Source organism: Amycolatopsis sp. NPDC102522 (genome assembly GCF_055584485.1).
The window spans coordinates 1-57,671 of record NZ_JBVJLY010000008.1 but is presented as its reverse complement, the minus strand read 5'-3'; the positions used below and the strand labels follow the sequence as shown (position 1 = coordinate 57,671).

Below are 57,671 nucleotides of genomic sequence, written 5' to 3'. Positions count from 1 at the left end.
CGGGAGTCCGAGACCACCGCGCACGAGCGGGCCGGTGACCTCTCGCTGTCCGAGACCGTGGCCCGCCCGCTGAGTCCTGTCGCGTTCGACGGCGTACTGCGTGCCGCGGCGGTCGCGATCGCCGCTGTCCAGCTCGGCGTCGCCGACGGCGCGCTGCGCCTGGCCGCGTCCTACACCTCGGCACGGGAGCAATTCGGCCGCCCCTTGGCGACTTTCCAGTCCCTGCAGCACCAGCTGGCCGACTGCTTGATCGACCTCGACGCGATGCGCGTGACGCTGTGGCAGGCGATCCAAGCCGTCGACACCGACGACGGCGAAGCCGAGCGAGCGGTCCAGGTCGCCTCCTGGTGGCGGGCCCAAGGCGGGCTCGACGTCGTCTACCGGGTGCAGCACGTCCACGGGGGCATCGGGGTCGACGTCGACTATCCGGTGCACCGGTACTTCCTCTGGGGGCGTCAGCTCGCCGGCACGTTGGGCGGCCCCGCGGCGGTGCTGTCCCACCTCGGAGACGTCCTGGCGGCAGGGGAGGCGAACGGATGACGGCCGTGGGCGATCGGTTGCCACCGCTGGAGATCCCGGTGACCCGCACGATGATCGTGGCGTCCGCGATCGCCTCGCGCGACTATCAGGACGTGCACCACGATCCGGCGCTCGCGATCGAGCGTGGTTCACCGGACGTGTTCATGAACATCCTGACCACCAACGGGCTCGTCGATCGCTTCGTGACGGCATGGGCCGGGCCGTCCGCGGTGGTCAAGCGGGTCAAGATCCGCCTCGGTGCCCCCAACCACCCGGGCGACACGATGGTGCTCAGGGGAACGGTGACCTCGGTCGACGAGGGCAGCCTCCAAGTGGAGGTCCGCGGCGAGAACGGGCGGGGCACGCACGTCAGCGGAACGGTGGAAGTCGAGGTCGGGCGATGAAGCGGACCGCGATCGCGGGAATCGGCGCGACCGAGTTCTCGAAGGCGTCCGGGCGGAGTGAGCTGCGCCTGGCGTGCGAGGCGGTCTCGGCGGCGATCGAGGACGCCGGGCTCCATCCGTCCGAAGTGGACGGCATGGTCACCTTCACCGCCGAGTCCAGCGCGGAGATCCACGTCGCGCGCAACGTCGGCATCGGGGATCTGTCCTTCTTCTCCCGGGTGCCGCACGGCGGTGGCGCCGCCTGCGGCACGGTCGCGCACGCCGTCGCGGCGATCACCGCGGGACTCGCCGACGTCGTGGTGTGCTGGCGTGCCTTCAACGAACGCTCCGGGGAACGCTATGGGCTGGGGCAGGCCGACAGGCCGCTGGACGTGAGCGCGGACCGCGCCGCGTACTCCTGGATGACCCCGTTCGGGCTGTCCACCCCGGCTCAGTGGGTGGCCATGTCCGCCCGGCGGTACATGCACGAATACGGCGCCACCTCCGAGGATTTCGGCCGCGTCGCGGTGATCGACCGGGCGCACGCCGCCACCAACCCGAAGGCCTGGTTCCACGGCAAGCCGATCACCCTCGCCGAACACCAGGAGTCGCGGTGGATCGCCGAGCCACTGCACCTGCTCGACTGCTGCCAGGAGACCGACGGCGGGCAGGCGCTCGTGGTCGTGTCCGCCGAACGAGCCCGTGACCTTCCGCATCCACCTGCGTACGTCCTCGGCGCGGCGCAGGGCGCGGGACGGGATCAGCACATGATGACGTCGTACTACCGCCCCTCGATCTCCGGAATCCCCGAACTGGGCCTGGTCGCGGACCGCCTGTGGGCGCAGAGCGGGCTCGGCCCCGCCGACATGGAGGCGCTCGTGCTCTACGACCACTTCACCCCGTTCGTCCTGCCACAGCTGGAGGAATTCGGCTTCTGCGGGCGCGGGGAGGCCCGGCATTTCCTGGCCGACGGACATCTGGACCCCGGCGGTCGGCTGCCGCTCAACACCCACGGCGGGCAGCTGGGCGAGGCCTATCTGCACGGCATGAACGGCATCGCCGAAGCGGTCCGGCTGGTGCGCGGCACTTCGGTCAACCAACCGGCGTCCGCCAGGAACGTCCTGGTCACCGCCGGAACCGGAGTGCCGACCAGCGGTCTCGTCCTCGGTGCCGCCACATGAACGCGGGTGAGTGGATAGGCCGCCCGCTGGGGGAACGGACCGTCGCCTACGACGAGCGGGACGCGATCCTGTACGCCCTCGCCGTCGGAGCGAAGGCGGCTCAGCTGGACCTCGTGTTCGAAGAACGGCTACGGGTTCTGCCGACCTTCGCGCTCACGCTCGCGCAGTGGGCGCCGGACGCGCTCGGGTCGGCCGGTGCGTTCGACACCGGCACGGCGGTGCACGGCGCGCAACGCCTGGAGGTCCTGCGGCCACTGCCGCGTTCGGGAGAGCTCGTCATGAAGGCGCGCGTGCGTGACGTCTGGGACAAGGGTTCCGCGGCGGTCTTCGAGGTCGAGGTCGAAAGTCACTGTTTCGTGGCGACCTGGTCGATCTTCGCTCCGGGGGCCGGGGGATTCGGCGGCGACCGCGGTCCGTCCGCACCACCGCGCGCGGCAACGCCTGCTCGCTTCACCACGCAGGTCCCGACCGGTGAGAACCAAGCCGCGCTCTACCGTCTGCTGGGCGATCGTCACCACATGCACGTCGACCCGGTGGCCGCGCGGGCGGCCGGCCGGCCCCGGCCGTTCCTGCACGGACTCTGCACCTTGGCCGCTGTGCTGTTCCCGATCGCGGCCGAGACGGGCGCCCACCCCGCCGACCTGCAGGGGCTCGCCTGCCGGTTCGCCGGGCCGGTGTTCCCGGGCGACACGGTCGAGGTCGCGGTCCACTCCGGCGAGATGGCGACGGGATTCGAGGCATCGATTGGGGGCCGGCCGGTCCTGACGGGAGGAGAGGTGAGGTTCCAGTGAGCGAACTCGACGCGATCGGCACCGCCGAGGCGATCCGAAGCGGCGCCGTCAGTGTCCGGGAGGTCGTCGAGGAGGCGATCGAACGGATCGAGAAGCTCAACCCGGTAGTGAACGCGGTCGTGAGCTCACGGTTCGAGCAGGCGCTCGCCGAAGTCGATCGAGGTCTGCCCGCCGGACCGCTGCACGGCGTGCCCGTCCTGATCAAGGATCTGGGTGCCACCGTCGCCGGACTGCCGTCGACCGGTGGGAGCCGTTTGTTCGCCGAGCGGATCGGCGATCGCGACAGCGAATTGGTCGCCCGCTATCGCCGCGCCGGGCTGGTCGTCCTGGGTATGACCAACACCGCCGAGCTCGGCAAGAACGCGAGTACCGAGCCCGCGCTCTTCGGTCCGACCCGCAATCCCTGGCGCGGCACGCATTCGGCGGGGGGATCGAGCGGCGGATCGGCGGCCGCCGTCGCCGCCGGACTGGTCCCGGTGGCGCACGGCAGCGACGGCGGCGGGTCCATCCGGATCCCGGCCGCGATGTGCGGGCTCTTCGGCCTCAAGCCCAGCCGCGGCCGCGTCTCGCCCGCGCCGTCTCCCGCGTCGTTCGCCAACCTGGTCTCGGTCCACCACGCGCTGACCACCACGGTCCGCGACAGCGCCCTGCTTCTCGACATCGCCGCAGGTCCGCTCGCTGGGGAGGCGTTTTCCGTCCCCTCACCGGATTCGAGCTTCCTCGACGGGGTGAGATCCCGCCGCAACCTCAGGATCGGGCTCGTCACGGGACTTCCCGGGCTCACCCCGGAGCCCTCGTGTGTCGCGGCCACCGAACGCGCCGCCGCGTTGTGCGAGACGCTCGGCCATACGGTGGTTCCGGTCGCGGCGGGCTACGACCTCGCCGAGGTCGCCCGCGTGGCAGGCGACGTGATGGGAGCCGATCTCGTCGTCACCGTCGAAGACCGCCTGGCGGAGCTGGCTCGCGACTTGCGTGACGACGACCTCGAACCGCTCACGCGAGTGCTCTACGAGCATTACCGCACTCTCTCCGCCGCCGACCTGAATCGCACGCTGCGGCGCGCGCAGGGGATCGGCTGGGAGGTCGGACGGGCGTTCGACGAGGTCGACCTGGTGTTGACCCCGACACTGGCCCGGCCGACACCGCGCCTCGGCGAGCTGGACACGTCCCGCCCCGAGACCATCTACCGGCACGCGTCGGTCTACGCGGCCTACACCTCGGTCTTCAACCTCACCGGGATGCCCGCGATGTCCGTGCCGTTCGGGTCCACTTCGGACGGACTGCCGCTCGGGGTGCAGTTCGCCGGTGACCTCGGCGCGGAGCCGCTGTTGCTCGGGCTGGCCGCACAGATCGAGGAGGCCGCGCCGTGGCAGAGGACGGTTCACCCCGCCTCGCCGTGAGACGGGGTGAACCGCAGTCGGGACGCGTGCGCCTCGCCCGCGCAGGGCAGTCCGGGACTGCTGATCAGGAACTGGTCCCCGGGGCCGAAGGTGTCTTCGGTGCGATCGTTGTCCGCGCGAATGGTGTCGGAGACGACGTCGCAAATGACCAGCAGGTCCGGCGGCTCGGCCAAGTAGCCGATGTCGAAGCTGTAGTCCAGGTCGTCGAAGCCGATCTCCGGCGCGAAGACGCGACGGGTGAGGCGGGCGCGGGTATGCGATCCGACGGCCCCGATCCGCATCCTGGAGTAGATCTTGTTGACGAAGTCCTCGATCTGGCCGACGTTTTCGCTGTCGAACACCTCGGGCTGCATGGGATCCGGCCTTCCGTTCAGCCGCGCTGAGTACGGCTGGGCAGGGTGTTGTACCGCTCGCGGTAGAAGCGCCGGACTTCGAGGGGCCGTCGGCAGGGAGCGGTGGCGGCCTTGCGGAGCGGCTCCATCTCTTCCCGCGAGACCCGGGCTCGGGTGCCCTCGGGGCGTCCGACGAGCCGCATCTTCGAGCAGGCCGTGCTGTCGAAAGGCAAGACGCTCATGCGGGTCCCTCCGTTCGCCGGCGCGGCCGCCGACCAGGTGACGGACGAACGTGACGAAGTTCCGGCACGCAGGGGCATGGCGACAACCCGGTCACGGGAGCGGACGGCCACCGAAGCTGCACGCCGGAAGCTCTCCGAGGGTATTCCCTTTCACGCCGAAGCGCACCGAACAAGCCGAAGCGAACCGTAGGCGGGCGCACCGCCGTGTCACGCAACCCGTTGGCAGATTGAAATCGAGCTTGACGCCACCGAACGAAACAGGGCCGTGATGCGGCCAGAGTGATCGACAGGACGCCGTCCTGTCCATTGTGGAGTTTCCGGGGTCAGTCGATCGCCGACCGCGACTGGGCCGGTCCGCCGTCGGTGGGGTCGCCCTGGATGGCGCGCACCGCTTTCCAGTGTATGTAGCGGAGTGCCGTACAGGCGCTGACCTCCGTGGCTCCGCAGCGGCCGGTCAGCTGGAGATCAGTGACAGGTAAGGACTCCTTCCTAACCTCCTGGACAACCGACCGATCAAAGGGGGACGGGCACCATGCCTGATCTGGAAGTGGAGCTGGCCGAACTGCAGGTGGCGGCCAGGGGACTGACGAAGGCGGGCGACATCGTCATGAGCGCCTGCTCCGGCGCCGGGATGGCCGACATACCGGACATTCCACCGCCGGGGAGCGTCATTCCCAGATCGGATGGGAAGGGGCACTACACCACTCCCAAGCTCGAAGCACCGGACAACGCCTTCGGCCGCGAGCTCGGTTTCGCGAACATCGCCCGTGCCTACGACGGGTATCGCATGTTGCTGGAAGATCAGCTCAGGGCGCTGGGAGAGCACACGATCGAACTTTCCGAGGCGCTGGACCAGGTTGTCGGGATGTACAGCGCCGCCGACCAGTGGCGGGGCTGAACGATGAGCTTCCTCGACGACCTGCTTGATCCGCCGTTCAACCCCGACGAGATCAGCCCGGACCTCCATGACGCACTCGAGACGATCGTCGAGCAGCTCAAGCTCCTGGACCACATGACCATGCAGCCGTTCCAGCACGTCGATCCCGACGCCCGGGAAGCAGTGACGTCGCTGTTCCGCGACGTGTCGGACACCGACCTCAGACAGCTCGAAGACCTCGTCGACGGCCTGCATCGCACGTGGTACCGGCTCGGCAACGACTACGCCGTCGAGTACGGCCTGGCGATCGACAAGCTGCGGAACTGGTCCGGCACGGGCGCCTCCGCCGCCAAGTCGTCCATCGCCAACGCCAAGAACGCGATCGGGATCAGGGTCAGCAATCTCAGCAGGCTCGAAGCCGCTGCGGTGGCCGCACACGACATCGCGGCCACGGCGAAGGAGGACCTGAAGAAGCTGGCCGAAGCTTTCGAGGAGTCGGTCAAACAGTTCGCGGCCTCCAAGCAGGCGAGATCGAATGTGATGCTGAAAATCCTGGCGGCAGGGCTGGGCGGAGCCGCCACGGGATTGCTCGGCCTGGCCGCCACGGGGCTCTCGGGGATCACCTTCACCGCCATCGGCGCCAGCGGGGCAACGGGTGCCGCGGGAGGCCTGCTGAGCGTGGGATTCGCGGAAATGGCCGCCGATCCGGCGCAACTGGCCGGCGGCTCGCCGCTTGAGATTTCCGTGTCGCTGATGGAGAAGGTCACCAAGATGCGCCTCAACCTGGAACACGCCAACGAGGAGGTCGCGGCCAAACTGCGGCAGCTCACCGAAATGGCCATGGGAGACGAGGTACCTCCGCCGCTGAACCTGCTCCCGGGCGGGAACTTCGACCCGGCGACCTTCCGGACCGACGAAATGCCCGACGCGTTGATCCGGAAGTTCCAGGAAGCCCAGCCCTCCCGCGGTGTCGCCGACGGCATCGCGCCCATGGACCCGGGCAGCGCGGTCTCCCGGCGGCTGTCCGGCCTGGCCGGGTAGCGACTGCAAAGTGTTTCCTGGCAAAAGGAACTAACCGGCGTCCGGCACAGTCGACACCGATATGGAACTCGGTGTGCTGGGCCCGGTGGAAGTCACCAAGGACGGCCGTCAGATCCCGCTCGGCGCGGCACGGCTGCGGTGCGTGCTCGGCCTGCTCGCCCTCGATGCGGGCCGAGTCGTGCCGACCGACAGGGTCGCCGAAGCGCTGTGGGGCGAGCGACCGCCGCGCGTACAGGCCAACTCGATCCAGGTCACGGTCTCGAAGCTCCGCCGGGTGCTCGCGGGCGAGGCGGCCATCACCCGGCGCGGCCAGGGCTATCAGCTCGACATCGACCCCGGCGCGGTCGACCTGTACCGGTTCCGGAGCGCGGTGACGAGGGCGGGCACGCTAGGCGCGGACCAGGACGTCCGGGCGGAGGCGATCCTCGCCGACGCGCTGCGGCTGTGGCGGGGCGGCCCGCTGGCCGACGTCGACTCGGATCTGATCCGCCACCGGCTCGTGCCGTCGCTCGAACAGGAATGGCTCGCCGCCCGGCTCGACCACGCCGAGGTGACCCTGCGCCTGGGCGGGCATGCCAAGGCGCTGCCCGAGTTGACCGCGCTGGCCCGGCAGCATCCCCATCAGCAACGGCTCGCCGCGCAACTGATGCTCGCGCTCTACCGCGACGGCCGCCCCGATGACGCCCTGTCGGCCTACCGTCGCCTGCGGGCGGACCTGGGACGGCACAGTGGGCTCGAACCTTCCCGCGAACTACGGAAACTGCACCAGGACATCCTGTGCGCCGACCCGGCACTGGACCAGTCGGCCGTCGAGGACGTCCGCGTCACCCCGCACGTGGTGAAACCCGCGCAGCTGCCACTGGCCGTCGCGGAGTTCACCGGACGGGACGCGGAGGTCACCCGGCTCCTCGCTCACGCGCGCGCCGGGTCGATCTCCGCACTGGCCGGACAGGGTGGGGTGGGCAAGACCGCGCTGGCGCTCCAGGTGGCGCACGAACTGGCGCCCGGTTTCCCGGACGGTCAGCTCTATGTCAACCTCGGCGGCGCCCGGCCCGACCCGCTGGAGCCGGCCAGGGCACTGGTCGGGCTGCTCTCCGCGCTCGGCGTGCCGAGCGGGCATCTGCCGGACCGGCTGGAGGAACGCTCGGCGCTGTTCCGCAGTCTGCTCGCGAGCCGCCGTCTCGTGATGCTGCTGGACGACGCGGCGAGCGAGGCGCAAGTCCGTCCCCTGCTGCCGGGCACGCGCTCGGTGGCCGTGCTGGTGACCAGCAGGAACTCCTTGCTGGGCCTGGAGAGCGCCCGCCACCTCCGGTTGGACGTGCTCACTCTCGCGCAGGCGGTCGGACTGCTCGCCAAGGTGGCCGGGGCAGGCAGAATCGGCGACGAGCCGGAAGCGGCCGCGGAGCTGGCAGGCCTGTGCGGCCACCTGCCACTGGCCGTCCGGGTGGCGGCCGCCAAACTCGTCGCCCGGCCGCGCTTGGGTGTTTCGCAGCTCGTCCGCCGGCTCTCCGATGAGCGACGTCGCCTGGACGAGCTCGTGGCGGGTGACCTGGCCGTGCGGGCGAGCCTGCGGCTGAGCTACCAGGGGCTGGCCCCGCGGCTGCGTCACGCGTTCCGGACCTTCGCGCTGCTCGGAGTGTCTGACTTCGCTTCATGGGCGGGCGCCGCGATACTCGGTGTGTCCGCGGCGGAGGCCGAGGAACTGCTCGAAGCACTTGTCGACGTCCACCTGGTCGAAGTGTCCCATGTGGACGCTACGGGGCGGGCGCGGTATCGGTTCCACGACCTCACCAGGTTGTTCGCCAGGGAATGCGCGTTCGCGGAGGACGACGAAGTGGTCCGCGCCGAGTCCCTGCGCCGGGCGGTCGGCTGCTGGCTCGCACTGGCGGACGACGCGAACCGGCGCCTCCCTCACCACGTGCTGGACCTGATCGGCGGCACCGTGCCACGGCCCGCGCTGACCGCAAGCTGTACCCGGGAGCTGCTCGCCGATCCGATCGCGTGGTTCGACGCCGAACGCACCTCCCTGCTCATGCTGGTGCAGGACGCCGCCGATGCGGCCTGCCCGGCACCCGCGTGGGAAGCCGCCCAGGTTTCCGTCGGCTACCTCGCGATCCGGAACCTGCGGGACGAATGGGCCGAGACGAACCGGCCCGGACTGCGGGCGAGCGTCGCGGCGGGCGACAGACTGGGCGAAGCGGTCATGCTGCGAGGGCTCGCCCTGCATGTCCTTCCGGTGGACCACGGGGCGGCGCACGAGCACGCGGCCGCGGCGCAACGGCTGTTCGCCGGGCTCGGCGATCGCCGGGGCCAGGCGGACGCGCTACGGCTGCGCGGCGCCGCGCTCAGGCTCGCCGAACGATCGGACGAAGCTATGGAGTGCCTGCGAGCCGCGGACAAGGCCGCGCGCGGCGAAGCGTGGGTGAGCACCGTGAGTGCGTCGATCCTGATGGCGCTCATCCACCGCGACGCCGGACGGCTCGACGAGGTCGCGCCGTGCCTGCGCCGCGCCAGGGAACTGGCCCGGCGGCTCGGGGACGAGCCGAGCGAGGCGTTCGCCTGGCTGCTCGAAGGTTCGGTGCTGAGCACCCAAGACAAGACCGGCGACGCGGTCGCCGCGTTCGAACGGGCACTGGCACTGTTCCGTGCTCTGGGCCACCGGGCGACCCAGGCCATGACACTCGTCTATCTCGCGTGCGGCTACACCCGCGAGGGTGATGTGCGCGCCCAGTCCCTGCTCGATGAAGCCCTGCGGCTGGCGAAGGACCGCAGTCCCGAGCCGATCGGCTCGATGGCCGTCGGCGCGCTGGTCCGGTTCGTCTTCCCCCATGCCGAGTTCGAGCGCGCGCTGGCGGTGCTCGTGGCGACCGTGCGCCGGGACCGGCCTGCCAGCGTGGGCCTGGTGCCCGAACTCTTCCGCGAGCTGGGCGACTCCTACCAGGTGATGGGCGAACCCGCGAAAGCCGACGGCGCCTGGGAGCGATCCCGCCACCTTCTGGCGATCCGGCTGTGAACTATCGGCAGGATGTCTTCCATGGAGTATCTGCCGGATGAGCCGATCACGCTGCGAATGCCCGCCCGGATCTGGGCGGGCATCGATGCCGGGATCGACAATGTCGTGTCCCTGGCCGCCGCCGACGGCGATGAGGAGGTCGAAGGCATCGGGCGGGACATCCGAGAGGCGGGCTGGGACCAAGTCCCTTGGGTGGAGGGGAACTGGCCGCCGCTGGATCAGATCATCGCCATCCGGTTGACCCGAGCTCAATGGCGGTTCGCCGCCGATGATGCCCGCGAGAGCATCCCTGCGTACGAAGGACTTCAGGACGAGAAGGCGGCCCAGCTGTGCAGGGACGCTCTCGCACTGATCGAGACCGTGATCGTCTGAAGCCACCGTCACGCACGATGGCCGATTAGACCTTCAACACGGCTCGACAGTCGAGGCGATCACTTGGGTGACCGCTGTGATCGCCGGCGTGGCAGTGCCGGAAGCCGGGCCACGAAAACCCTGGCGATCCAAGATACGTCGACGTGCACGGACGTGCGGCTCGCGAACAAGCCGGTAGCCGTCGCTCGAAACGCACGGAAGGTTCCCTCATCGCCTCGTCTCGTATCGGGTCAGCATCACGCCGCCGGGAAACGTCCGGGTCTCGACCAGGATCAGGTTCACCCAGCTGTCCAGCGCGGTGAAGAACGGAGTGCCGCCGCCCACCAAGACCGGCACGGTGACCAGCACGTACTCGTCGATCAGCCCGGCCCGCATGGCCGCCCCGGCGAGCGTCGCGCCGCCGATGTCCATCGGGCCGGTGTCCTCGGCCTTGAGCCGGGTGATCTCGGTGACCGCGTCGCCGGTGACCAGGCGGGTGTTCCAGTCGACCGTGCTGATCGTCGAGGAGAACACCGCCTTCGGCATGTCCCGCCAGCGGCGGGCGTACTCGATCGCCGCCGGTGTGGCGCCGGGCTGCTGGTCGGCGGTCGGCCAGTGGGAACTCATCGCCTCCCACAGCTTGCGCCCGTACAGCGCCAGGCCCGTCGCCCCCACCCGGTCGGACCACCACTGGAACAGCTCGTCGCTCGGCGACGAGTCCGGTCCCTCACCCCCGCTCCAGCCGAGGTCGTCGCCGGGTGCGGCGATGTAGCCGTCCAGGGTCACGTTCATGCCAAAGGTCAGTTTCCGCATGGCGTCAGCCTGCCGTGAGTCGATATCACCCGTACAGACGGGGAGACCGTGGCTCCGGTGCCCGCCTCGCCGGCCGCTGTGAACGTCCGCGCGGACGTCGTCTACCGGCCGGTCGGTGATGTGACCCCGTACCGGACCCTGGCGCTCGGGGAGCCGCTCACCTTCGATCGCCGGATTCCTCAGGATCGCCGCTGAACACAGACCTCAAGAGGATGGACCGATGAGGGCCCCTGTGATGGCCGGGAGCGGGACACGCTCCCGGCCACCGATCCGCTACTTGGGCAGGGTGTTGGTCCACTCGGCGTTGATCTTGGCGCCGGCGGGGTCGGACACCGTGTACACCGCCCCGTCCAGGGTGATGAAGACCGACGTCCCGTTCACCCGTCCGGTCGCCGGATCGACGACGAGCCGCTCGCCCTCGGGCAGCAACAGACCTTGCCCACCCGGCACCGTGCCGAGGTTCTGGACACCCGGATAGTCGGCGATCATGCGGAAGGCCGTGGCCCGGACCTCCGGCTTGGCCGGCAGTGTGGAGACCAGTGAGATCAACGCCTGGAAGGCGGCTTTCTCCCGGTCACTCGCGGTGAACGGGCCCGCGCTGGTCCTGGCGTCGCTGCGCTTGAGGGCCTCGGCGATCCAGGCCTTCAACGCGACAGGGTCCGTCGGCAGGGCACGCAACTGCTCGAGGGTCAGATCGAGGGCGGCCATCGAGAACGGGGCGGCTGAACCCTTCTTCATCGGCGTGACCTTGCCTCCCGTCTTCGCTCCCCGCATCCACGCCTGACCGTCCGGCTTGATCCAGTACTCGTACCCCTTCGGAGCAGTGACGTCGTCCACCTTCACGTGCCAGTAGGTGCCGGCCCCCTCGGGGGAACGCTCAGCGGCGGTGGCGGCAGCGAGCAGGATCTCCTGCCCGCTGACCGTTCGCACCGGCGGACCGTCGACCGGTGCGCCCGGCATGGCCGCGATTGCCACGGCGGCCGCTGCCGCCGTGGCAATCGCGGCCCCCGTGACCAGCCATCCGGTCCGCCGCAGGGAGGCCCGGCCGCCGTGTATCCGGTTCTGGAGCTGGTGTCGGCTGCGGTCGACCACATCCTGGGACGGCTCGTCCGGGGTCAGCGCGGCGTGCAGCGTCTGCAGGTCATTCATCGAGTGCCTCCGGGGTGAGGATGAAGTTGAGCTTCTTGCGTGCACGGTTGAGCCGGGAACCGACCGTGCCGGAGGAGATACCGAGTGCCGTGGCCACTTCCTCGTACCCGAGCTGGCCGAGCGCCACGAGCAGCAGCACGTCCCGTTCCCCGGCGGACAGCCGCGAGAGCGCGTTCGCGAGTTGAGGAAGCAGCCGCCGGGCGGACACCGACTCGACCACCCTGCTCTCGTGCCCCTCGACCGCTGGTGCGACGTTCACCCGTGCCAGCGCCCGATAGTGGCGAGCCTCCTTGCGGCGGTGCCTGGCCACCAGATTCGTGGCGATGCCGAACAGCCAGACCCGCACCTCACCGCGTCGGGCGTCGAACGTGCCGCGCCGGTCGAACGCGACGAGGAACGTCTCCGCGGCGATGTCCTCCGCGGTCTGCGCGTCCAGCCGGCCGGCCACATACCGGTAGATGACCGCGAAGTAGCGATCGTGTACTTCCGTGAACAGTTCCGGGTCCTGCGGCAACCGGTCGGCCAGCTCGGCATCGGTCACCTGCTCGCCCGTTCCCGTTGTCATATGTCCCCCTCTGACATGTGGATCCTTTCGTCGACGGTCACCTTTCACCACCACTTCGCCGTCGGCCGGTTTCTTCTTCCCACCCGGCTGTGAGGTGCCGACCCGGCGAGGAAATCGCCTGTGCCCGACTTTCGGACCTACACGCCGGTGTGCCGGGACACTTACCGTGAGTGTGGTCTAGACCTCTCATGAGAGGAATCTTGCGATGAAGTTTTCCCGCTCCGCCGTCAAAGTCGCGGTACTGACCGCCGTGCTCAGCACGGTCTCGGTGTTCACCGCCGTCCCCGCCCTCGCACACGGCTCGATGGGCAACCCGGTCAGCCGGATCATGCGATGTTTCCAGGAGGGTCCGGAGAACCCGAAGTCCGCCGCGTGCAAGGCCGCCATCGCGGTGGGCGACAGCTGGCCGATCTACGACTGGGACGAGGTCAACATCGGCGACGCCAGCGGCCACAGCCGCGAGATCATCCCGGACGGCAAGCTGTGCAGTGCCGGCCGGGGTAAGTACAAGGGGCTCGACCTGGCCCGCGCCGACTGGCCGGCGACCACGATGCCGGGCAGCGGCCAGTACACCTTCAAGTATCAGCTGACCGCCGCGCACCCGGGCACCTTCGAGCTGTACGTCACCAAGCCGAGCTACGACCCGACGAAACCGCTCAAGTGGTCCGACCTGGAAGCCACCCCGTTCTACAAGCAGGACAACCCGCCGATCGTCGGCAATGCCTACCAGCTCAAGGCGAACCTGCCCGGCGGGCGCACCGGCAGGCACCTGATCTACTCGATCTGGCAACGCCACTGGCCTGACTCCGGCGAGGCCTTCTACTCCTGCTCGGACGTGATCTTCAACTGATCTCCACGGCCCGGCCGGCAGCGGTGGCGAAGACCGCTGCCGGCCGGCCATTTCGACAGGTCGAGCATGCCGGGTGAGCTCAGCGACCCACGCGCCCTTGCGACGAACCACCGTCGAAGGTGCCGCGCATCCAGTCGTTCATCAGCGCCGCCGTATGCGGGGCGTGCTCCTCCATCATGGTGAAGTGGTTGCCACGGGTGATGGCGGCCGTGTGCTCGAAGGGCCATACCGGTTCCCAGTCAGGGGGCCAGTCCTGCACCGGGTCGCCCGCGCGCACGAACAGCACCGGGATCGGCAGGTAGTCCGGCGTCCAGTCGAAGGTCCCGTAGTGCAGCATCGCGGTTATCCAGCTGTCGTTGGTGGGCACCACATAGCTCGGGTCGGCCATCCGGAGCTGCATTTCGTCACCCAGACCCGGCAGCAGACGGACCAGCCGCTCGTACTCGCTGGGGAGATAACTGTCCAGCACCACCACTCCGGCAGGCGGTGTGCCCTGTTCGTGCAGGTGCTGCGCGAGCAGGTGGGCGACGAGGCCGCCGGCGGACAGACCGGTCAAAACGAAAGGCTGATCTCCCAGCTCGGCACGCAGGCTGGCGGCGTGTGCCGCCAGCAGCATCTCCCGGGTCTTCGGCAGTGCCTCATCGCCGCGGAATCCCGGTTGCCGGAGCGACCAGACATCCCGTTCACCTTGGAAAGCCTTGGCCAGGCGCGAATACTGCACCGGATCGGCCTGTCCGGTGATGGCGGGGACGCACACCAGCGCCGGTCGCCCGGGGCCACTGGCCAGCCGGACCGGGCGGGCCGGATGCGGCAGCTGTTCCAGCGAGCCGAAAAAGGTGCGGTTCCTTTCCCAGCCTGAGACCCTGATGCGCATAAACCGCTGCCGGAAGTCTTCCCGGTCCTCGTCCTGGACCACGTCGTCTTCGCCCCTGCCCATGAGCTCCGCCAGATACTTGGCCAGCATCGCCGGGGTCGGGTGGTCGAAGGTGACGGTCGCCCGCAGCCGCCGTCCCAGCGCCTCGGCCAAGTGGTTACGGATGCGGACCGCGGCCAGTGAGTCCACCCCCATCTCCAGAAACCCGGCGTGCCGGTCGAGTTCCGCGGTATCGACGTGGCCGAGAGCCAGCGCGACCTTGTCCAGCACCAGGTCGAGGAGTGCGCGCTCCCGGTCCGGCCCGCTGAGCAGGTCGAGCAGCGGGCGCGGCCGGTCCGGGGTGTCCGGCCGGTCCCTGAGTTCCCGCAGCAGGTGCCGGTCGTCGGCGTCGTCCAGCGTGAGGCGGGCGGGCACCAGCACAGGGTCAGTGAGGGACACCGCGGCGTCGAACAGGGCAAGCGCCTCCTTGGTGGACAGCATGTCCACCGACGTCCGGAGGTGGCTGGTCAGGTCGCTGCGCTCGGCCCACAGGCCCCACGCGAGCGAGATCGCCGGCAGGCCTTGGCTGCGACGGTGGTGGGCGAGCCCGTCGAGTACGGCGTTGGCCGCGGCGTAGTTCGACTGGCCCGCGCTGCCCGCGGTGGCGGCGGCGGAGGAGAACAGGACGAACGCCTTGAGCGGGAGCGCTTTCGTCAGCTCGTGGAGGGCGATGGCCGCTTCCGCTTTCGGCCGCATGACCGTGTCCAGGCGGTCCCCGGTCATGGTCAGCATCACGCCGTCGTCCAGTGCCCCGGCCGCGTGCACCACGATCGTCGGCCGATGGTCCGCGAGCACGCGGGCCAGGTGCGTCCGGTCGGTCACGTCGCAGGCGACCGTGGTCGCGACGGCACCGAGCTCGGCGAGCGCGGTCACCAGTTCCGGCGCGTGGCCACCACGGCTGAGCAGTACGAGCCGCCGCACCCCGTGCGCGGTGACCAGATGCCGGGCGAGCAGCCCACCGAGGGTGCCGGTGCCGCCGGTGATCAGCACGACGTCGTCGGCATCGGCGAACCGCGCCGGGGCGGGCGGGACGACTCGCACCAGGCGGCGCGCCAGCACCCGGCCGCCGCGCAGGGCGAGCTCCGGCTCGTCGGCGGCCAGCGCGGCCGCGATCGTCAACGGGGTGATCTCGTCGGCGTCCAGCAACACGAACCGACCGGGCTCCTCGGTCTGGGCGGAGCGCACCAGACCGGTGACAGCCGCGCCGGCCAGATCGCTGACATCCTCGCCGGTCACGGCCGCCACCGCGCCCGAGGTGAGGAACACCAGCCTGGACGCGGCGAACTCCGGACGCGTCGTCCACCACTGAGCCAGCGACAGCGCGCGATGCGCAGACTCCCGCAGCGCACCTTCGGCACCGGCTATGAGCACCGCGTCCGGCACGGGTAGACCACCGGAGACCGCGTTCTCGAGCGCGTCCAGATCAGGGAAAACCGGGAACTGGCCGGTCTCGATTCCGACGGTGACGACGACTTCCGAGGCCGTGCTGACAGCGGTGCGCACCTCGACCCATCTGCTCCGGAACAGCGCGTCCCGTGGGGCCTCACGGTGCGCGACGGCCGGTCGCAGCACCAGCGAATCCACCGACAGCACCGGTGCGCCCGCTCCATCGGTCACGCTCAGCCGCACCGACTCGTCCGCCGAGCCCTGCAGCCGTACGCGCAGCATCGCCGGTTCGGTGGCATGCGCGCTCACCCCGGCCCAGACGAACGGCAACACCGGTCCGTCCGTCACGGGTGCCGAACCATCGAACCCGAGGGCGTGCAGGGCGGAGTCCAGCATCGCCGGGTGGATCACGAAGCCCCGCTCGTCCACCGGGCAGTCCACTTCGGCGAAGACTTCCTTGTCACGCCGCCAAACCGCGCGCAACCCTTGGAACGTGGGGCCATAGTGCAGCCCGCGCTCGACCATGGCGGGGTAGATACCTTGGTGCGCGACAGGTTCCGCACCCGCGGGTGGCCACTCGTCGATCGCGGCCGGTTCGATCCGTTCAGGGCTCAGCGTCCCGCCGCCGTGGTGCACCCAGTTCCCACCGTCCACTTTGGCGTGCAGCTGCAGGCCTCGCCGTCCGGTGCCGTCGGGCGCGCCGACCCGCAGTTGGACGATGGCGGCCGCGTCGTCCGGCACCACCAGTGGCCGTTCCAGGGTCAGTTCCTCGACCATGGGGCACTGCGCGGCTGTCCCGGCACGCAAGGCGAATTCCAGCCAGGCGGTGCCGGGCAGGATCACCTCGTCCAGTACGCGGTGATCGGCCAGCCATGGCGACGAAGTCACCGACAGGCGGCCGGTCAGCACCAGTTCGCCGGTGCCCGCCAGCTCGACAGGCGCGTCCAGGACCGGATGCCCACTGTCGCGCGTCTCTCCCGGCGTGACCCAGAACCGTTTGCGTTCGAAGGGATAGGTCGGCAGCTCGGTGAAACCCGGAGTCTCCCGGCCCGCCCACGCGGTCCACTTCGGGCCAAGACCGCGGACGTGGAGTTCGGCGAGTGCGGCGAGGAAGGCGTCGCGGCCGTTCTCGCCGCGGCGCAGCGTCCCGGTGACCACGGCCCGGTCGCCGACGGCCGCCAGCACCGAGTGGACGAGTACGGGGTGCGGGCTGACTTCGACGAAGAAAGTGTGCTCCGGCACCGGAAGCCCGGCGAGGGCCGCATCGAAATGCACGGGCATCCGCAGGTTGCGGTACCAGTACCCCGCGTCCAGTTCGGGCCCGGCGAGCACCGTCGCGGTCACGGCGGAGTGGAACGGGATGGCGGTGGGCCGGGGTGAGATCGGGGCCAGCTCGGTGAGCACCCGTTCGCGGACCGACTCGACCTGAGGGGAGTGGGACGCGTAGTCGACAGCCAACCGCCGGACCTGGACCCCGGATCCGGCCAGATCCGTCAGCAGCCGGTCGAGCGCCTCGATGTCCCCGGCGACCACCGAGGACTCCGGTCCGTTCACCGTGGCGATCGCCAGCCGCTCGTCCAACAGGGGGCGGAGCCGGTCGGCGGACAGCTCCACCGAGGCCATACCGCCGCGGCCGGACAACGTGGTCAGCGCTTTCGCCCGCCGGCCCACCACCAGCGCGGCGTCCTCCAGCGACAGTGCGCCCGCGACGTGGGCGGCGGCGATCTCGCCCTGGCTGTGCCCCACCACCGCGTCAGGTTCGATACCGCCGGCGCGCCAGAGCGCGGCCAGCGAGACCATCACCGCGAACAACGCGGGCTGCACCACGTCCACCCGGTCCAGCGACGGCGCGTCCGGCTCCTGCCGCAGCACTGCCAGCAGGTCCCAATCGAGGTGCGGCGCCAGCGCGCGAGCACAGCGCTCGACGTGCTCCTTGAACACCGGCGAGGTCTCCAGCAGGTCACCGGCCATGCCTGCCCACTGGCCGCCTTGGCCGGGGAAGACGAACACCACCTTGCCGGTCAGATCGGCCGTGCCCGTGACGAGACCCGGTGCCGCGGTGCCCCGGTTCAACGCGGTCAGCGCCGTTCGCGGATCGGCGTCGAGTATCACGGCACGGCGATCGAACGTGCTGCGTGAGGTGATCAGCGCGTGCGACAAGGCCACCGGATCCCTGTCGTCCACATGGGACAGCAGCTGCCCGGCCCTTGCCCGCAGAGCGGATTCGGTACGGGCTGAGAGCACCCACGGCAACTGCTCCGCCTCGGGAGTTCCGGTCGCCTCCAGTGGTGGAGCCTCTTCGATGATCACGTGCGCGTTGGTGCCGCTGATACCGAAGGAGGACACCGCCGCGCGACGGGGACGGCCGTCGGCCGCCTGCCAGGGGCGGCTCTCGGTGAGCAGGTCGACCCCGCCGCCGCGCCAGTCCACCTGGGACGTCGCCTGGTCCACGTGCAGGGTTTTGGGCAAGGTCCGGTTGCGCAGCGCGAGCACGATCTTGAGTACCCCGGCGACCCCGGCGGCGGCCTGGGTGTGCCCGATGTTGGACTTGATCGAGCCGAGGGTCAGCGGAGTATCCCGGTCGCGGCCGTACGCGGCCTGCAGAGCGGATGCCTCGATCGGGTCGCCGAGCCGGGTGCCCGTTCCGTGCGCTTCGACGGTGTCCACGTCCTGGCCGCGCAGCCCCGCGTCGGCCAGCGCGTCGCGGATCACCCGCTGCTGCGCGAGCCCGTTGGGCGCGGTCAGCCCGTTGGAGGCACCGTCGGAGTTGACCGCGCTGCCCCGCACCACGGCGAGCACCGGGTGCCCGGCCGCGAGGGCGTCGGAGAGCCGTTCCACGACCACCACACCGGCGCCTTCACCCCAGCCGACCCCGTCCGCGGACTCGGCGAACGCCTTGCACCGGCCGTCCGCCGCGAGCGCGCCCTGGTGCCGGAAGGCATTGAACACGCCGGGCGTGGACATCACCACCGCGCCGCCTGCCAGTGCGAGGTCGCATTCCCCGGCGCGCAGCGACCGCACAGCCAGGTGCAGGGCCACCAGCGAGGACGAGCACGCGGTGTCGATCGAGACCGACGGCCCTTCCAGCCCGAGCAGGTAGGCGACCCGCCCGGACAGCACGCTCGCCGCGGTGGCGGTCGCCACGTGGTCGGCGAATTCGTCGACGTTCGCACTGATCAGCCGCCGGTAGTCCTGGTCGCTGGTCCCGGTGAACACCCCGGTTCGGGAGCCACGCAGGGTGGTCGGGTCGATTCCGGCCCGTTCCAGCGCCTCCCAGGAGATCTCCAGCATCAGCCGCTGCTGTGGGTCCATGGACAGTGCCTCGTGCGGGCCGATGCCGAAGAAGCCGGCGTCGAACCAGGCCGCGTCGGCCAGGAACCCGCCGGCGCCGGTGCGTCCTTGCGGCCAGCCGCGGTCGGCGGGGAACGAGGTGGTGGCGTCGTGGCCGCCGTCGAGCAGCCGCCACAGCGCATCGGGGTCGGTCGCCCCGCCGGCGAACCGGCACCCCAGCCCCACGATGGCGATCGGCTCACGGGTGCCTGCCTCGGCTGCCCGCAGGCGTTCCCTGGTGTCCCGCAGCGCCGTGGTCAGGCGGTGCAGGGTGTCGAGTACTTTGCTGTCCTCAGCCATCGAGGAGACCCTCCGCTGCCAACAAGATTTCCCGTTCGGCCCGGCCGAGCACGTCGTCGAGGTCGGCGGCCGCGGGCTCGGCCACCGGTTCGGGCCGGGGTGGTGCCGGTGGCGCGCTCGGCGTGAGCTCGGTGTTCAGATACCCGGCCAGGGCGGTGGGCGTCGAATGGTCGAACAGGGCGGTGGCGGGCACCCGCAACCCCGTTTGCGCCCGCAGCTGGTTGCGCAGCTCGATGATGCCCAGGGAACTGAGTCCCTGCTCGTGGAAGGGTTTGCCCGGCTGAACCTGGGTGACCGAGTCGTGCCCGAGTACCGTGGCGACCTGACGGCACACCAGTTCGCGCAGTACCCGGACCCGCTCGGACTGGGGCATCCCGGCCAGGCGCGCCACGAGTGAGGAGGCCTCCGGTTGCGGCTCGGCGGCCTTGCTCTGGCGGGCTTCCGGCAGCTCCGCGAGCAGTGGGCTGTGCCGGTTGGTGGCGAAGACCGAGAGGAATCGGTCCCAGTCCACGTCGGCGATCACCAGACCTGACTCCTCGCGACCGAAGGCCGTGGCCAGTGCGGCGATGCCGAGGTCGGGGTCGAGCACGGTCATGCCGTTGCGTCGCAGCCTGGTGCCCACGGCCTCCGCGCCCGCCCCGTCCACGGCCATCCCGCCGTCGCCCCACGGTCCCCAGGCGAGCGAGGTGGCGGTGAGCCCGTCGGCACGCCGTTGGTCGGCCAGCGCGTCGAGATAGGTGTTGGCCGCCGCGTAGTTGGCCTGGCCCGCGTTGCCCACCGCGCCGGTGGCGGAGGAGAACAGCACGAACGCCTCCAGCCCGCTGGTGAGTTCGTGGAGGTTGCGGGCACCTTCGACCTTGGCGTGCAGGGCCACGGCCAGTCGCCGCGGGTCCAGCGCGTCGAGCACACCGTCGTCGAGGACCCCGGCCGTATGCGCGACTCCCGTCAACGGCCGGTCCGCCGGGATCGCCGCGAGCAGCCTGGCCATGGCGTCGCGGTCGGCCACGTCGCAGGCGACAGCCTCGACCTCGGCACCGAGCACGGTCAGATCGGCGAGGAACTCGGGGTCGTCGACGTGCCTGCCGGTCAGCAGCAGCCGTTCCACCCCCTCGGCGGCGAGCCAGCGCGCCAACTTCCTTCCCAGCGCGCCGAAAGCGCCGGTGATCAGGGTGGTGCCACGGCGCGGCCAGCGGCGCGGTGTCGCCTTCTCGCGGGGACCGGCGGGTGCGTGCAGCATACGCCGGGCGAAGACGCCCGAGGCGCGGACGGCGACCTGATCCTCCGTCGCCGACATCACTCCGGCCAGCCGTTCGCTCGCGGCAGAGTCCAAAGTGGACGGAAGATCCACCAGGCCGCCCCACCGTGCCGGATGTTCCAGCGCCGCGACCCGGCCGAGGCCCCACACCATGGCCTGTACCGGGGAGCCCAGCCGATCGCCGTGCCCGGTGGACACCGCCGACTGGGTCGCGCACCACAACGGCAGGTCGAGTTCGAGGTCTCCCATGGCCTGGATGAGCGCCGTGGTCGAGGCGAGCCCGGCGGGCACCCCGGCGACGGCGGGGTGCGGTCGTTCGTCCAGTGCCAGCAGGGACAGCACTCCGTCGATCGGTTCGCCATCCCGGATGGGTGCGAGCAGTTCGGCGATTTCCGCACGACCGGCATCGGCGCCGACGCCCAGCACCACGGCCCCGAGCGCCGCGCGGACGGGTTCCGGCACGGGCAGGTCCGCGGCGTGCACCACGACCCAGTTCCGCTTGCGGGCGACCTGTCCTGCCACAGGCTGCCAGGAGATGCGGTACCGCAACCGATCCGTCGCGGCGGTCTGGTCGTTCTCACGCCGCCACCGCGCCATCGCGGGCAGCAGTTCGGTGACCTTCGGCTCGGTGCCGGTGCCCAGCAGGTCGCCGAGACGCTGAAGGTCTCCGCTCGCCACGGCGTCCCAGAACGCCGAATCCGGGGAGCGGGACTGCGAGGTCGCCTCCGGCAGCAGCCAGAACCTCTTGCGCTGGAAGGGATAGGTCGGCAGGTCCACCCGCCGTGCCCCGCTGCCCGCGTACCACCGCGACCAATCCGGCCCCTGTCCCCGCACGTGCAGTGCCGCCACGGCGGCGAGTACGTCCGCGTCCCGCAGACCGGGGACCACGGCCGTGTCCGCGGCTTCACCGAGGCAGTCCGCGGTCATCTCGGTCAGCGTGGTCTCCGGACCCAGTTCCAGGAACGTGCTCACCCCTCGGTCGTGGAGGGTCCGCACCCCGTCGGCGAACCTGACCGTGCCACGCACGTGGTCCGCCCAGTACTCCGGAGAGCACAGCTGTTCTTCGGTGGCCACCTGGCCGGTCAAGCCGGACACGATCGGGATCAGGGGCGGCCGGTAGCTCAGGCTCCTTGCCACAGAAAGGAATTCGTCGAGCATCGGAGCCATCAGCGCGGAGTGGAAGGCGTGACTGACGCGCAGGCGCTTGGTCCTGCGCCCCTGCGCGCGGAAGGTCTGGGCCACCGCGGCGACGGCGTCCTCGGCTCCCGAGAGCACCACTGAACGCGGGCCGTTGACCGCCGCCAGCGAAACCCCTGCCGGCAGGTGCTCGACCTCGTCCGCCGAGGCCGCCACCGCGTACATCGCCCCGTGAGGTGGCAACGCCTGCATGAGCGAACCGCGCGCCGCGACCAGACGGCAGGCCTCCGGCAGTGACAGCACCCCGGCCACGTGGGCGGCGGCCAGTTCACCGACGGAGTGCCCCAGCAGCAGGTCCGGCCGGATGCCCCAGCTCTCCAGCAGGCGGAACAGTGCGACCTCGAACGCGAACAGCCCGGTCTGCGCGAACTCCGTCCGGTCCAGGGTTTCCTGGTCCGTGCCGAAGACGGCGGCCCGTACCTGCGGCCGCAACTCCGCGCCAACCTCGTCGAAGGCCTTGGCGAACACCGGGTACCGCTCGTGCAGCAGACGGCCCATGCCGGCGCGCTGACTGCCCTGCCCGGCGAACAGGAAGGCCAGACCGCCCTCGGCCACCACCCCCGTGGTGAGACCGGGATCGGTTCTGCCGGCGGCCAGCGCGGCCAGCGCGCGGCCGAGCTGTTCGCGGTCGCCGCCGGTGAGCACGGCCCGGTCGGTCAGCGCGGAACGGGTCGTGGCCAAGGAGAAACCCAGGTCGTGCACATCGGCCCCGGGGTAGGTGTCGCAGTGCGCGAGCAGCCGGGCTGCCTGCGCGCGCAGTGCCGTCTCCGAACCGCCCGAGACGGTCCACAGCAGCGGGAGTTCGCTCGGCGGGGCCGCCGGTCCGTCCGGTTCGGCCGGGGGCTGTTGCAGGATCACATGGGCGTTCGTGCCGCCGATACCGAAGGACGAGACACCGGCCCGCCGGATCGGTCCCCGGTTCGGCCACGGCGTGGGTTCGGTGACCAGGTGCAGCCCGGCCGCCCAGTCCACGTGCGAGCTGGGCGTCTCGACGTTGACGGTGGCCGGGACCGTGCGATGCCGCATGGCCAGCACCATCTTGATCAGGCCGGCGGCCCCGGCGGCGGCCTGGGTGTGCCCCAGGTTGGACTTCAGTGAGCCCACCAGCAGCGGCCGGCCCGGCGGCCGGTGCGCGCCGTAGGCGGCCAGGAGCGCGCCCGCCTCGATCGGGTCGCCCAGTTTCGTCCCGGTGCCGTGCGTCTCCACGACGTCCACATCGGACGGTCGCAGCCCGGCGTCCGCGAGCGCGGTGGACAGCAACTGCTGCTGGGCGGCACCGTTGGGCGCGGTGAGCCCGTTGCTGGCGCCGTCGGAGTTGACCGCGGACCCGGTGATCAGCGCCAGCACCGGATGGCCGTTCCGGCGCGCGTCGGAGTACCGCTCCAGCGCGAACATGCCGCCGCCCTCGGCCCAAGCCGTGCCGTCGGCGTCTTCGGCGAACGGCTTGGCCCGCGCGTCCGGCGCCAGCCCGCCCTGCCTGCTGAACTCCACGAACACCAAGGGCGACGCCAGCACGGTCACCGCTCCGGCCAGCGCCAGCGAGCATTCGCCCCGGCGCAGCGCCGCGGCGGCCAGGTGCACGCCGACCAGGGAGGAGGAGCACGCCGTGTCGATCGACAGGTTGGGGCCCTGCAGGCCGAAGGTGAACGAGATCCGGCCGGAGGCCACGCTGGACACGGTCCCGATCGCCAGGTTCGGCCGCTCGGCGGCTCCGGCGTGCCCGGGGCCGATGCCGTACTCGCTGTGGGTGAGCCCCGCGTAGACCCCGGTGTCGCTGCCTCGCAACGTGGCCGGGTCGATGCCGGCCCGCTCGAAGGCCTCCCAGGACAGTTCCAGCAGCAAGCGCTGTTGCGGGTCCATTTCCAGGGCCTCGTGGCCGCCGATACCGAAGAACGCGGCGTCGAACTCGGCGGCCTCGTGCAGGAACCCGCCTTCGCGCACATAGCTGGTGCCCGGCCGCTGCCGCTGCGGGTCGTACAGCGTCTCCAGGTCCCAGCCGCGATCGGTCGGCATCGGCGTGATGACGTCGCCGCCTTCGGTGAGCAGCTGCCACAGGTCCTCGGGGGACTGCACGCCGCCGGGGAAGCGGCAGCTCATGCCGACGATGGCGATCGGCTCGTCCGAACCTGCACGGCGGCGCACGAGGGCCGGTGGCCTCGGCGCGCTGCCGTCCAGGTGCGCGGTCAGCTGGTTCGGCGTGGGGTGGTCGAACAGGGCGGTCGTGGCGATCTTCAGCCCGGTCCGCCTGCGCAGCCGGTTGACCAGTTCGACAGCGCTCACCGAGTCCATGCCCAGCTCGAAAAAGGTCCGGTCCGGCCGGTAACCGCCGCTGATCAGCGACTCGGTCTCGGCCCGGATCAGCCGGGGGAGGTCCGTGGCGACGGCGCCGGTGGGTTCGGCGACCTCGGTGGGCAGGTGCACGCGGCGGCCGCCCCAGTCGCCGAGCACCTCCGGCCAGGCGACCGGCACCCCGTGCCCGTGCAGCTCGCCGAGGGTGCCCAGCACCGCGCGCAGGTCGGACTGGCCACCGCGCAGCGCGGCGGTGACGAGCAGGTCGCCGGTGGCCACGCCGGGCAGGGTCTCCTCGACCAGTGCCGCGAGCACCCCGTTCGCGCTCATGTCGACGTAGGTGTCGACGCCGGCGGCCGCCAGGGTGGTGACGCAGTTCAAGAAGTGCCCGGTGCCGCGTACCTGGGCGCCCCAGTACTCGGGCAGGCACACCACACCGGGATCGGTCCCGAGCCCGGTGTGCACCGGGACGATCGGGATACGCGGCGGGTAGGCGGTCAGGCCGCGCGCGAACTGCTCGAATTCGCCTGCCATCGCGGCCATGTGCGGGGAGTGGAAGGCCCGGTCCACCGGCAGCTGCTTGACCTTGCGCCCACGGTCGGCCCAGAGCCGGGCGATGCCCAGCACGGTGTCGCGGTCGCCGGAGACGACGACGGAGTCGGGTGAGTTGACCGCGGAGATCGCCGCCAGCTCCGTCAGCCCGGTCAGCGACTCCTGTGCTTCGGCCTCGGTGATCCGCAGCGCCACCATGGCGCCGCCGACAGGTGTCCGGTGCCGGAACAACCGGACCCGCTCGGCCAGGAGCGCGGACACGTCCGGAAGGGAGTACACCCCGGCCGCGGTGGCCGCGGCCAGTTCCCCGACCGAGTGGCCGACCACGAAGTCCGGGCGAACGCCCCACTGCTCGAACTGCCGGAACAGCGCAAGCTGCAGGGCGAACAGGGCGTCCTGGGTGTACATCGCTTCGTCGGCGGGCGCCACCTCGGTGCCGCGGTCGCCCAGCAGCAGGTCGCGCACCGACCAGGTGGACGCCGCGTCCAAGTGGTCGCACACCTCGTCGAGCGCGTCGGCGAACACGTCGAACAGCGGGTACAGCTCGCGGCCCATCCCCGGCCGTTGTCCGCCTTCGCCGGGGAACATCAACGCCACCTTGCGCCCGGTCCCGGCCTCTGCCGCACCTGCCCGGCCGTCGGCCAGTTCGGCGAGGCCCGCGACGAGTTCCGCCCGGTCCTCGCCCAGCACGATGCCCCGGTGCGGCAGGTGTGACCGCGCCAGCGCCAGCGTGTGTGTGGTGTCGAGCAGGTCCGGCTCGGCAGACCCGTCCAGGTGGGCGCGCAGGGTCTCCGCCTTGCCGCGCAGGCTCTCCGCGCTGTCGGCCGACAGCATCAGCGGCAGGACCGGCACCGCGCGGCGCTCGGGCGGTCGCGTCCGGGCGGGCGGTTCGGACAGCACCAGCGCGCAGGCGGTCCCGGCACCGTCGGCCGAGCTGAACACGATGGGCACCCGGTGGTCTTGCCCGCGACCGAGCAAGGCGGGCGGCTCGAACAGTGCCGACACCACGTCGTCCTCGTCGACGGGGTCGACCTCGCCAGGGTCCACCCCGGCTCGCTCGCACGCCAGCTGTACGACGGCGCCCCTGCCCAGCGCGCTCCCGTCGAACACGCAATGAATCGGGTCCTCGTCCGCGATCGCGGAGGCAATCGGTTTCAGCACCAGAAACGCACAGTCGCCGGGCGAAACCACTCCGGCGATGGCGAGCGCTGATTCACCCATGTGAATGCTCTGGAGGCAAAGGTGCAGGAGGGCTGCGGACTGGATTTCCGCCGTCACCACGGGGCCCAGCAGGCCGAACTCCGCCGCGACCGGTTCGGCCTGCGTTGTGGCGAACACGCCTACGGCTGCGCCGGCCAGTGATTCCGGGGTGATACCGGCATTCTCCAGCGCCTGTCGCGCCACCACGGCAGGCGGCACGGACAAGGGCGCGCGCGACAAACCGACCAGCGCGACCGAGGAGGAATTCGTGGTGCTGTCGAACTGCATGAAACCGCCCGTCCAGTCGTCATTCACCCGGCGCGATCTCGGCAAAGTCCGATCGGAAGAATACCGGGACATGCCCAAGAGATGCCATTTGCGGAATACGGGGTTCGCTGAACGTAGTCAGCTCGCGTAAACCCTGTCAAGATCATCCATTTGCGCTAGGGGGCGATTGTCGAGAACAGGGGTTGTATTCAGGCGACCCCTAATCTCGCGGGTCGACTCTATGAATCGTCGCCGAGCGGGGTTACGGTGTGGCATTGGCAAACGGAATCCGAGCCGAACTTTCGAATCCATCAATTGACATCGATATCAATTGCCACTGAGGGAAATCCCATGCGACCTGCTCTGCTGGACGGGAGCACCCTGGAGGAAAGCCTCACGCGGCTGGCGAAGGCCACCCCGGGCTCCCGCGCGAGGTTCCCCACCGCCGGCGACGAGATCACCGCGGCCGAGCTGGATCTGGCCGCCACCGCCGCGGCGCACGAGTTCCTGCGCTCCGGGGTACGCCCCGGGGACGTGGTCGGCGTGCTGGTGCCTGCCGCCGCCCGGTTCCTCACCACGATCTACGGGCTCTGGCGCGCCGGTGCCGCCGTCAGCGTGCTGCCGGTCCAGGCCGGGTTCGGCGACGTGCACGGCACCGCTCGACGGCTGTCCCGCATCGCCGTGGCCGCGAGAATGCGCCACATCGTGCTGGACGCCGGCCACGCGGACCTCGGCAGCGCACTCGGCGCGCTGGGCACCGAGGTGAGCCTGCTGCTTCCGCCCGCGCCCAGCGGCACCGGCGAAAAGCGGGCCCTGCCCACCGTCGACCCTGACGCGCTGGCGATCGTGCAGTTCACCTCGGGCAGCACGAGCTTGCCCAAGGGAGTGATGCTGCCGCACCGCACGACCATGGCCGGGCTGCGGGCTTGCGTGGTCTCCGGTGGCTTCAGCCCCGACGACGTGTTCGTGCAGTGGGTGCCGACCTTCCATGACATGGGCCTGATCGGCCTTCAGTCGCACTTGCTCAACGGTGCCGACGTGCACGTCTTCGCCCCGACCACGTTCCTGCGGCGGCCAGGCAAGGTGCTGGAGCATTTCGCCGCGCACGGCGGCACGGTGCTGACCGGCCCCAATTTCTCCTACGACTACCTGCTGGACAACGTGTCGGCGGAACAGTTGGCCGCGGTGGACCTGTCCCGCTGGCGCCTGGCGTTCAACGGCGCCGAACCGGTCAGCGCGGCCACCGTGCGGCGCTTCACCGAGGTACTGGCGCCCAGCGGGGTGGCCGCCTCGGTGATGTTCCCGGTGTACGGCATGGCCGAGGCCACCCTGTCGATCAGCTTCCCCGATCCCGGTGCCAACGCACATCTCCGCGCGGTGGACCGCGACGAACTGGCCAGGACGGGCGACGTGCGCCCGGTGGAGGAAACCGCGCCGGCGGCCAAGCCGGTGGTTTCGGTGGGCCGTCCGGTGCACGGCGTCGACCTGCGCGTCGTGCGTGAGGACGGCTCGGTGGTCGCCGACGGCGCGCTCGGGGAGATCCAGATCCGCGGCGAGTCGGTGACCACCGGGTACTTCCGCGACCCCGACGCGACCGCCGCCGTGTTCGACCGCGGCTGGTTACGCACGGGAGATCTCGGCTTCCAGCTCGACGGCGAACTGTATGTCACCGGGCGGCGCAAGGAGATGGTCGTGGTGCACGGCCAGAACTACTTCCCGGACGACGTCGAGACCGTCGCCCGCGAGGTACCCGGGGTCTACCGCCGTCGCTGCGTGGCCTTCTCCGACACGGGCGCCGACGGCGGCGAGCGGATCGGGGTGATCGTGGAGACGGGGGAGGACCCCGCCGCGGTGCGTGAGGAGGTCCGCAGGCGGGTCGCCGCTGAACTCGATCTGGCCCAAGTGGCGGTCTACGCGGTCAAGCCGAGGTGGATCCCCCGGACCACCAGCGGCAAATGGCAGCGGGTGCTGGCCGCCCGGCGTGTCACCTCCGGCGAGACCGAAGGCATGTTCCCCACCCCCGCCGTCGCCGACCAAGGAGAACGGGTTTGAACAGCAAGACGACGACCTCCCCTGCCGGGGTTCCGCTGCTCGCCGACGAGCAGATGCACAGCGCCCGGATCTTCGCGGGCTACCAGCACGCGACCTGGGAGCTGCACCACATCCCGTGGGACGAGTTCCGGCCGGATCTGGTGCTGCCGGAGCACATCGTGTTCGCCAAGGGCGCGATCGTCGGTGAGTCCAATGTGGTCGCCGCGACCCACGGGCTGCTCAACGAGTTCGGCATGGACTACGACTTCTCCCAGTTCACCTGTATCTGGGGCTACCAGGAGATCCAGCACCACCTGGCCTTCTCGACCTGGTTGCAGCTGGCCGGGCACAGCATCGAGCACCGCACGATCGCCTCGATGCGTGAGGCGTACCCGCCCGGCGTGACCAAGGCGGCCACGCTGGCCACCAACGTCATCTGCGAGGTGCTCGCCACCCACGCCTACAAATGCGTCGCCCGCAGCATGAAGGAGCCGGTGCTCGCCGCGATCCTGCGCAAGGCCAGTGGCGACGAGGCCCGGCACGCGCGCGAGTTCGTGCACTACACCGCCCAGCAGCTGGCCGAGAGGCCCGAGGAGTGCGCGTCGGTGGTGGAGACCCTGTACATCTACATGGGCACCACCCGCGACCTGTACCGCCACCCGGTCAGCCGGTTCAAGGGCAACCTGCCCGAGCTGGCGAACCACGAGACCATCGACGAGATGTTCGCCTACTTCGCCGAGGTCGACGAGGACGGCAGCGAATGGGCCAAATGCTGCGAGCAGTTGTTCAAGTACTTCTCCGCGCTCACCGGCTACAAGCTGACCAAGATGGCCGACGTCCGGCGCGCCATCGCCGAGGAGTCGATCAAGGCCGAGGTCGCGGTATGAGCATCGCCGCGCACACCACCGGCGAGGAGGTCGAGTTCCCCTGGCACGCCGAACCGTCGTTCAACTGCTTCGGCTGCTCCCCGCGTAACCCGGTCGGGCTCAAGCTGAAGATGCGGCGGCTGCCCGATGGGGACTACGCGACCGAAACGGTGTTCTCCGCGGACTACGCCTCGTACCCGGGGATCGTGCACGGCGGCATCGTGCAGGTGCTTCTCGACGAGGTGATGGGCGACACCCTGGCGCTGGTACACGGGATGCTCGCCTTCTCCGTGACGCTGCGCAGCAAGATGCTGCTGCCGCTGCGGGTCGGCCTGCCGTACCTGACCACGGCGCGGATCACCGGGCAGGGCAACGGGGTGCTGCACACCGAGGCCGAGATCACCGGGCCCGACGGCGAGCTGCACGTGATGGCGGGCGGCACCTTCCAGCCGATCCGCTCGGAGCAGGCCAGGAACCTGATGGAACTGGACGAGGCCACGTTCGGCCGCGTCCGGCACTACTTCGACCATGGAACTGGAGAGTCATGACCAGCGAGTCCGTCAGCCGCGAGCAGATCGTCTCGGTCACCACCGAGTACCTCGCCACCGAGCTGAAGATCCCCGCCGCCGGGATCGGCGGTGCCGACGTGCTCAGGGAGCTCCCCGGTGCCGACTCCATGAAGATGCTGCGCGTCGTGTCCAAATTGGAGCGTCGCTGGAACGTGGAGTTCGACGACGAGGCCATCTTCGCGGTGAAGACCGTCGACGAGCTGGTCTTGATGGTGGAGAAGAGCGTCGGCGGGGACCTGGCGGCGTCATGACCGCGCTGACTCCTCAGGAGGCCTACCAGGCGACCAACAAACACTACGAGTTGCCTGCCGAGTTGTTCGAGCTCTACCTCGACCGGCGGCTGAAGTACAGCGCGGGGCTCTACTCCGACACCACCACCGACCTGGACCAGGCGCAGACGGACAAGCTGCACTTCGTGGCGAGGCAACTGGGACTGCGCGGCGGCGAGCAACTGCTCGACGTCGGTTGCGGCTGGGGCAGCCTGATCCTGTTCATGGCGAAGGAATACGGCTGCCACACCACCGGGGTGACCCCATCCCGGCCACAGGCCGAGTACATCAGGCAGCGGGCGGAGGAGGCCGGTGTCGCCGACCTGGTGACACTGCGGTCCGGCTCGTTCGGCGAACTCGACGTGGCCGGGAAGTTCGACGCGGTCACCATGCTCGGTTCGATCGTGCACATGCCGGACCGGACGCAGGTGCTGCGCAAGGTGCACGGTCTGTTGCGGCGCAACGGATCGCTGTATCTGTCCGAAAGCTGCTTCCGCGACGACGCGACCTACCGGGAGTTCTCCCGGCGACCGGGCACGGTGCACGTCACCGAGTCCATCTTCGGGTTCGCCGACATGGTGCCGGTCTCGGCGCTCGTGGCGGCGATCGAGTCGGCCGGGTTCAGCCTCACCGGGCTCACCGACCTCACCGCGCACTACCACCGCACCATCGAGCAGTGGGAGGAGCGCGCGCAGGCCGCCTGGGACCGCGTCGAGGAGGTGGCGCCCGGGATGGGCGAACCGTTGATCCGGTATCTGCAGACGGCCAACGCGGGCTGGGGCTACACCACCAAGCACTACGCGCTCAGCGCGCTGAAATCCCGGATGGGGCCGGCGGAGGCACCGTGAACGACCCTTTCGCCGGGCAGGCGACACCACCGGCACCCCTGACCATCGAGCCCGCGCAGATGCGCGAGCTGACGCAGAAGGCCGTCAGCCGGGCAGGAACCAAGCAGTGGTCCATCGAGGACCTGCCGTGGACCTCCTTGCGGCCGGAGGAACTCACCGACACCGACCGCTCGGTGGTCAAGTTCATCACCTTCATCGAGGACCACATACCCGGCTACCTGACCTACTTCCTCCAGGCGTTCCCGGTCGCCGACGGGGATCAGGCCATCGAGGAGTTCTGTTTCAACCGGGAGTACTTCCGCTTCCTGATCTCCTGGGCCAACGACGAGGAGCGGCACGCCTCGGTGCTGACCAGGTACCAGATCGAAGCCGGTATCAGCGATCCGGACACGCTGATGTGGGAACTGGCGGAGGAGGGGCGCAAGAAGTTCGCGCTGCCCTACGAGACGCCGGTGCAGGCCTTCACCTACACCCTGGTGCAGGAGAAGGCCACGCAGCTGTTCTACCAGCGGTTCAAGTCCGTCGCCAAGGAGCCGGTGCTGCGTGACCTGTTGCACCGGCTGGCCAGGGACGAGGCACGGCACTTCGCGTTCTACAGCGAACTGGTCGGCGCCTACGTCCGACGGCACGGGCTGGAATCGACGGTGCACGACCTCAAGGACGTGCTGGCCACCTTCCGGATGCCGTTGGCGGACACGCTCAACGGGTACTGGCGGTGGTCGATGAAGGTGACCGATGCCACCTCGTACGACCACACCGAAGCGTACGAGTCCTTGGTGCGCCTGGTCACCGACTTCGCTACGGCCGGCGGCCGGGCCGCCGCGGTGGACCTGACCGAGTTCGTGCATCGGATCCGCGCGATCTGAGTCCTGCCCCGGCCCGTCTCGACACCCACCACCCGAGGAGAACCGTCGCCATGCCAACACCTTCATGCCCGGTGGGGAAGCCAGGACCGGCCGGTGCGGTGCTCGACATCGACGACGGCGTCGTCGTCCTCGACGGAAGCTTCACCGACAACCCGTACCCGATGTACGAACTGCTGCGCGCGCGGCGCCCGGTGACCAAGGTGCGGATGGGGATGAATCCGCCGGTCTGGCTGGTCACCGAGTACGACGACGTCCGCGCCGGGCTGGCTGATCCCCGGCTGGCGAAGGACGCCACGAAACTGGCCCGGATCCTTCGTCGTGCCGCCGGCATCCCCGAGGACGCCGACGCCTTCGACATGGGACTGCACGACCACATGCTCCACTCCGACGGGGCCAAGCACACCCGGCTGCGGAAGCTGGTCAGCAAGGCGTTCACCGGGCGGGCCGCCGCTCTGCTGCGCCCGCGGATCGAGGCGCTGGCCGCCGAACTGGCCGACGCGATGGCGGCCAGGCTCGCGGCCGGGGAGCCGTCCGTCGACCTGATCGAGGACTACGCCTTCCCGCTGCCGACGACCGTGATCTGCGAGATCCTCGGTGTTCCCGACGATCGGCGTGCGGAGTTCGGCGGCTGGTCGCGCACCATGCTGTCCACCGCGTCGCCGCACGAGAAACTGGTGGCGACGGAGGCGATGGAGGAGTACCTCGACAGGTTGGTCGCGGGCAAAGTGGCCGATCCGGGCGCGGACATCCTCTCCGAGATCCTGGCCCCGGACGAGGACGCGGACCGCCTCACGCACGCCGAGGCCACCGCGATGGCCTCCCTGCTGCTGGTCGCCGGGCACGAGACCACGGTGAATCTGATCGGCAGCGGAGCGCTCGCGTTGCTGCGCAACCCGGAACAGTTGACGCGGCTGCGGGCGAACCCGGAATTGCTGCCCGGTGCGGTGGAGGAGTTCCTCCGGCTGGAGAGCCCGGTCACCACGGGCACCATGCGGTTCACCGACGAGGAGGTGACCATCGGCGGCACGACGATCCCGGCAGGGGAGATCGTGCTGCTGGCGATCGGTTCGGCGAACCGCGATCCAGGCCGGTTCGAGCGGCCGGACGAGCTGGACATCGAGCGGTCGACACGCGGCAGCATCGCGTTCGGTCACGGCGTCCACTATTGCCTCGGCGCGGCACTGGGCCGGATCGAGGGAGAAGTCGCCTTCCGCGTACTGCTCGACCGGTTCCCCCGCCTCACCCTCGCGGTGGACCCCGGCGAATTGCGCTGGCACAACAGCATCCTCCTCCGTGGACTCGTTGCCCTTCCGGTCAGCACGGACGGATGAGCGGGGCACACCGACCGACACAGGACAGGACGGACATGACCGCGCTCTTCGACCCACGCGATCCCGCGGTGCGGACAGATCCGTACCCCATCTACCGCCGCCTGCGGGAGGCCGATCCCGTGCACCAGTCCCATTTCGGCTACTGGGTGCTCTCTCGCTACGCGGACGTGGACGCTGTGCTGCGCGCTCCGGGGGTCTCCAGCGAGTTCTACCGAAACCAGGTCTGGGCCGAACGCAGGGGCGGACTGGACAGCCCGCTCGTGCGCAGCGTGCGGAACTGGATGCTGATGCTGGATGGGCAGGCGCACCGGCGGATCCGCGGTGTGCTCGGCAAAGTGTTCACCCGCGGTGCCGTCGAGCGGTTGCGGCCACGCGTGACCGCGGAGGCCGACCGTTTGCTCGACGCCATGGGCGATGGCGAGACCGACCTGATCGAAAGCCTTGCCCTGCCGCTGCCGGTCACCGTGACCTGTGAACTGCTCGGCCTGCCCACCGACAACCGGGTCCAGTGCCGGCAGTGGACCGAACAGATCAGCCGCGTGATCGACCCGTCGATCACCGCGGACGACGTCGCCGAGATGAACCGGGCGGAGACCGAGTTCCGCGAGTACGTCGCCGGCGAGCTCGACCGCCGCAGGGCCGCGCCGACCGACGACATCCTGTCCCTGCTCGTGCACTCAGAGGTCGACGGCGTGCGCCTGACCGACCACGAGATCATCGCCAACGTGCTGTTCCTGTTCGTCGCGGGCCACGAGACCACGGTGAACCTGGTCGGCAACGGGGTGCTGGCACTGCTGCGCCACCCCGATCAGCTACAACTGCTGGGCGAGAACCCCGAGCTGATGCCGGGCGCCGTCGAGGAGATCGCCCGGTACGACGCACCCGTGCAGATCGTCTCCAGGCTCCTGCACGAAGAGGTCGTGCTCGACGACGCGGTACTCCCCGCGGGGGCCAAGGTGATGCTGCTGTTCGGGGCGGCGAACCGGGATCCGGCACGGTACAGCGACCCCGAGAGCCTGGACGTGACTCGTACCGGGATCAAGACGCTGGCCTTCAGCGGCGGCCCGCATTACTGCCTCGGCGCCGCCCTCGGCAAGATGGAGACCGCCGTGGTGCTGACGAAACTGCTGCGGCGCTACAGCAAGATGGAACTGTCCGGCGAGGAACTCGGCTGGCGGTCCAACGTGAGCTTCCGCGGTCTCGAGCGGCTCCCGCTACGGCTCCTCCGCTGACGGACTGAAGAAGCCGGAATGTCAGCTGAGTGCTTGAATCTCGGTCGCCGGCTTCTCCTGGCCGGCCGCCCACGACGCCAGTAGGGCCAGGCCGTCCGCTGTCGCGGTGCCGGTGGGCGCGGTGTAGACGATCAGGAGCAGGCCAGGGTCGGCGGGCAGTTCCATCGACTCGACGTCCAGGTCGAGCCGGCCCACTGCCGGATGGTGCAGGCGCTTGCGTCCGGACCGGTGGAGGCGAACGTCCTGGGATGCCCACCGTTGCCGAAAGAGTTCGCTGCGTGTCGATAGTTCACCGACGAGGGCGATGAGGTCTTCGTCGTGCGGGTTGCGGCCGGCTTCCATGCGTAGCTTCGCTGCCAGATCGCGGGCGATTCGGTCGTAGTCGACGAAGAACGTTTGTGCGGCTTCGGGGTCCAGGTACACGAATCGTGCGGTGTTCGCCGGGCGTCGCGTGTCGGCCAGCATCGGTGAATACAGCGCGCGGGCAAGGTGATTCGTGGCAAGCACGTCGTAGCGGCCGTTGCAGATCCACGCTGGTGCGTCGGTGATGGCGTCGAGCACTTGCTGAAGCGCCGGGCGTACTGTCGCGGCGGGTCGGCGACGGCGTGGGCCGCTGGGCGTCCTGGACTGTCGTGCGAGGTGGTAGAGGTGATCGCGTTCGGCCTCGTCGAGTTGCAAGGCGGAGGCCAACGCGTCGAGCACCCCGTCGGAGGCGCCGGCGAGGCTGCCGCGCTCCATGCGCACGTAGTAGTCGACCGATACCCCTGCCAGGAGAGCTACCTCTTCGCGACGCAGACCTTTGACCCGGCGGTTGCCGCTGTAGGCGGGCAGGCCGGCCCGCTCGGGCGTGATCCGTGCGCGACGGGAGCTGAGGAACTCCTTGATCTCGATGCGCAGATCGATCTTGGTCACCTCTTCACCATAGGCACTGTCCGCAGGCGGAGGGAGGTACTGCTGGTACCCCGACGGCTACGCACCCCTCACACGGGGCATGTGCCCAGGGGCGTGGCAGGAAAAGACCCGCCCCGCGATCGCATCGATCGGATGAGCGGGAGCCATGGGCCAAAGTCGGCGCCTACCGCTCCTGGACGTCCAGGCCAACCAAATCCGGTCGCTTCTCAGGAGAGCCCCAGTCCAGAATCTCACGAAGCTTCCGAGACAGATTTTCCTCATCCACCTGCGCTTCGCTCAGGTTCACTTCAACGGACGTCGAGATCTCAAGAATCTCTGCATCCTCTGTGGAGAATTCCAGCGTGAGAGCCCTGTCGGAGAGTCGTGCACTGCGCAGGCAGCCGTATACGGTCAAGCCTCGCTCAGTGGAAACGTTGTAGGAATCCATTCCAGACTGGATTTCCTGCTCATCTGGTTCGTAAGTGGATCGCTGAAACGAGAACGATCTCGAGGTGCCGGACTCGTCCACCCCCGTAACGCCCACTTCAAGGGCCTCTTCGTCCTCGTAATCCTCGAAGCACCCGACCTCTGCGGCGGTCAACCTCATTGCCGACACTTCCTCCTTCGACGTCCCAGACCCCTGCCAGATCACCCCAGCCGGTACAGCGTAGGGGCGTTCGAGCTCCCACATGAGTCCAAACGCCTCTTCGACTACCTGTCTGGCGACCTGGCCGGTCAGGCCATCGGCGGCTGGTCGTGCCACCAGCACTGACCGGCTTCGGGCAGCGTCGAGATCGGGCCGTAGCTTCGTGCGGTGACTCAGATGGGTTCGGGGGCGCGACTCGGATCCCGCTCGGGCATATTCGCTTCGACACGCTCCATCAGCAGCGCGAACGACATGACCAGCAGCGGGATCACCAGCACCATCCACATGATCCTTCTGATACCCGGAACGGCCGTCGGGCAACCGCTCCCATCGGTGCAGATTGGAACGCGCAGGCGCGTCGGCGTCGCGCTCGTCCCGGCGGCGAGGACGGGAATCGCCCGATCGGCTGACGATCGCGCCAGACGCGCCGCCGGCACCGCAGCCCCATCACGCAGCGCTGAGCACGACTCCATCTTCCGGCGGGTTCTCGTGGAGCCACTCGCAACACAGTCACGATTCGTCACCAGAACACCGGTCGTCGGCCACGTGCTGTGAGCATGGGCACTTTGACGTGGTCCTCTCCGGCCCAGTTGACTTTGTCTTCGTTCCGGGAACACATCCGGACTGTCGGGGGAGGATGAGCACGACGGTGGGTACACCGGATCTGGTCAGGGAATCCGCGCTGGGCGGGCGGTTGGTGTTGTGGGAGGAGTCGGCTCGCGACGGCGCCCAGGGCAAGACCCTGATGAGCGCGGACTTTCGCGTGCGGCTGGCTCGGGAGCAGGGCCTGGTGTTCGGTGGCGACGGGCCGAGGCACGTGGTGTTCGCGGCCGGCTTCCCCGCGGTGTGCGCGGAAGAGTTCGCCGCCACCCGCCGAGTCGCGCTGGAAGCGGCCGGATCCGTGAGCCCCGCCGCGGTCTGCCGCGCCACCCTCGACGATGTCCGGCAGGCCTGCGACGCGGTACGGGGTGCGCCGAACGCGCGGGTGATGATCGTGGTTCCCGCGTCCGACGAGATGGCCGACGCGATGGTCCACCGCCCCGCGACCGAAGCGCTCACCGACGCCGTCTCGCTGGTGCGCGCCGTGCGCGACGGCGACAGCGGCGTCATCCCGGACGTGTGTTTCGCCGACGCGCCCCGCGCCGATCTCGACATGATGGCCGACGCCGCGAACACCTTGTCCGCGGCGGGCGCCGGGGTGATCGTCATCGCCGACACCACCGGCGATCTGCTCACCGAGCGCTGTGCCGCACTGTTCCAGGGCCTGCTCGAGCGGGTGGGCGAGGACGTCGTCCTGGCGTCACACCTGCACAACGACCTGGGTCTCGGCTTGGCGAACACCCTGGCAGCGGTCCGGGCCGGGGTCCGGGTCGTGTCGAGCTCGTGGCTGGGCGTCGCCGAGCGCAGTGGCATGGTCGCCACCGAACAGATCCTGTTCCTGCTCGCCCAGCGCACCGCCGAACTGCTGGGCGAGGCCGACCTCTGGCACACCGCGCCCGACTTGACCAGGATTCCCGCGATCGCCCGCTCGGTGTCGGCGGAGACCGGCTTGCCGCTGACCGTGACCACGCCGATCGTCGGCACCGGGGTCGGCACGATCTCCACCGGCACGCCGTTCGTGCGGCCGAAAACGTTCCAGCCCTTCGACCCCGCGATTCTGGGCATCGAGCCGGCCGTCGTGCTGACCCACCTCGCCAGCGCCCGGGTCCTGCGCGCGGTCGGCGAACTCGCGGGGCTGGTACTCGACCGCGCGGAGACGGCGGCCGCCTTGGAGTGGGTGAAGGCGGAAGCGTTCCGCCGCAACGAAGCCGTCATCCCGGTCGAGAGCCTGGCCGGGTTCGTGGACGCGTTCCGCGCGAGCGCGCCGGTGGCGGCGACGTGACGCCGTCGAACCCGGCGATCGCGGAGTTGGCCGCGGCCGCCGACGCGCTGCGGGCGGGCTCGGCCGTCGTGTTTCCCAATCCGTACCCGTTGACCTCCGTGGTCGCCGCGACCGCGCCCGAGGTCGTCAACACCGCCAAAGGCCGCCCGGCGGACCAGGCTGTCGCACTGTGGCTGGTCGACGACGAGCGTTGGACCGAGTTCGCCGTCGCACTCGACCTCGACGACGCCACCCGTGGCCTCGCCCGTGACCTGCTGGTGAAGGAGCGGCTGACACTGTTGCTGCCGCTGGTGGCCGACCGGGTGCCGGACTGGGCGTTCCCGGCCACCCGCGACGGTCATGCCCTCGTGTTCGGCGCCTGCTGGGATCCGCTGCGCCCGATCCTCACCGGCGTCGGGCACCTGCACGTCAGCAGCGCCAACCGGACCGGGAACCCGCCTGCGGCGTCTTCCGCCGAGGCGCGCGCGATGTTCCCGCAGGAAGTCCACGTCCTCGATGCCTCCGACGACTCGTCCGTCGCCAGGCGCGCGGCGACCACCACTCTGCGCGTGAGCCGGAACCACGGGCTGGCGCATACCCGTCCTGGAGCTCAGGACCGCGCATACAGCGGGCCCGAGGCCTACCTCGCGCGCTTGCGCGCCGTCTACGTCGCGACCTGAACCTTGGCCCGGCGTCTGACGGGGCTCACCTCAGGCGGTAGCGGCGGAGTCGCTGGTAGAGCGTGCCTCGGGAGATGCCGAGGCGTGCCGCCACCTCGGATTTGTTGCCCCCGCACTCGACGAGCGTGTCGGTGATGACCCGTACCTCGGCCTGCTCCAGCGGACGAAGGCGCCCTGCGGTGCCGGAAACGGATGGACCGCCGTGCGGGGTGGATCCGCGTGCGAGCACGAGCACGACGCCGTCATTCGCCGATTCACTGACCGGCCCGCACGGCCGGATCGTGCTCAGCGGGCCGTCTGTCGACTGGGAGGTCGAACTGGTCGCCGTTCTCGCTCGGCAAGAGCTACCCCGGCTTCGGCCCCACCGGGCCCGCGCTGGTGACACCCGACGAGATCGACCTCGCGGTACCGGCGGAACTCCGGCCGGTGTGGGCATGGGGCGCACGCCACCCCGGTACCTCGCCGCCGGCGATGTCGTCCGTACCCGCATCGACGGCACCGGCGAAATGCGGCATACCTTCGTATCGGGCGACGCGGAGTAGCTGGTCAGGTCGCGCGTGACAGAGCGCGATCGAGGAGGATCTCCGCCGCCGCCCGTCCATGCCTGCCGTAATCGGGGTCGTTCAGCACCATGGCCCGGCTGGCGGCCCCGTCAGCGAGGATCACCACTTGTTCGGCGAGCGCGCCGGGGTCGCGGCAGCCCAGCTCCGTCACCAGTGCGGAGACGAGCTGCACCATCCGCAGTTTCTGCTCGCGGGCGTAGGAGTGGACCGCGCTCTCCACGTCGGGGAACTCCGCGGCGGCATCGATGAACGGGCATCCGCGTACCGGAGAAGTGGTCGCCGAGGGTCGGCTGAACAGCCCGAGGATCCGCTCCCGTGCGGGAACGTCTTCGCGGGTCAAGCCGCTTTCCAGGGTCGCGCCCGACGACGCGAGGTCCTGCAGGTGTGCGATGACCAGGTCGCTCTTGGTTCGAAAGTGCACGTAGAGCGTGCGCTTGGAGACCGGCGCTTCTTCCGCGACCTGTTCCATGCCGGTCGCGTTGATTCCCTGAGTCGCGAACAACCGGGCGGCCGCGGCCAGGATGCGCTCCCGGCCGCCACGTCCCTGTCGTCGAGCGGCCGTAGGTGTCGTTCCCATCGGGCAAGTATACGCCTGTGTTTACTTCGACTGACCGGGTGCTAAGGTCAATTCAGAGGTAAACACAAGCGTTTACCTAAGTTGCCGTTGAGGAGTGTTTCATGAGCGTGTCGGTCCCTGTCGAGCTGAAGTACAGCGCGGAGAAGCTGATAAGCGGTCGTCACGCGACGCGCGCTTTCCGTCCCGAAGCGGTGCCTGAGGACACCATGCGTGCGATCTTCTCGCTGGCCGGTGCCGCACCGTCCAATTCCAACGCGCAGCCATGGCAGGTGGAGGTGGCGAGCGGCGCGGCGCGTGAGCGCCTGGCGAATGCCTTGCAGGCGGCCCACGCCGAGAAGCGCATCTCGGTGGACTTCCCGTACTCCGAGGACATGTATTCAGAAGTGCATCACGCGCGCCGGGCCGTGTTCGGCGCGGAGCTGTACGGGGCGTTGGGCATAGCCTCGGACGACTCGGCGGCGCGTGCGGCTTATGACGCGGAGAGTCTGCGTTTCTACGGCTCGCCACACGCCGCGTTCCTGTTCGTCACCGGTGACGGCGGGCCGCGACTGGCGGCGGACGTCGGCGCCTACATGCAGACGTTGCTCCTGGCGATGACCGCGTACGGCGTGGCCAGCTGCCCGCAGGGCTTGCTGAGCTTCTACGCCGACACTGTCCGTGGGGAACTCGGTGTCACTGCGGGAAAGCTGCTCCTGGGCATCTCCTTCGGCTACGCCGACGAGACCGCGCCGGTAAATCAGGTCACGACCGGGCGAGCCGCGCTCGAGGCGACCACAGCATTTCACGCCTAGGTGTAGTGACCATCGACGTTGTCGATACCCGGGCTGGTCGTAGTGTGGATCTGGACCGGTCAACGAGAGACGGTCGCACTCCGACTGTCCACTCGGGACACTTCCGGGCGGCGCGGTGAAGTCGAGCGCGATGCGGTCAAACCCGCGGTCGGTCTCGGCGTTCACCCGCGGGGTCGCGCCGTTCTCTCAGAACCGCACCTTGTTCTCCGGACAGGCCGTCGCGCGCGAGACCGGCCGCATCGACTTCGGGAGGCTGAAATTCCGACCGCCACGAACCGTCGTCGGCGGCCGCGACCGGACAACTCGCTGCGAACCGGGCTCGCTCCGGAGAGCAGGCAGGCGGGAGCTTCGAGGTGATCCGCAGTTCGGTGACGATGACGCGTCCCGCCCTTCCTGCGCTGGTCTGCGAAGTGGTGTGGGAACGGCTCGGCCTCGGGCCTGGTTGACGATGGCGGCTCGCCGCACTTGGTCGAGGCAGCCAGCGAGGGAGACGGTTGAGCGTGGTTGTCTGGTCGGGCCGCAGGTAGTTCTTGTGTCAAAAACAGGCGTTTCATCGAAATTTAATGAGCCACCGATAGCGTCGCCGGAGATCGAAGTCTCGGCTTTGCAGGGATTATGGCTGATCTCGGCGGGGGAAGTTCGCCCGAATGCACTAGTTCGTTTCGACTATTCGATCGAATGTCTTCGTCACACAAGTCACCGCTCGATCCCGCGCGCGACAAGGAATGTCGCTCTTTGCCGGGACCCGATAGCCGAATCCGTTGATCCAGAGGGGGTCGGGGGCATGTCTGCCTTCGCGTGGGATCGTCCGGTTCGTCATCGCCACAAGGCCGTGGTGGTCGTGTTGTTACTGGCGTTGGTGGCGATGGCCGTCCCGAGTGCGGGTCCGCCTGCCTCGGTGCGTGAGGCGGGGCTGGCTTCGGGTGCGGACGGCGCGGTGACGGCTCCCGAGCATCCGGAGGGAACGGCGTTCGATCCGAATCAGATCAAGGACATCAAGGCAGCTGATCCGGGGGCCGGGGTGAACCTGATCGGGCCACCGACGGCGAACTCCATGGGCGATGCCCGGATGTCGTATCCGCTGGAGGTACCCAAAGGGAGAGCGGGCCTGGAGCCGAAACTGGCGGTGTCGTACAGCTCCGGAGGTGCGAACGGCTGGCTGGGCGTTGGGTGGGACGTCTCCATGCCGTCCATCTCGGTGGACACCCGTTGGGGGGTGCCGCGCTTTGACGCCGGGCTGGAGACCGAGACGTATGTGCTGGGCGGTGAGCAGTTGACGCCGGTGGCCCATCGGGGTGCGTTGCAGGCCCGGACGGCGGAGAAGGTGTTCCACGCGAGGGTGGAGAGCCGGTTCGATCGGATCGTGCGCCATGGGGACAAGCCAGCGAACTACTGGTGGGAGGTCACTGACAAGTCGGGCACTCGTACTGTGTTCGGCGGTGCGGAGAACACCACGTTGACCGATGCCTCGGGTCGTGTGGCGACGTGGGCGGCACGCGAGGTCCGTGACACCAACGACAACGTGCTGCGCTATCACTATGCCCGGGTGGACGACGGCGGGACCGAGAAGTCGACGGTGCCGGGCAGCAACCTGTACCCGCGGCGGATCACCTACACCGGTCACGGTGCGACCGAGGGCAAATACTCGGTGACGTTCTTGCGGGACCGTGACCGGGGTGAGGCGCGGCGCGGCGATGTGCAGATCGACGCTCGTGGCGGGTTCAAGAAGGTGACCGCGGACCTGCTGCGGCGGGTCGAGGTCAAACTCGACGACCAGCTGATCCGGGCCTACGAGCTGAACTACCGGGCAGGCGCGTTCGCGAAGACGTTGCTGGCGTCGGTGTCTCAGTTCGGTGAGGACAATAAGCTGTTCAACACCCACTCGTTCGACTATTTCGACGAGGTGCGTGACCAGGCGGGCAACTACACCGGGTTCGCTGACGCCGCCGGCTGGTCGGTCCCGGATGACGACCTGGGCGTGAACATCCGTGAAGGCGAGGCGAGTGCGATCTCGGCGAACACCTCCGTCGGGTTCGGTGCGCACTTGTTCGCCGGCTACAACGTGCAGGGTCTGCCGGTCAAGCAGGGTGGCGTCGGGCTGAAGGTCGGGTTCAACGCCGGCCAGTCCGACGGACTGTCGGCGCTGGTGGACGTGAACGGCGACAACCTGCCGGACAAGGTCTTCCGCAAGAACAACGACGTGTACTACCGCCCCAATCTGAGCACTCCGGGGGGTGAGCCGAAGTTCGGTGACACGCCGATCAGGTTGCGCGACCTCCCGGGGATCTCGACCGAGCGGACGTTGTCGGGCACGATCGGTGTCGAGGCGTTCGTCGCCGCCATCGCCGCGCAGCTGGACTTCGTGGGGACCACGACCACGTCGGATCGGTTCTTCAGCGACGTCAACGGTGACGGCATCACCGACCTGGTCAACAACGGCGGCGTGTTGTTCGGCTACCTGGACGCCAACGGGCAGCCCGCCTACAGCGCGGATTCCACCCGCACCCCGGTGCCGGTCGGCGGTGGCGCGGTGACCGGCGAGATCGTCGGTGACCAGACCGCGCAGTTCAACCAGCAGGTCGACAACTCGCCGCTGCTGGACTCGGTGCGCCGCTGGGTCGCGCCGTTCGACGGCACCGTCCGCGTCGACGGCCGGGTGCAACTGACCGTGGACCCCTCGCCCGCGCGCGCCGCGTACACCAAAGCCGACGGTGTGCGGGTCACCATCCAGGCCAAGGACACCGAACTCTGGGCGCAACGAATCGGCCCGGACGACCACACCGAGTTCACCCCGGCCAATGTGTCGGCGATCGCGGTGAAGAAGGGCGACGCGCTCTACTTCCGCACACAGTCCATTCTGGACGGAAAGTACGACACGGTGGCGTGGGATCCGGCGATCACCTACACCGACCTGGCGGCCGGTACGGACGTGAACGGGCTGGCGAACACGGTGTTCCGTGCGTCGGCGGACTTCACGCTCGGCGGCCGCTCGTCGCAGGTGATGGTGCCGGTGACCGGCAAGCTTCAGCTGACCGGCGACGTGGTCAAGAGCAAGGCGACCTCGGACGACGTGACCGTGGTGATCACGAAGGGCAACGGGGTGCACGCTCCGGCGGAGGTGTATCGCAAGGTTCTGCCTGCTGACTCGACCGGGACCACCAAGATCGACATGAGCCTCCCGGTCAGCCAGTTCGAGAAGATGTCATGGCATATCAAGGCCGACTCCTCGATCGACGTTTCCGCGGTGTCCTGGGTACCGAAGGCGCACTACACGGAGGCGCCGGGGGTGGAGTCGCTGGTCGACGACAAGGGGCAGCCGTCCCTGGTGATCAGCCCGCCGTTCGACGTGGACATGTACCCCGCCGACACCCTCGCGGCGCCGCAGCAGACCTACAAGGTGACGAAGACCGGCAAGCTGCGGGTCCGGCCGGGCGTGAAGCTCAACTTCGGCCTGACCGGGGCGACCAAGATCGCGTTCACCATCAAGAAACGCGGCGGGCAACTGCTGGGCAAGCGGGTCGTCGACATCGTCAACGGGCAGTACGGCTCACCCGGCCAGGACCTTGACGTGGTCGTCCCGGTCACCCAAGGCGACGAGCTGTATTTCGACCACTCCACAACGGATTCCAACCTGTTCGGCTTGGTCGCCGAACAGTCCGCGAAGGTCACCTACGACCTCTCGTCCCCCTGGCCGACGTTCAGCCCGGCGCCGAGCGCGGCGCACGGCTCCGCTCAGCAGGGTGCGTTCCCGCAGCCTTACCGCGGCTGGGGTGTGATCGGCTACCAGGCCAACCGCGACCGCGCCACCCAGCCCATCAAGCAGGCCGAGCTCGCGATCGACCAGAGCTTCAAGAACGCCCTTCCGAAGGAACCCAAGGAAGCCGACATCCCGGGGTTCGCCGCGAATCCCCGGATCGCCATGCCCCGGCTGGCGATCTTCGCTCCGAACCCGGCCAAGGGTGGCTGGGCCGCGCAGGACGAGTCGTCCTGGTTCACCGCCACCATGGCGACCAGTTCCCGGCTCGGCGCGGACACCATCGACGTGGTCACCGACGCCGATGTCGCCGGTGACCGCACGGTGATGCGTCGCGGCGTGACCGGTCAGGTGTCCGGCACGCTGTCCGCCGGTCCGTTCGGGGGCACGGTCGTCGGTGGGATCACCGCGGGTTCCGTCGACTACGTCGACCTCAACGGTGACCGCTTTCCCGATGTCGTCGGCGCCAAGGAGATCCAGTTCACCGACGCCGACGGCGGGCTCGGCGCCCGGCGCGGCACTCTCGGCGGCAACGTCCGCGAGTCCGACAACTTGTCCGGCAACGTGTCCTACTCCGCCGGCAGTGAGTCGGCCACCGTTGCCAGCGCACAGGGCCTGGCCGCTCCGGAAGCCGGGAGCAGCAACAACACCGCCACCTCCGGCCCGGTCCAACCGGCACTCGGGATCGGTGGCAGCGTCGGCGGCGGCGAGTCCGACACTCGCGTCGACCTCGTCGACATCAACGGGGACGGTCTGCCGGACAAGGTCTTCGCCAACGGCGACGTCCAACTCAACCTCGGCTACAGCTTCGCCGCCAAGGAACCCTGGTCGGCGGGGCCGATCAACGACGCGTCAACTCGCAACCTCGGCGTCAACCTCGGTTTCAACGTCGACAACTACGGCTTCGCCGGGGGACTGTCCGCCGAACTGGGCACTTCGATCACCAACGCGAGCATGCTCGACGTCAACGGCGACGGTCTCACCGACCGCGTCTTCACCGATGGCGCCAATCCGATCAAGGTGGCCATCAACACCGGCACCGGCTTCACCCCGCCCACTCCGTTCCGCGGCAGCTTCACCGACATCGCCGTGGACAAGAACGCCACCCTCGGCGCGGGCGTCTACTTCACGTTCCCTGTCCCCACCCCGATCGGCACGTTCGTGTTCAACCCCGGCGTCAACGCCTCCACCGGCATCGGCCGCGCCGAGATCGGCCTGCGTGACATCAACGGCGACGGCCTGGCCGACCACGTCAAATCCACCCGGGACAACGAGCTGCTGGTCGCGGTCAACAAAACCGGCCGCACGAACCTGCTCCGCACGGTGACGCGGCCGTTGGGCGGGAGGGTCGATCTGGACTACACCCGTACCGGCAACACTCAGGCGATGCCCGAGTCCCACTGGGTGCTGTCCCGCACCAGTGTGTCCGACGGTCATCGCGGCGACGGCGCCGACACCCAGCTCGCCACCTATCGCTACGAACAGGGGAAGTACGACCGGCTCGAACGCGAGTTCCACGGCTTCGGCAAGGTTGTCACCGAACAGCGCGACCCCGGTGCGGCTGATGCCCTCTATCGCTCGACCACTGACGAGTACCGCACCGACGGCCCGTATACCCGCGGGTTGCTGGCCCGCACCCTCTCCGCCGACGGTGCGGGGCGGCCCTTCACTGAAACCGTCAACACCTATCAGCTCCGCGACACCGCACCGGGCAGTGCGTTCGCCGCATTGTCCCGGGTGGACAAACGCTTCTACGAAGGCGCCGAGAGTCCCGGCAAGTCCACCTATACCGAAATGTCGTATGACGACTTCGGCAACCTGATCCGCTCGTTCGACGCCGCCGACGAAGGCGCCGCCGACGACGTGGAGACCACCTATGGCTACACCGCATCCGACCCGGCCTGCCGGGCGCGCAACCTCGTCGGAACCGCCAACCTGCACAAACAGCGCGGCACCGCCGGCGGCGCCGTGTCGCGGCATAGCGAATCCACGGTGGACTGCGTGACCGGTACGGTGCGGCAAGTCCGTGCGTACCTCACGGACACCACCTCGGCTGATATCGATCTTGAGTATTTCCCGGACGGGAACCTGAAGTCGGTCACCAAGCCTGCCAACAGGACCGGTCAGCGGTCCCGGTTGGACTACGGCTACGACACCGTCGTCGGTGTCCACATCGAATCCATCACCGACAACTTCGGACTGCGGTCGGGCGCGACGCACAACCTGAAATACGGGCAACCGGACCGCACCACCGATCAGAACGGCCAGCAGGTGCTGCGCTCCTACGACAGCGTGGGTCGGCTGGACACGGTCACCGGACCGTACGAGATCGGGTCGGGCAAGGCCACGATCGACTTCGACTATCACCCCGAAGCCACCGTTCCGTACGCCACCACGCGTCACCTTGATCGCGACGCCACCGGAGTCCGTGAGGACACCATCGACACGGTCACCTTCACCGACGGTCTCAAGCGCGTCCTGCAGACGAAGAAGGACGCGTCGGTCGCGAACAATCCCGGTGACACACCCGAACAGGTCATGACCGTGTCCGGGCGCACCAAGTTCGACTTCCTCGGCCGCGTGGTGGAGCAGTACCACCCCGTGACCGAGCCCAAGGGCGACGGCAACACGAGGTTCAATGCCGCCTTCGACACCGTGGCGCCCACCCGGGCCTGGTTCGACGTGCTGGACCGGCCGGTCAAGACGGTCGCACCGGACGAGGTCACGACCGCCATGGCCTATGGATTCGGCCCTGACCGCGCCGGTGTCGCCCGGTTCGAAACCATCGCGACCGACGGCAACGGCAAACAGAAGCGCGGCTACACCGACCTGCGGGAGAAGACCACCGCGGTCAAGGAGTTCAATGCGGCGAGTGGGCAGCCGGTGATCTGGACCAGCTACGGCTACGACGCGCTCGGGCAGATCACCACCGTGGTGGACGACAAGAACAACACCACCCGCTCCGAGTACGACTCCCTCGGCCGCCGCACTGCGCTCGACAGCCCCGACGCGGGACGCACCGAAACCCGGTTCGACCTGGCCGGCAACCCGACGGCGAAGATCACCGCCGGCGGCAAGCAGGTCGAGTACGACTACGACCACAGCCGCCTCACCGCGGTCCGCTACCCGACCTTCCCGGCCAACAACGTCACCTACACCCACGGCGCACCCGGTGCGCCGGACAACGCCGCCGGACGGATCACCGAGATCCGCGACGCGGCCGGGACCCTCACCCGCGGTTATGGCCCGTTGGGCGAGACCACCCGGGAAACCCGCACCATCAAGATCGCCGGACAGGCGGATCGCGGTTACACCACCGGATGGCGCTTCGACGCGTTCAACCGCGTGCTGCAGATGACCTACCCGGACGGTGAGGTTCTCCGCTACGACTACGACAGCGGTGGCGAGGTCACCCGCGCCTCCGGGGCCAAGAACGGCACCGATTACCTCTACCTCGGTCGCCTGGACTACGACAAGTTCGGCCAGAAGGTGCTGCAGCAGGCCGGTAACGGGGTGCGCACGACCTACACGTACGACCAGGCCGACCGAAGGCTCGCCACGCTGAAGTCGAAGACACCGGGTGCCACCGAGTTCCAGAACCTCGGATACACCTACGACAACGTCGGCAACATCACGAAGCTGGCCAACAGCACGGCGCAGAACCCGACGATCGGTGGTCCGAGCAGTCAGACCTTCGGCTACGACGACCTCTACCAGCTCACCTCCGCCAGCGGCCAGTACACGACGAAGAGCAACCAGCAGGACAAGTACACCCTGGCGCTGGGCTACGACTCCATCCACAACACCACCAGCAAAACCCAGCACCACGAGATCACCGGCACCTCGACCCCGTCCGCTCAAGTGGCTTCCCTGAACCACGGCGGCGGGGGGAGCCCGGTGTCACTGGGCCCGCTGTCGGTCGGACCGATCGAGCCGGTCGAGGACCCGGTCAACTCCGCCGGGGTCCAGGACAAGACCAGCTACGACTACAAGTACGACTACGGCAGTGGAAAACCGCACGTACCGAGCAAGGTCGGCCCGACCAACCAGGCCTACGACGCGAGCGGCAACCTCACCGACACGGTGAACACCGCGGCAGGCGAGACCAAACGGCGCCAGTACGTGTGGGACGAGGAGAACCGGCTCGTCTGCAACCAGGACACCGCCACGGCGACGGTCCCTCAAACGCCGGCGGGTTGCGCCGCCCCCACCGTCGGCTACACCTATGACGCGGTCGGCGAACGCGTCATCAAACAGGGCGACGGCCAATCCCTCTACCCCAACCGCGGCTACAGCGAGCGTGACGGCATCGGCTTCAAGCACATCTTCATCGGAGACAGCCGCCTCACCACCAAGACCGTCGCCCCCAGCGGCCCTGAGAACACCCAGTCCTACTTCCACGCCGATCACCTTGGCTCGTCCGGCTACGTCACCGACAGGCAAGGCAACGTCACCGAACACCTCGAGTACATGCCCTTCGGTGAAACTTGGGTGGAGGAGCAAACCGGCCAAGGCGGTACGCCGTACAAGTTCACCGGCAAGGAACTCGACGAGGAAACCGGTCTCTACTACCACGGCGCCCGCTACTACAACCCGAGAACGCAACTCTGGGCGAGCGCGGATCCAGCGCTGCCTGACTACCTCGATTCAAACCTCGCAGGTGGCGTCGGCAACCCCCGTAACCTCGCCACTCACACCTACGTTCACAACAACCCCGTCAAGCTGACCGACCCCACCGGCAGGTCGCCAGAGAACTATCAGATGCTTCTGGGCTATATGACGAGTGAGATGAATAAAAACGCCAAGGGGTCAGATGTAGCTGAGCTGCGGCAATTAAATGCGGGTAAACTATGTAGATTTTGCCCTGTTACTCCTGAGAGTGCTACCGCAACCAAGATGGAGGCCTACGAGAAATTCATTAACCTCGTGAAGACGGACGCTCCGTGGGATCACAAGAAGACGATTTACAAAGATCTCGGATATGATCGAGATGCGCCTGAAGAATACGATGGCTATTTGAGAAACGATGCCTGGTCTAACATTCACTTTGGATACGTTGGTACTGCCGCCGGGTTTACCGCGATCGAGCTGACCGAAGGCGCCGACTGGGCCGATCGCAAAGAGGGTGACCATAAGACTGATCCTGCGGACCAGGCCGCAGTTCAATTTGGTATTGATCTCCGTAATAAGTACGGCGACATCGAGATCACCCCGGAGATCTTCAATAAAGAGATCTGGTTGAATCATGGGAAGCTTGTGGAGGCTGGTGTAATTCAGCAGCCGCCACCGATTCCCCGTTGTAATCAAGGGAACGTACAGTCATGCTGACTTATGACGGAAGGTCCTTGGGCGGAATCTGTTCGGTCACACGCAAACCCTGAAAACCGTGAAGGCGTGGCGGTCTTGGCGATGGACTTCATCGAGACCGTCACCCTGGCTGGCGTGTGGCAGGCCGTCCGCAACCTGTTCATGGACCTGGAGGACGCCGACGGCCTCGCGCGGATCAAGTTCCTCATCCGCGACCGCGACGCGAAATACGCCGCGCTGATCGACTAGATCTTCGGTAGCGCCGGGATCACCACCGTACTGACCGGTGACCGGTGTCCGGATGCACGCATGAACGCGGGCCCTGTCATGATTTCCGTGTAAGCCACGGATGATTTCTTCTCTGATTCTAGTGGAGTGGCAGGCGGTCGGGGAAGAGTGCGGCGAGGGTGTTTAGTGCTTGTTTCCAGCCTCGGGTTCCGGTTCCTGATGGTCCGCCTCGGTTGCTGGTGATGTTGCGGAGTCCGAGGTAGAGCAGTTTTGTCGCGGCGGTGTCGCTGTCGAAGTGTCCGCGGTGCCGGGATTCACGCCCCGGAGACCGGAGGGTTCGTCCGGGAGGGAGAACCGGTACGTATCACCGGCCCGAGCGAAGGGAGCCGCGTCATGACCGTTGGTTCCTGGCCGCGGAACCGGTCCTGCTGCCGGCATGACCACCGCCGCTGAAGATGATCATCACGCCGATGAGGAAGCCGAAGTCGTACCAGCTGCCGCTGTTCCGCACCTCGTACACGCCGACGTTGTCGTTGAACAGCGAGATGACGAACGTGACCGGGAAGATCAGACCGTGCCACACGCCCGTCCAGAAGCCCGGGAACGCCTGCGTTCCGCTCTGTGTCAGGGTGTTCGGTCCGGCGGCGCAGGACGCGAGCAGTAACGCGACCAGAGAGACGATCACCAGCGTCGTGCGAGTCCTGGACATGGTCACGCACCTCCGTGTCCAGGAAACCCGGGTTGCGGCGAGCGGCGCCAGGGACCAAGGCCTGCACGATCGATGTCCTTCGTCCCTGGCGCCGGTGTCGTGTCATGTCCGCGCACGCTGTTCTCGGGAGCGCGATGAAGCCGGATCCGACGTCGTCGTGTGGCGCGGGACCCACGGCCCGGGTCGGCGGGACTTCGGGCCCTCCCGTGTGCTCCCGCGCTGGTCGAAGCTGGGAAGCGACCAGACAGGAGAGCGAAGATGAAGATCCTCGTAGCGGTCGCGAGTCGCCATCGCGCGACGCGGGACATCGCCGATGAGATCGGCCGGTGTCTGGGCGCCGAACTGGGCGCCCGAGCCGTGGTGGAGGTGCTGTTCGCCGAGGATGTCGTCTCGGTCGAAGACTACGACGTGGTGCTGCTGGGCAGTGCCGTGTACATGGGGCATTGGCTCGACGGGGCGAAGACGCTGATCGAGCGGCACGAAGTCCTGCGTCACAAGGACGTGTGGTTGTTCTCGAGTGGCCCGGTAGGGGAGCCGCCGAGGCCCGCGGACGAGCCCGTGGACGTCGCCGGGTTGGTGACGCGGTCCGGGGCGCACGGGCACCGGGTCTTCCCCGGCCGGATCGATCGGAGCCGGCTCCGGTTCACCGAGCGGGCGATGGTCACGGCGCTCCGGATCAAGGACGGCGACTACCGGGATTGGACGGCTGTCAGGGACTGGACCGGGGAGATCGCCGCACAGCTGAAAGCGACGAATGGGAGTGGTCATGTCGGGCGTGGCTGAGGGCGCGGTGGTCGTCGGGGTCGATGGTTCGGGATCGGCTCGTCATGCCGCCGTGTGGGCGGCCGGTGAGGCGGCGCGGCGCGGGCTGCGTCTGCGGCTGGTGCACATCTACGGTATCCCGCAGGTGCGGATGCCTGTCGTGCTGCCGTCCACCGACGCGATCAGGACGAGTTTCGAGTCCCGCGGCAAGGAGTGGCTCACGGAAGCGCAAGACGCCGTGTCGGGCCGTTACCCGGATCTCGTCGTCGAGACGGCGGCGCGTGAGTGGAGTCCGGTGGCCGCGTTGATACAGGAGTCGTTGTCGGCGAGCATGATCGTGCTCGGGTCGCGGGGGCTCGGTGGTTTCACCGGTCTGCTCATCGGTTCGACCGCGGTGGCGCTGGCACAGCACGGTCACTGCCCGATCGTCGTCGCCAGGGGCAAGCGGCCGGACGACGCACCGCCCGAGACCGGCCCGGTCGTCGTCGGAACCGACGGGTCGGCGGCAAGCGAGGTCGCACTTGCGTTCGCGTTCGACGAGGCGATGCTTCGTGGCGCGGAGCTGACCGTGGTCCGGACGTGGAACGAGATCTTCGACCACGAGTCGCTGCGATCCCATCCTCTGGCGATCCGGCCCGCCGAGATCGAGGCCGCCGAGCGGAAGGCCGTCGAGGAACAGCTCGCGCCGTGGCGGGAGAAGTTCCCCGAAGTACCGCTGACGATCGAGGTCGTCCGTGATCGGCCGGTGCGTGCGCTGCTCGGCTTCGGCGAGCAGGCGCGGCTGCTGGTCGTCGGCTGCCGCGGGCGCGGTGGTTTCGAGGGCATGCTGCTCGGCTCGACCAGTCAGGCGCTGGTGGCGCATTCGAGTTGCCCGGTGGCGGTCGTCCGCCCCGCGGTCACGGGCTGAGACAAGGAGCGGAAGATGCGAGCAAGGGACCTGATGTCGTCTCCTGTCGTCACCGTGACGCCGGAGACGACGGCAAAACACGCGGCCGAGTTGCTGGCGGAGAGGGGCTTCACCGCGTTGCCGGTGGTCGACGACGACGACCGGCTGGTCGGCATCGTGACCGAGGCCGATCTGATCCGGGACCGTTTTCCCCGGGACGTCCGGTCGCGGGAACACGAAGAGCGTCCGCGTCCGGGCGTGATCGTCGCCCGGGTGATGACGTCACCGGCGACGGGGATGAGCGCGGGTTCGGATCTCGCCGAGGTCGGCAGGGCGTTGCTGGACGGGCGGATCCGCGCGATGCCCGTGGTGGACGGCTCGAAGGTGGTCGGAATCCTCACCCGGGGCGACTTCGTCCGGGCGTTCGCGCGGTCCGATGTCGCCATCGAAGCCGACGTCCGCCACCACCTCGAAATCTACGGGGGCCCCGGGCGCTGGACCGTCGAGGTCGATGACGGCGCGGTCCGGATCGCCGACCGATACGACAGCGACACCGACCGGCACGTGGCGAAGCTGCTCGCCGAAGCCGTTCCGGGTGTCGTCGAAGCCAAAGTGGTCTACCAGGAGGACGAACGATGAGCACGACAGGACTGAAGATCGTCGTCGGGGTGGACGGGACCGAACCCGGGCGGGAGGCCGCCCGGTGGGCGGCGATGGTCGCGGAGCAGCGCGGGCTCGGATTGCTGATCGTGCACGCGCTGCGAGCCGAACAGCTCGCCTACGGAGGCGGTCTGGCGGGTCCGGCGCCGTGGTTCGACGTGTTGGCAGGCGAAGGCACGCGGATCATCGACGAGGTCGTTCAGCAGGTACGTGCCGTCGCACCGGGGGTGACCGTGGACACGGTCATGCCCGCGGACTCGCCCGTGCCGTTCCTCATCGATGCCTCGAAGAAGGCGACGATGGTCGTCGTCGGCGGTACCGGGCGGGGATTCTTCAGCGAGATGACAATCGGGTCGACCGCGTCGACGGTCGTCGCTCACGCACGCTGTCCGGTGGTCGTCATCCGCGGCAGGAAAGGAACGGCCGCCTACCCCAAGGAAGGGCCGGTCGTCGTCGGCGTCGACGGCAGCCCGCTGAGTGAGCGTGCCGTCGAGATCGCCTTCGAGGAGGCATCGTGGCGGAACACCGGATTGGTGGCCGTGCACGCGTGGCGAGACGTCACCTACGACGACGCCTTCGGCATGTCCAGGCTCGTCGTGCAATGGGAATCCATCGAGGACGAGGAAAAGCTCCTGCTGGCGCAACGCCTGGCGGGCTGGAGCGAGAAGTACCCGGACGTCGAGGTCCAGCGAGTACTCGTCCGTGACAAGCCCCGGCACGCCCTGCTCGAATGGAGCACGAAGGCGCAACTGGTCCTGGTCGGCAGCCGCGGGCACGGCGGGTTCACCGGACAGCTGCTCGGCTCGACCAGTCAGGCACTCGCTCACCACGCCGAATGCCCGGTGATGGTGGTCCGCGCGGAGAAGGAGAAATGACCGCGCTCGGTGCCCCCGCGGAGGCCGCGGTGCTGACCGCGGCCGAGCAGTCCCAAGTGGACGCTCAATGGCGGGCGGCGAACTATCTCGCCGCCTGCCAGATCTACCTGATGGACAATCCGTTGCTGACCGAACCGTTGAAGCCGGAGCACATCAAGCCGCGGTTGCTCGGCCATTGGGGGACGTCGCCGGGGCTGAACTTCGTCTACGCGCATCTCAACCGGACGATCGTCCGGCGGAATCTGGAGGCGTTGTTCGTCACCGGGCCGGGACACGGAGGCCCCGCGCTGTACGCGCACACCTGGCTGGAGGGCAGCTATTCGGAGGCGTGGCCCGAGGTGTCCTACGACGGGGCCGGGCTGCGTAAGCTCTGCCGGCAGTTCTCGTTTCCGGGCGGTGTGCCCAGTCATGTCGCGCCTCAGGTCCCGGGGTCGATCCACGAAGGTGGCGAACTCGGCTACTCGCTCGCTCACGCGCACGGCGCGGCCTTCGACAATCCGCACCTGCTGGTCGCCTGCGTGATCGGTGACGGCGAGGCCGAGACGGGCCCGTTGGCCGCGTCCTGGCATTCGGGGAAGTTCCTCGACCCCGTACGCGACGGTGCGGTGCTGCCGATCCTGCACCTGAACGGCTACAAGATCGCGAACCCGACCGTGCTGTCCCGGATTTCGCAGACGGAGCTCGACGAGCTCCTGCGGGGATACGGCTACGCGCCGAGGTACGTGGAGGGGAACGACCCCGCCGTCCTGCATCAGGTCATGGCCGCGGCCCTCGACGGCGCGCTCGACGAGATCGACGGGATCCAAGTGCGTGCGCGGTCTCTCGGCCGGATGCGGGACCGGCCCCGGTGGCCGATGATCGTGCTCCGGACACCGAAAGGCTGGACCGGTCCGTCCTTTGTGGATGGAAAGCCGGTCGAAGGGACTTGGCGGGCGCATCAGGTACCGATTCCCGACGCCCGGAAGAACCCGGAACATCTGCTGCAGCTGGAAGAATGGCTCCGATCGTATCGGCCTGAGAGGCTGTTCGACGCCGACGGCAGGCCGTCGGCCGAGGTCACCGCGCTGATACCGCGGGGAGATCGGCGAATGGGTTCGAGCCCGCACGCCAACGGCGGCCTGGCCTTGCGCCCGCTGAATCTGCCCCGGGTCTCCGCTCACGCCGTCGCCGTCACGCGGCCGGGCGTCGAAGTGGCGGAGCCGACCCGGGTTCTGGGCCGCTATCTGCGAGATGTGTTCTCCCTGAACCGGAAGGCCGTGAACTTCCGGCTCTTCGGGCCGGACGAGACCGCGTCGAACCGGCTCGACGCGGTGTTCGAAGTGACCTCGAAGACCTGGACCGAAGAGATCGAACCGACCGACGAGAATCTCGCTCCGGACGGCCGGGTCATGGAGGTGCTGTCCGAGCACCTGTGCCAGGGATGGCTCGAAGGCTATCTGTTGTCCGGCAGGCACGGGCTTTTCTCATGTTACGAAGCGTTCGTGCACATCATCGACTCGATGCTCAACCAGCATGTCAAATGGCTGAAGGTGCATCGGGAGATCCCGTGGCGACGTCCGGTGGCGTCGCTGAACTACCTGCTGACCTCTCACGTCTGGCGTCAGGACCACAACGGGTTCTCACATCAGGATCCGGGATTCGTGGATCACGTGGCGAACAAGAGTGCGGAAGTCGTCCGTGTGTACTTGCCTCCGGACGCGAACACACTCCTGCATGTCGCGGAGCACTGCCTGAAGAGCAGGGACTACGTCAACGTGATCGTGGCGGGCAAGAACGACAGTCCTGTTTGGCTCGACGACGACGAGGCAGCAGTGCATTGTGCCCGTGGTGTCGGCATCTGGGACTGGGCGGGTACGCATACCGGGCGCGAGCCCGACGTCGTACTCGCCTGCGCGGGCGACGCACCGACCCTCGAAGTGCTCGCCGCGGCGAAACTGCTGCGGGAGCTGCTCCCCGAGGTCGCATTGCGGGTGGTCAACGTGGTCGACCTGATGCGGCTCCAACCGGCGGCGGAGCATCCGCACGGGATGGGAGACCGCGAGTTCGACGCGCTGTTCACCGCCGACCGGCCGGTGATCTTCGCCTACCACGGCTATCCGTGGCTGATCCACCGCCTGGCCTACCGGCGCACGAATCACGACAACCTCCACGTGCGCGGATACATCGAGCGTGGCACCACCACGACGCCGTTCGACATGCTGGTACGCAACAGCATGGACCGCTTCCAGCTCGTGATCGACGTCATCGACCGGGTCCCCGGGCTCTTGGCCAGAGCGGGTAGCACGCGGCAGAGGATGACCGATGCCCAGGAACGGCATCGCCGATGGATCGTCGAACACGGCGAGGATCTTCCGGAGATCCGACACTGGTCCTGGGAAGCCTGATTTCCCCGGAAGGGTCTTTCGGCCCATCCGGTCAGGAAGTCCGGCCGCTTCGGTTTCGGCACGACACGAGTTACCTGAAGGTGACGTTTTCCCGGCGAGGAAAGGAACCAAGGCAATGACGTCTCTCATTCCCGGTCCCCGGCTGACCCTGCCGAGCATCGCGGCCTGGCTGGAGAATCCGTGGCCGTTCTCGGAGCACAACCCGGTTCGGGTCGAGGAGTCCGCGGAGGACGGCAAGTACCTGATCCGGGCCGAGCTTCCGGGGTTCGACCCGGAAAAGAACATCTCGGTGACCGCGCACGAAGGTCTGCTGACGATCAGCGCTGAGCGCGAGGCCAAGACGGTCGAGCACGGCCGTAGCGAGTTCTACTACGGCAAGTTCAGCCGGACGGTTTCGCTGCCGCACGGTGCGGACGCCACCAAGGTCGCGGCGGCCTACAAGGACGGCATCCTGGAGATCTCCATGCCGCTGTCCGACAAGCCGCACGAGAAGCAGGTGAAGATCAAGGTCAGCAAGAGCTGACCCTCTCACGGCCGGGCGGACGTGTCACCCCAGGGCACGTCCGCCCGGCATTCCCGCGCTCGAAGGAGTCGGTATGCGTGTCTTGACCCTGAATCCCGGCTCTTCGAGCCTGAAGACCGCCTTGGTGGTCGGTGGCACTCCGGTCGGATGGTGGTCGTCAGACCTCACCGGAGCGGACGTGACTTCCGTGACCGCGCAGGCACTCGCCCGATGGTCCACTGTGGACGCGGTCGTGATCCGTTTCGTCCACGGCGGCTCCCGGTCCGGCCCGGTCCGGCTCGACCAGGAGACGCTGGGTGCACTCGAACGGCTTTGTCCGCTCGCGCCGCTGCACCAGCCACAGGCGATCTCCATGGCACGGGAGGTCTTCCGGCAACGCCCCAAGCTGCCGGTGATAGCCGCCTTCGACACCGCATTCCACACCGGACTTCCCCGGAAAGCCGCGCAGTACGCCCTCCCGAGGGAATGGACCGCGCAGGGAAGGCTGCATCGCTACGGCTTCCACGGCCTGTCCTGCGGACACGCGGCCCGCCGGACCGCGGAACTGCTCGACGTCGAACTCCCCCGGCTGCTGTGCTGTCATCTCGGCGCAGGGGTGTCGGTGACCGCGATCCAGGGCGGACGGAGCCTGGACACCACGATGGGATTCACACCGTTGGAGGGGCCCGCCATGGCGACCAGGTCCGGTTCGGTCGATCCGGGGCTGCTGTTGCACGTCATGAGGACGGCCCCGATGTCGGTCGATGACATGGAAGACGCGCTCTACCACCATTCCGGGCTCGCCGGCATGACCGGGACGAACGGGGATCTCCGTGCCGTTCTCACCTTGGAGGCCGCCGGAGACCCCGATGCCGTGGCCGCGATGGACGTCTATCTGCACCGGATCCGCCGCGAGATCGGGGCCATGGCGGTGAGCCTGGACCGGCTGGACGCGGTCGTGTTCACCGGAGGAGTGACCGAACACCGGCCCGAGTTGCTCGGTCGGCTGGCAGAGGGCCTTGGCGTACTCGGAATCTTCGTCGTTCCCACGCGTTGTCTCGGCGACGGAGACCGGGCGATCAGCCCCGAAGGCGCGCCGGTGACGGTGTTCGCTCTCGGTACGGGTGAGGACGTCGAATTGGCGCTCGAAGCCGAGACCGCCCTCACCGAAGTGCAGGTTTAGCAAGGGGTCGCGGTCGGTACGGCTGGTCGTGAGTGGCGTTTCGGGTTCTATTGAGGGGTAAGGCAGAGGTGTCGGGTCGACGAGGGCGCGTGTTGTCACTCAGGGTGAGGGGTGTGTGGAAATAGGGACGCTCAACGTCCCTATTTCCACACACCCCCCTGTCCGACTGGAGTGAGCGGTGCGGGGCGGAGAGGAGAGTGTGGT

44 protein-coding genes and 1 pseudogene (1 of these 45 running past the window's edge) are annotated in these 57,671 nt (G+C 68.7%); 32 read left to right on the top strand and 13 right to left on the bottom strand.

Translation table 11 applies throughout. The features are described 5' to 3' along the window. The 5 genes in view from ACZ6YV_RS20335 to ACZ6YV_RS20315 are tightly spaced (each overlapping or abutting the next) and all read left to right on the top strand, a layout consistent with a single transcriptional unit that may run on beyond the window. Positions 1-540, top strand: partial view of an acyl-CoA dehydrogenase family protein gene (locus ACZ6YV_RS20335; protein WP_465511079.1) — the 3' portion only. The gene continues 414 nt to the left of window position 1, outside the view; 540 of the gene's 954 nt are visible here — the last part of the coding sequence; its start codon lies beyond the left edge, outside the window; the stop codon is at positions 538-540. Further along, a complete protein-coding gene (locus ACZ6YV_RS20330; protein ID WP_465511078.1) occupies positions 537-923 on the top strand; it encodes a MaoC family dehydratase in 387 nt (128 codons plus the stop codon). Before ACZ6YV_RS20335 ends, ACZ6YV_RS20330 begins: the two co-directional genes overlap by 4 nt. After that, positions 920-2,083 carry a lipid-transfer protein gene (locus ACZ6YV_RS20325; protein ID WP_465511077.1) on the top strand — a complete coding sequence of 388 codons (1,164 nt, stop codon included), beginning with the start codon at positions 920-922 and terminating at the stop codon, positions 2,081-2,083. Before ACZ6YV_RS20330 ends, ACZ6YV_RS20325 begins: the two co-directional genes overlap by 4 nt. After that, entirely contained in the window at positions 2,080-2,874 is a 795-nt protein-coding gene (locus ACZ6YV_RS20320; protein ID WP_465511076.1) for a MaoC/PaaZ C-terminal domain-containing protein, read from the top strand. The genes ACZ6YV_RS20325 and ACZ6YV_RS20320 overlap by 4 nt, the downstream gene beginning before the upstream one ends. Then, a complete protein-coding gene (locus tag ACZ6YV_RS20315) occupies positions 2,871-4,274 on the top strand; it encodes an amidase (RefSeq protein ID WP_465511075.1) in 1,404 nt (467 codons plus the stop codon). Before ACZ6YV_RS20320 ends, ACZ6YV_RS20315 begins: the two co-directional genes overlap by 4 nt. Here ACZ6YV_RS20315 and ACZ6YV_RS20310 read toward each other — a convergent pair. Beyond that, complete coding sequence (locus ACZ6YV_RS20310) at positions 4,256-4,615, bottom strand: hypothetical protein (RefSeq protein WP_465511074.1); 360 nt, start codon at positions 4,613-4,615, stop codon at positions 4,256-4,258. The genes ACZ6YV_RS20315 and ACZ6YV_RS20310 overlap by 19 nt on opposite strands. Positions 4,616-4,644: 29 nt before the next feature. Beyond that, positions 4,645-4,848: a hypothetical protein gene (locus ACZ6YV_RS20305; protein WP_465511073.1), complete on the bottom strand. Its 204-nt coding sequence runs from the start codon at positions 4,846-4,848 to the stop codon at positions 4,645-4,647. A gap of 532 nt (positions 4,849-5,380) precedes the next feature. Between ACZ6YV_RS20305 and ACZ6YV_RS20300 the strand changes: the two genes are divergently transcribed. The 4 genes from ACZ6YV_RS20300 (at position 5,381) to ACZ6YV_RS20285 (ending at position 10,151) form a co-directional block, all read left to right on the top strand. After that, the gene (locus ACZ6YV_RS20300) at positions 5,381-5,746 is read left to right on the top strand and encodes a hypothetical protein (protein ID WP_465511072.1); all 366 of its coding nucleotides are present in this window, start codon (positions 5,381-5,383) and stop codon (positions 5,744-5,746) included. 3 nt (positions 5,747-5,749) lie between these two features. Then, positions 5,750-6,766, top strand: coding sequence for a hypothetical protein (locus ACZ6YV_RS20295; protein ID WP_465511071.1), 1,017 nt, complete (start codon positions 5,750-5,752; stop codon positions 6,764-6,766). A 61-nt stretch (positions 6,767-6,827) separates the two neighbouring features. After that, a complete protein-coding gene (locus ACZ6YV_RS20290) occupies positions 6,828-9,779 on the top strand; it encodes an AfsR/SARP family transcriptional regulator (protein WP_465511070.1) in 2,952 nt (983 codons plus the stop codon). A gap of 21 nt (positions 9,780-9,800) precedes the next feature. Beyond that, entirely contained in the window at positions 9,801-10,151 is a 351-nt protein-coding gene (locus tag ACZ6YV_RS20285) for a hypothetical protein (protein WP_465511069.1), read from the top strand. Positions 10,152-10,358: 207 nt separating this feature from the next. On the opposite strand, the gene ACZ6YV_RS20280 is transcribed toward ACZ6YV_RS20285, so the two are convergent. After that, the gene (locus tag ACZ6YV_RS20280; protein ID WP_465511068.1) at positions 10,359-10,943 is read right to left on the bottom strand and encodes a dihydrofolate reductase family protein; all 585 of its coding nucleotides are present in this window, start codon (positions 10,941-10,943) and stop codon (positions 10,359-10,361) included. A gap of 57 nt (positions 10,944-11,000) precedes the next feature. Here ACZ6YV_RS20280 and ACZ6YV_RS20275 point away from each other — a divergent pair, with 57 nt between their 5' ends. Next, entirely contained in the window at positions 11,001-11,138 is a 138-nt protein-coding gene (locus tag ACZ6YV_RS20275) for a hypothetical protein (RefSeq protein WP_465511067.1), read from the top strand. Between the two features lie 78 nt (positions 11,139-11,216). Here ACZ6YV_RS20275 and ACZ6YV_RS20270 read toward each other — a convergent pair whose 3' ends face one another. Together ACZ6YV_RS20270 and ACZ6YV_RS20265 are read right to left on the bottom strand one after the other, a co-directional pair. Next, positions 11,217-12,092, bottom strand: coding sequence for a CU044_5270 family protein (locus ACZ6YV_RS20270; protein ID WP_465511066.1), 876 nt, complete (start codon positions 12,090-12,092; stop codon positions 11,217-11,219). Beyond that, positions 12,085-12,657 carry an RNA polymerase sigma factor gene (locus ACZ6YV_RS20265; protein WP_465511065.1) on the bottom strand — a complete coding sequence of 191 codons (573 nt, stop codon included), beginning with the start codon at positions 12,655-12,657 and terminating at the stop codon, positions 12,085-12,087. The genes ACZ6YV_RS20270 and ACZ6YV_RS20265 overlap by 8 nt, the downstream gene beginning before the upstream one ends. 205 nt (positions 12,658-12,862) lie before the next feature. Between ACZ6YV_RS20265 and ACZ6YV_RS20260 the strand changes: the two genes are divergently transcribed. Beyond that, entirely contained in the window at positions 12,863-13,507 is a 645-nt protein-coding gene (locus tag ACZ6YV_RS20260) for a lytic polysaccharide monooxygenase auxiliary activity family 9 protein (protein ID WP_465511064.1), read from the top strand. A 79-nt stretch (positions 13,508-13,586) separates the two neighbouring features. On the opposite strand, the gene ACZ6YV_RS20255 is transcribed toward ACZ6YV_RS20260, so the two are convergent. Then, complete coding sequence (locus ACZ6YV_RS20255) at positions 13,587-19,436, bottom strand: SDR family NAD(P)-dependent oxidoreductase (RefSeq protein WP_465511063.1); 5,850 nt, start codon at positions 19,434-19,436, stop codon at positions 13,587-13,589. Further along, complete coding sequence (locus tag ACZ6YV_RS20250) at positions 19,429-26,217, bottom strand: type I polyketide synthase (protein WP_465511062.1); 6,789 nt, start codon at positions 26,215-26,217, stop codon at positions 19,429-19,431. The genes ACZ6YV_RS20255 and ACZ6YV_RS20250 overlap by 8 nt, the downstream gene beginning before the upstream one ends. Positions 26,218-26,547: 330 nt before the next feature. Here ACZ6YV_RS20250 and ACZ6YV_RS20245 point away from each other — a divergent pair, with 330 nt between their 5' ends. The 8 genes from ACZ6YV_RS20245 to ACZ6YV_RS20210 all read left to right on the top strand — a co-directional run bounded on the left by ACZ6YV_RS20245 (position 26,548) and on the right by ACZ6YV_RS20210 (position 34,208). After that, complete coding sequence (locus ACZ6YV_RS20245) at positions 26,548-28,248, top strand: AMP-binding protein (RefSeq protein ID WP_465511061.1); 1,701 nt, start codon at positions 26,548-26,550, stop codon at positions 28,246-28,248. Then, a complete protein-coding gene (locus ACZ6YV_RS20240) occupies positions 28,245-29,114 on the top strand; it encodes a ferritin-like domain-containing protein (protein WP_465511060.1) in 870 nt (289 codons plus the stop codon). Before ACZ6YV_RS20245 ends, ACZ6YV_RS20240 begins: the two co-directional genes overlap by 4 nt. Further along, the gene (locus tag ACZ6YV_RS20235) at positions 29,111-29,641 is read left to right on the top strand and encodes a PaaI family thioesterase (protein ID WP_465511059.1); all 531 of its coding nucleotides are present in this window, start codon (positions 29,111-29,113) and stop codon (positions 29,639-29,641) included. The genes ACZ6YV_RS20240 and ACZ6YV_RS20235 overlap by 4 nt, the downstream gene beginning before the upstream one ends. Next, entirely contained in the window at positions 29,638-29,913 is a 276-nt protein-coding gene (locus tag ACZ6YV_RS20230) for an acyl carrier protein (RefSeq protein WP_465511058.1), read from the top strand. The genes ACZ6YV_RS20235 and ACZ6YV_RS20230 overlap by 4 nt, the downstream gene beginning before the upstream one ends. Beyond that, positions 29,910-30,779 carry an SAM-dependent methyltransferase gene (locus ACZ6YV_RS20225; protein WP_465511057.1) on the top strand — a complete coding sequence of 290 codons (870 nt, stop codon included), beginning with the start codon at positions 29,910-29,912 and terminating at the stop codon, positions 30,777-30,779. The genes ACZ6YV_RS20230 and ACZ6YV_RS20225 overlap by 4 nt, the downstream gene beginning before the upstream one ends. After that, positions 30,776-31,645, top strand: a complete 870-nt coding sequence (locus ACZ6YV_RS20220; protein WP_465511056.1) for an acyl-ACP desaturase — start codon at positions 30,776-30,778, stop codon at positions 31,643-31,645. Before ACZ6YV_RS20225 ends, ACZ6YV_RS20220 begins: the two co-directional genes overlap by 4 nt. Before the next feature lie 71 nt (positions 31,646-31,716). Beyond that, positions 31,717-32,976 carry a cytochrome P450 family protein gene (locus ACZ6YV_RS20215; protein ID WP_465511055.1) on the top strand — a complete coding sequence of 420 codons (1,260 nt, stop codon included), beginning with the start codon at positions 31,717-31,719 and terminating at the stop codon, positions 32,974-32,976. A 35-nt stretch (positions 32,977-33,011) separates the two neighbouring features. Further along, positions 33,012-34,208 (top strand): cytochrome P450, encoded by a 1,197-nt coding sequence (locus ACZ6YV_RS20210; protein WP_465511054.1) that lies wholly within the window; start codon positions 33,012-33,014, stop codon positions 34,206-34,208. 21 nt (positions 34,209-34,229) lie between these two features. Here ACZ6YV_RS20210 and ACZ6YV_RS20205 read toward each other — a convergent pair whose 3' ends face one another. Together ACZ6YV_RS20205 and ACZ6YV_RS20200 are read right to left on the bottom strand one after the other, a co-directional pair. Continuing rightward, positions 34,230-35,120, bottom strand: a complete 891-nt coding sequence (locus tag ACZ6YV_RS20205; protein ID WP_465511053.1) for a helix-turn-helix transcriptional regulator — start codon at positions 35,118-35,120, stop codon at positions 34,230-34,232. A gap of 163 nt (positions 35,121-35,283) precedes the next feature. After that, a complete protein-coding gene (locus tag ACZ6YV_RS20200) occupies positions 35,284-35,862 on the bottom strand; it encodes an Imm10 family immunity protein (protein ID WP_465511052.1) in 579 nt (192 codons plus the stop codon). A 520-nt stretch (positions 35,863-36,382) separates the two neighbouring features. Here ACZ6YV_RS20200 and ACZ6YV_RS20195 point away from each other — a divergent pair. Together ACZ6YV_RS20195 and ACZ6YV_RS20190 are read left to right on the top strand one after the other, a co-directional pair. Then, entirely contained in the window at positions 36,383-37,627 is a 1,245-nt protein-coding gene (locus ACZ6YV_RS20195) for a 2-isopropylmalate synthase (RefSeq protein WP_465511051.1), read from the top strand. Then, positions 37,624-38,286, top strand: a complete 663-nt coding sequence (locus ACZ6YV_RS20190; RefSeq protein WP_465511050.1) for a Sua5/YciO/YrdC/YwlC family protein — start codon at positions 37,624-37,626, stop codon at positions 38,284-38,286. Before ACZ6YV_RS20195 ends, ACZ6YV_RS20190 begins: the two co-directional genes overlap by 4 nt. Before the next feature lie 25 nt (positions 38,287-38,311). On the opposite strand, the gene ACZ6YV_RS20185 is transcribed toward ACZ6YV_RS20190, so the two are convergent. After that, positions 38,312-38,521 (bottom strand): helix-turn-helix domain-containing protein, encoded by a 210-nt coding sequence (locus tag ACZ6YV_RS20185; protein ID WP_465511049.1) that lies wholly within the window; start codon positions 38,519-38,521, stop codon positions 38,312-38,314. On the opposite strand from ACZ6YV_RS20185, the gene ACZ6YV_RS20180 reads away from it, so the two are divergent. Beyond that, entirely contained in the window at positions 38,421-38,828 is a 408-nt protein-coding gene (locus tag ACZ6YV_RS20180) for a fumarylacetoacetate hydrolase family protein (RefSeq protein WP_465511048.1), read from the top strand. The genes ACZ6YV_RS20185 and ACZ6YV_RS20180 overlap by 101 nt on opposite strands. A 4-nt stretch (positions 38,829-38,832) precedes the next feature. Here the strand turns inward: ACZ6YV_RS20180 and ACZ6YV_RS20175 are convergent, their stop codons facing one another. After that, positions 38,833-39,426: a TetR/AcrR family transcriptional regulator gene (locus ACZ6YV_RS20175; protein ID WP_465511047.1), complete on the bottom strand. Its 594-nt coding sequence runs from the start codon at positions 39,424-39,426 to the stop codon at positions 38,833-38,835. Between the two features lie 101 nt (positions 39,427-39,527). On the opposite strand from ACZ6YV_RS20175, the gene ACZ6YV_RS20170 reads away from it, so the two are divergent. From ACZ6YV_RS20170 to ACZ6YV_RS20160, 3 genes are all read left to right on the top strand, one after another. Beyond that, positions 39,528-40,217, top strand: coding sequence for a nitroreductase (locus tag ACZ6YV_RS20170; protein ID WP_465511046.1), 690 nt, complete (start codon positions 39,528-39,530; stop codon positions 40,215-40,217). A gap of 784 nt (positions 40,218-41,001) precedes the next feature. Then, complete coding sequence (locus ACZ6YV_RS20165) at positions 41,002-49,299, top strand: SpvB/TcaC N-terminal domain-containing protein (protein ID WP_465511045.1); 8,298 nt, start codon at positions 41,002-41,004, stop codon at positions 49,297-49,299. A 66-nt stretch (positions 49,300-49,365) separates the two neighbouring features. Next, positions 49,366-49,527 carry a hypothetical protein gene (locus tag ACZ6YV_RS20160; protein WP_465511044.1) on the top strand — a complete coding sequence of 54 codons (162 nt, stop codon included), beginning with the start codon at positions 49,366-49,368 and terminating at the stop codon, positions 49,525-49,527. A 118-nt stretch (positions 49,528-49,645) separates the two neighbouring features. On the opposite strand, the pseudogene ACZ6YV_RS20155 reads toward ACZ6YV_RS20160, so the two are convergent. Both ACZ6YV_RS20155 and ACZ6YV_RS20150 read right to left on the bottom strand, forming a co-directional pair. After that, positions 49,646-49,819 (bottom strand): annotated as a pseudogene (locus tag ACZ6YV_RS20155) (IS256 family transposase); the annotation flags it as partial. A 78-nt stretch (positions 49,820-49,897) separates the two neighbouring features. Further along, a complete protein-coding gene (locus ACZ6YV_RS20150) occupies positions 49,898-50,215 on the bottom strand; it encodes a hypothetical protein (RefSeq protein WP_465511043.1) in 318 nt (105 codons plus the stop codon). Between the two features lie 258 nt (positions 50,216-50,473). Between ACZ6YV_RS20150 and ACZ6YV_RS20145 the strand changes: the two genes are divergently transcribed. The 7 genes from ACZ6YV_RS20145 to ACZ6YV_RS20115 all read left to right on the top strand — a co-directional run bounded on the left by ACZ6YV_RS20145 (position 50,474) and on the right by ACZ6YV_RS20115 (position 57,467). Next, positions 50,474-50,998, top strand: coding sequence for a flavodoxin domain-containing protein (locus ACZ6YV_RS20145; protein WP_465511042.1), 525 nt, complete (start codon positions 50,474-50,476; stop codon positions 50,996-50,998). Next, positions 50,982-51,884: a universal stress protein gene (locus tag ACZ6YV_RS20140; protein ID WP_465511041.1), complete on the top strand. Its 903-nt coding sequence runs from the start codon at positions 50,982-50,984 to the stop codon at positions 51,882-51,884. Before ACZ6YV_RS20145 ends, ACZ6YV_RS20140 begins: the two co-directional genes overlap by 17 nt. Positions 51,885-51,899: 15 nt before the next feature. Beyond that, complete coding sequence (locus ACZ6YV_RS20135) at positions 51,900-52,502, top strand: CBS domain-containing protein (protein WP_465511040.1); 603 nt, start codon at positions 51,900-51,902, stop codon at positions 52,500-52,502. After that, complete coding sequence (locus ACZ6YV_RS20130) at positions 52,499-53,398, top strand: universal stress protein (RefSeq protein ID WP_465511039.1); 900 nt, start codon at positions 52,499-52,501, stop codon at positions 53,396-53,398. Before ACZ6YV_RS20135 ends, ACZ6YV_RS20130 begins: the two co-directional genes overlap by 4 nt. Next, entirely contained in the window at positions 53,395-55,782 is a 2,388-nt protein-coding gene (locus ACZ6YV_RS20125; protein ID WP_465511038.1) for a phosphoketolase family protein, read from the top strand. Before ACZ6YV_RS20130 ends, ACZ6YV_RS20125 begins: the two co-directional genes overlap by 4 nt. 115 nt (positions 55,783-55,897) lie before the next feature. Next, the gene (locus tag ACZ6YV_RS20120; RefSeq protein WP_465511037.1) at positions 55,898-56,305 is read left to right on the top strand and encodes an Hsp20/alpha crystallin family protein; all 408 of its coding nucleotides are present in this window, start codon (positions 55,898-55,900) and stop codon (positions 56,303-56,305) included. 73 nt (positions 56,306-56,378) lie between these two features. Further along, on the top strand, positions 56,379-57,467 hold the full coding sequence (locus tag ACZ6YV_RS20115; protein WP_465511036.1) for an acetate/propionate family kinase: 1,089 nt from the start codon (positions 56,379-56,381) through the stop codon (positions 57,465-57,467). Positions 57,468-57,671 lie beyond the last annotated feature (204 nt).

What these genes read in the sequence shown, in the direction of transcription:
- ACZ6YV_RS20330 (WP_465511078.1), top strand. Translation starts at nt 537, where the DNA reads ATGACGGCCGTGGGCGATCGGTTGCCACCGCTGGAGATCCCGGTGACC.
- ACZ6YV_RS20325 (WP_465511077.1), top strand. Translation starts at nt 920, where the DNA reads ATGAAGCGGACCGCGATCGCGGGAATCGGCGCGACCGAGTTCTCGAAG.
- ACZ6YV_RS20320 (WP_465511076.1), top strand. Translation starts at nt 2,080, where the DNA reads ATGAACGCGGGTGAGTGGATAGGCCGCCCGCTGGGGGAACGGACCGTC.
- ACZ6YV_RS20305 (WP_465511073.1), bottom strand. Translation starts at nt 4,848, where the DNA reads ATGAGCGTCTTGCCTTTCGACAGCACGGCCTGCTCGAAGATGCGGCTC.
- ACZ6YV_RS20300 (WP_465511072.1), top strand. Translation starts at nt 5,381, where the DNA reads ATGCCTGATCTGGAAGTGGAGCTGGCCGAACTGCAGGTGGCGGCCAGG.
- ACZ6YV_RS20295 (WP_465511071.1), top strand. Translation starts at nt 5,750, where the DNA reads ATGAGCTTCCTCGACGACCTGCTTGATCCGCCGTTCAACCCCGACGAG.
- ACZ6YV_RS20290 (WP_465511070.1), top strand. Translation starts at nt 6,828, where the DNA reads ATGGAACTCGGTGTGCTGGGCCCGGTGGAAGTCACCAAGGACGGCCGT.
- ACZ6YV_RS20285 (WP_465511069.1), top strand. Translation starts at nt 9,801, where the DNA reads ATGGAGTATCTGCCGGATGAGCCGATCACGCTGCGAATGCCCGCCCGG.
- ACZ6YV_RS20280 (WP_465511068.1), bottom strand. Translation starts at nt 10,943, where the DNA reads ATGCGGAAACTGACCTTTGGCATGAACGTGACCCTGGACGGCTACATC.
- ACZ6YV_RS20270 (WP_465511066.1), bottom strand. Translation starts at nt 12,092, where the DNA reads ATGAATGACCTGCAGACGCTGCACGCCGCGCTGACCCCGGACGAGCCG.
- ACZ6YV_RS20265 (WP_465511065.1), bottom strand. Translation starts at nt 12,657, where the DNA reads ATGACAACGGGAACGGGCGAGCAGGTGACCGATGCCGAGCTGGCCGAC.
- ACZ6YV_RS20260 (WP_465511064.1), top strand. Translation starts at nt 12,863, where the DNA reads ATGAAGTTTTCCCGCTCCGCCGTCAAAGTCGCGGTACTGACCGCCGTG.
- ACZ6YV_RS20255 (WP_465511063.1), bottom strand. Translation starts at nt 19,436, where the DNA reads ATGGCTGAGGACAGCAAAGTACTCGACACCCTGCACCGCCTGACCACG.
- ACZ6YV_RS20250 (WP_465511062.1), bottom strand. Translation starts at nt 26,217, where the DNA reads ATGCAGTTCGACAGCACCACGAATTCCTCCTCGGTCGCGCTGGTCGGT.
- ACZ6YV_RS20245 (WP_465511061.1), top strand. Translation starts at nt 26,548, where the DNA reads ATGCGACCTGCTCTGCTGGACGGGAGCACCCTGGAGGAAAGCCTCACG.
- ACZ6YV_RS20235 (WP_465511059.1), top strand. Translation starts at nt 29,111, where the DNA reads ATGAGCATCGCCGCGCACACCACCGGCGAGGAGGTCGAGTTCCCCTGG.
- ACZ6YV_RS20230 (WP_465511058.1), top strand. Translation starts at nt 29,638, where the DNA reads ATGACCAGCGAGTCCGTCAGCCGCGAGCAGATCGTCTCGGTCACCACC.
- ACZ6YV_RS20225 (WP_465511057.1), top strand. Translation starts at nt 29,910, where the DNA reads ATGACCGCGCTGACTCCTCAGGAGGCCTACCAGGCGACCAACAAACAC.
- ACZ6YV_RS20210 (WP_465511054.1), top strand. Translation starts at nt 33,012, where the DNA reads ATGACCGCGCTCTTCGACCCACGCGATCCCGCGGTGCGGACAGATCCG.
- ACZ6YV_RS20195 (WP_465511051.1), top strand. Translation starts at nt 36,383, where the DNA reads ATGAGCACGACGGTGGGTACACCGGATCTGGTCAGGGAATCCGCGCTG.
- ACZ6YV_RS20180 (WP_465511048.1), top strand. Translation starts at nt 38,421, where the DNA reads ATGACCCGTACCTCGGCCTGCTCCAGCGGACGAAGGCGCCCTGCGGTG.
- ACZ6YV_RS20175 (WP_465511047.1), bottom strand. Translation starts at nt 39,426, where the DNA reads ATGGGAACGACACCTACGGCCGCTCGACGACAGGGACGTGGCGGCCGG.
- ACZ6YV_RS20170 (WP_465511046.1), top strand. Translation starts at nt 39,528, where the DNA reads ATGAGCGTGTCGGTCCCTGTCGAGCTGAAGTACAGCGCGGAGAAGCTG.
- ACZ6YV_RS20165 (WP_465511045.1), top strand. Translation starts at nt 41,002, where the DNA reads ATGTCTGCCTTCGCGTGGGATCGTCCGGTTCGTCATCGCCACAAGGCC.
- ACZ6YV_RS20150 (WP_465511043.1), bottom strand. Translation starts at nt 50,215, where the DNA reads ATGTCCAGGACTCGCACGACGCTGGTGATCGTCTCTCTGGTCGCGTTA.
- ACZ6YV_RS20145 (WP_465511042.1), top strand. Translation starts at nt 50,474, where the DNA reads ATGAAGATCCTCGTAGCGGTCGCGAGTCGCCATCGCGCGACGCGGGAC.
- ACZ6YV_RS20140 (WP_465511041.1), top strand. Translation starts at nt 50,982, where the DNA reads ATGTCGGGCGTGGCTGAGGGCGCGGTGGTCGTCGGGGTCGATGGTTCG.
- ACZ6YV_RS20135 (WP_465511040.1), top strand. Translation starts at nt 51,900, where the DNA reads ATGCGAGCAAGGGACCTGATGTCGTCTCCTGTCGTCACCGTGACGCCG.
- ACZ6YV_RS20130 (WP_465511039.1), top strand. Translation starts at nt 52,499, where the DNA reads ATGAGCACGACAGGACTGAAGATCGTCGTCGGGGTGGACGGGACCGAA.
- ACZ6YV_RS20125 (WP_465511038.1), top strand. Translation starts at nt 53,395, where the DNA reads ATGACCGCGCTCGGTGCCCCCGCGGAGGCCGCGGTGCTGACCGCGGCC.
- ACZ6YV_RS20120 (WP_465511037.1), top strand. Translation starts at nt 55,898, where the DNA reads ATGACGTCTCTCATTCCCGGTCCCCGGCTGACCCTGCCGAGCATCGCG.
- ACZ6YV_RS20115 (WP_465511036.1), top strand. Translation starts at nt 56,379, where the DNA reads ATGCGTGTCTTGACCCTGAATCCCGGCTCTTCGAGCCTGAAGACCGCC.